At 67.1% G+C, this 43689-nt stretch carries 37 protein-coding genes and 2 pseudogenes; 22 read left to right on the top strand and 17 right to left on the bottom strand.

The genetic code is table 11. The features are described from left to right. Positions 1-268: 268 nt before the first annotated feature. The 5 genes from E4J93_RS03925 (at position 269) to E4J93_RS03905 (ending at position 4026) form a co-directional block, all read left to right on the top strand. Positions 269-1108, top strand: a complete 840-nt coding sequence (locus tag E4J93_RS03925; protein ID WP_147588175.1) for a transporter substrate-binding domain-containing protein — start codon at positions 269-271, stop codon at positions 1106-1108. Between the two features lie 102 nt (positions 1109-1210). After that, on the top strand, positions 1211-1864 hold the full coding sequence (locus E4J93_RS03920; RefSeq protein ID WP_147588174.1) for an amino acid ABC transporter permease: 654 nt from the start codon (positions 1211-1213) through the stop codon (positions 1862-1864). A gap of 16 nt (positions 1865-1880) precedes the next feature. Next, complete coding sequence (locus E4J93_RS03915) at positions 1881-2669, top strand: amino acid ABC transporter ATP-binding protein (protein ID WP_147588180.1); 789 nt, start codon at positions 1881-1883, stop codon at positions 2667-2669. A gap of 71 nt (positions 2670-2740) precedes the next feature. Further along, complete coding sequence (gene pyrE / locus E4J93_RS03910; protein ID WP_147588173.1) at positions 2741-3424, top strand: orotate phosphoribosyltransferase; 684 nt, start codon at positions 2741-2743, stop codon at positions 3422-3424. A gap of 38 nt (positions 3425-3462) precedes the next feature. Then, the gene (locus E4J93_RS03905; protein ID WP_147588172.1) at positions 3463-4026 is read left to right on the top strand and encodes a hypothetical protein; all 564 of its coding nucleotides are present in this window, start codon (positions 3463-3465) and stop codon (positions 4024-4026) included. Between the two features lie 78 nt (positions 4027-4104). On the opposite strand, the gene E4J93_RS03900 is transcribed toward E4J93_RS03905, so the two are convergent. Beyond that, the gene (locus tag E4J93_RS03900; protein WP_147588171.1) at positions 4105-4770 is read right to left on the bottom strand and encodes an HAD family hydrolase; all 666 of its coding nucleotides are present in this window, start codon (positions 4768-4770) and stop codon (positions 4105-4107) included. 311 nt (positions 4771-5081) lie between these two features. Here E4J93_RS03900 and E4J93_RS03895 point away from each other — a divergent pair, with 311 nt between their 5' ends. Beyond that, complete coding sequence (locus E4J93_RS03895) at positions 5082-6257, top strand: FUSC family protein (protein WP_147588170.1); 1176 nt, start codon at positions 5082-5084, stop codon at positions 6255-6257. 119 nt (positions 6258-6376) lie between these two features. Here the strand turns inward: E4J93_RS03895 and hypE are convergent, their stop codons facing one another. The 8 genes and pseudogenes from hypE to trxA form a co-directional block, all read right to left on the bottom strand. Then, positions 6377-7444 (bottom strand): hydrogenase expression/formation protein HypE, encoded by a 1068-nt coding sequence (hypE, locus tag E4J93_RS03890; protein WP_147588169.1) that lies wholly within the window; start codon positions 7442-7444, stop codon positions 6377-6379. Positions 7445-7542: 98 nt separating this feature from the next. Continuing rightward, positions 7543-7635 (bottom strand): annotated as a pseudogene (locus E4J93_RS08280) (hypothetical protein); the annotation flags it as partial. Positions 7636-7711: 76 nt separating this feature from the next. Continuing rightward, positions 7712-8539, bottom strand: a pseudogene (gene hypD / locus E4J93_RS03885) (hydrogenase formation protein HypD); the annotation flags it as partial. A gap of 95 nt (positions 8540-8634) precedes the next feature. Continuing rightward, a complete protein-coding gene (locus tag E4J93_RS03880; protein ID WP_147588168.1) occupies positions 8635-8901 on the bottom strand; it encodes a HypC/HybG/HupF family hydrogenase formation chaperone in 267 nt (88 codons plus the stop codon). An 87-nt stretch (positions 8902-8988) separates the two neighbouring features. After that, complete coding sequence (gene hypF, locus E4J93_RS03875) at positions 8989-11496, bottom strand: carbamoyltransferase HypF (protein ID WP_147588167.1); 2508 nt, start codon at positions 11494-11496, stop codon at positions 8989-8991. 113 nt (positions 11497-11609) lie between these two features. Further along, positions 11610-12056, bottom strand: a complete 447-nt coding sequence (nikR, locus tag E4J93_RS03870; RefSeq protein ID WP_147588166.1) for a nickel-responsive transcriptional regulator NikR — start codon at positions 12054-12056, stop codon at positions 11610-11612. Between the two features lie 4 nt (positions 12057-12060). Further along, positions 12061-12309, bottom strand: a complete 249-nt coding sequence (locus E4J93_RS03865; RefSeq protein ID WP_147588165.1) for a hypothetical protein — start codon at positions 12307-12309, stop codon at positions 12061-12063. 190 nt (positions 12310-12499) lie between these two features. Continuing rightward, positions 12500-12820 (bottom strand): thioredoxin, encoded by a 321-nt coding sequence (gene trxA, locus E4J93_RS03860; protein WP_147588164.1) that lies wholly within the window; start codon positions 12818-12820, stop codon positions 12500-12502. Positions 12821-12989: 169 nt separating this feature from the next. Between trxA and E4J93_RS03855 the strand changes: the two genes are divergently transcribed. The 5 genes from E4J93_RS03855 (at position 12990) to E4J93_RS03835 (ending at position 17595) form a co-directional block, all read left to right on the top strand. Continuing rightward, positions 12990-13580 carry a hypothetical protein gene (locus E4J93_RS03855; protein ID WP_147588163.1) on the top strand — a complete coding sequence of 197 codons (591 nt, stop codon included), beginning with the start codon at positions 12990-12992 and terminating at the stop codon, positions 13578-13580. 126 nt (positions 13581-13706) lie between these two features. Then, the gene (gene nadA / locus E4J93_RS03850) at positions 13707-14636 is read left to right on the top strand and encodes a quinolinate synthase NadA (RefSeq protein ID WP_187231596.1); all 930 of its coding nucleotides are present in this window, start codon (positions 13707-13709) and stop codon (positions 14634-14636) included. Positions 14637-14645: 9 nt separating this feature from the next. After that, positions 14646-16040 (top strand): L-aspartate oxidase, encoded by a 1395-nt coding sequence (locus E4J93_RS03845; RefSeq protein ID WP_255431907.1) that lies wholly within the window; start codon positions 14646-14648, stop codon positions 16038-16040. A 74-nt stretch (positions 16041-16114) separates the two neighbouring features. Next, positions 16115-16993 (top strand): carboxylating nicotinate-nucleotide diphosphorylase, encoded by an 879-nt coding sequence (gene nadC, locus E4J93_RS03840; RefSeq protein ID WP_147588162.1) that lies wholly within the window; start codon positions 16115-16117, stop codon positions 16991-16993. A gap of 59 nt (positions 16994-17052) precedes the next feature. After that, positions 17053-17595, top strand: a complete 543-nt coding sequence (locus E4J93_RS03835) for a transcription repressor NadR (protein WP_147588177.1) — start codon at positions 17053-17055, stop codon at positions 17593-17595. 239 nt (positions 17596-17834) lie between these two features. Here E4J93_RS03835 and E4J93_RS03830 read toward each other — a convergent pair whose 3' ends face one another. After that, positions 17835-18020, bottom strand: a complete 186-nt coding sequence (locus tag E4J93_RS03830) for a DUF362 domain-containing protein (RefSeq protein ID WP_009141142.1) — start codon at positions 18018-18020, stop codon at positions 17835-17837. Positions 18021-19173: 1153 nt separating this feature from the next. Between E4J93_RS03830 and E4J93_RS03825 the strand changes: the two genes are divergently transcribed. The 7 genes from E4J93_RS03825 (at position 19174) to E4J93_RS03795 (ending at position 28756) form a co-directional block, all read left to right on the top strand. After that, positions 19174-20211 carry a hypothetical protein gene (locus E4J93_RS03825; protein ID WP_147588161.1) on the top strand — a complete coding sequence of 346 codons (1038 nt, stop codon included), beginning with the start codon at positions 19174-19176 and terminating at the stop codon, positions 20209-20211. A gap of 720 nt (positions 20212-20931) precedes the next feature. Continuing rightward, on the top strand, positions 20932-22821 hold the full coding sequence (dnaK, locus tag E4J93_RS03820; RefSeq protein WP_147588160.1) for a molecular chaperone DnaK: 1890 nt from the start codon (positions 20932-20934) through the stop codon (positions 22819-22821). Positions 22822-22847: 26 nt separating this feature from the next. Further along, positions 22848-23633, top strand: coding sequence for a nucleotide exchange factor GrpE (locus E4J93_RS03815; RefSeq protein WP_255431905.1), 786 nt, complete (start codon positions 22848-22850; stop codon positions 23631-23633). Positions 23634-23946: 313 nt separating this feature from the next. Continuing rightward, on the top strand, positions 23947-24903 hold the full coding sequence (locus tag E4J93_RS03810; RefSeq protein WP_147588158.1) for a DnaJ C-terminal domain-containing protein: 957 nt from the start codon (positions 23947-23949) through the stop codon (positions 24901-24903). Between the two features lie 50 nt (positions 24904-24953). Next, on the top strand, positions 24954-25367 hold the full coding sequence (locus E4J93_RS03805; RefSeq protein ID WP_147588157.1) for a heat shock protein transcriptional repressor HspR: 414 nt from the start codon (positions 24954-24956) through the stop codon (positions 25365-25367). 404 nt (positions 25368-25771) lie between these two features. Next, positions 25772-28375 (top strand): ATP-dependent chaperone ClpB, encoded by a 2604-nt coding sequence (gene clpB, locus E4J93_RS03800; protein ID WP_147588156.1) that lies wholly within the window; start codon positions 25772-25774, stop codon positions 28373-28375. Positions 28376-28570: 195 nt separating this feature from the next. Continuing rightward, a complete protein-coding gene (locus tag E4J93_RS03795) occupies positions 28571-28756 on the top strand; it encodes a hypothetical protein (protein WP_147588155.1) in 186 nt (61 codons plus the stop codon). A gap of 175 nt (positions 28757-28931) precedes the next feature. Here E4J93_RS03795 and E4J93_RS03790 read toward each other — a convergent pair whose 3' ends face one another. Further along, positions 28932-29351 carry a hypothetical protein gene (locus tag E4J93_RS03790; RefSeq protein WP_147588154.1) on the bottom strand — a complete coding sequence of 140 codons (420 nt, stop codon included), beginning with the start codon at positions 29349-29351 and terminating at the stop codon, positions 28932-28934. Positions 29352-29580: 229 nt separating this feature from the next. On the opposite strand from E4J93_RS03790, the gene E4J93_RS03785 reads away from it, so the two are divergent. After that, positions 29581-30192 carry a hypothetical protein gene (locus E4J93_RS03785; protein ID WP_222705688.1) on the top strand — a complete coding sequence of 204 codons (612 nt, stop codon included), beginning with the start codon at positions 29581-29583 and terminating at the stop codon, positions 30190-30192. Positions 30193-30410: 218 nt separating this feature from the next. Then, entirely contained in the window at positions 30411-30896 is a 486-nt protein-coding gene (locus tag E4J93_RS03780; protein WP_147588152.1) for a hypothetical protein, read from the top strand. Positions 30897-31149: 253 nt separating this feature from the next. On the opposite strand, the gene pknB is transcribed toward E4J93_RS03780, so the two are convergent. The 6 genes from pknB to E4J93_RS03750 all read right to left on the bottom strand — a co-directional run bounded on the left by pknB (position 31150) and on the right by E4J93_RS03750 (position 41493). After that, entirely contained in the window at positions 31150-33114 is a 1965-nt protein-coding gene (gene pknB / locus E4J93_RS03775; RefSeq protein ID WP_147588151.1) for a Stk1 family PASTA domain-containing Ser/Thr kinase, read from the bottom strand. An 88-nt stretch (positions 33115-33202) separates the two neighbouring features. After that, positions 33203-36082, bottom strand: coding sequence for an FtsW/RodA/SpoVE family cell cycle protein (locus E4J93_RS03770; RefSeq protein WP_147588150.1), 2880 nt, complete (start codon positions 36080-36082; stop codon positions 33203-33205). After that, positions 36079-38235, bottom strand: a complete 2157-nt coding sequence (locus E4J93_RS03765; protein ID WP_255431904.1) for a Stp1/IreP family PP2C-type Ser/Thr phosphatase — start codon at positions 38233-38235, stop codon at positions 36079-36081. Before E4J93_RS03765 ends, E4J93_RS03770 begins: the two co-directional genes overlap by 4 nt. Further along, complete coding sequence (locus tag E4J93_RS03760; protein ID WP_147588149.1) at positions 38232-38645, bottom strand: FHA domain-containing protein; 414 nt, start codon at positions 38643-38645, stop codon at positions 38232-38234. The genes E4J93_RS03765 and E4J93_RS03760 overlap by 4 nt, the downstream gene beginning before the upstream one ends. 5 nt (positions 38646-38650) lie before the next feature. Continuing rightward, on the bottom strand, positions 38651-39646 hold the full coding sequence (locus E4J93_RS03755) for a DUF3662 and FHA domain-containing protein (protein ID WP_147588148.1): 996 nt from the start codon (positions 39644-39646) through the stop codon (positions 38651-38653). Next, positions 39643-41493: a serine/threonine-protein kinase gene (locus E4J93_RS03750; RefSeq protein WP_147588147.1), complete on the bottom strand. Its 1851-nt coding sequence runs from the start codon at positions 41491-41493 to the stop codon at positions 39643-39645. Before E4J93_RS03750 ends, E4J93_RS03755 begins: the two co-directional genes overlap by 4 nt. A gap of 444 nt (positions 41494-41937) precedes the next feature. On the opposite strand from E4J93_RS03750, the gene E4J93_RS03745 reads away from it, so the two are divergent. Together E4J93_RS03745 and dnaX are read left to right on the top strand one after the other, a co-directional pair. Then, positions 41938-42174 carry a hypothetical protein gene (locus E4J93_RS03745; protein ID WP_147588146.1) on the top strand — a complete coding sequence of 79 codons (237 nt, stop codon included), beginning with the start codon at positions 41938-41940 and terminating at the stop codon, positions 42172-42174. A 154-nt stretch (positions 42175-42328) separates the two neighbouring features. Further along, a partial coding sequence (gene dnaX / locus E4J93_RS03740; protein ID WP_147588145.1) for a DNA polymerase III subunit gamma/tau occupies positions 42329-43689 on the top strand: 1361 nt, incomplete at its 3' end.

Below are 43689 nucleotides of genomic sequence, written 5' to 3'. Positions count from 1 at the left end.
GGTGGACGGCACTTCGGTGCATGGAAGGGGTCCTCCCGCGGGGGAGGGCCCCTTCCTTCGTTTAAGGGGGGGGGTCGGCGGGGATCCGTTGCCTATCGCGGCCGTCGTATTGCCGCCTACACGTGCCTTCATTTGTTAAATCATCGATATGCCAGATTCAGGCAAGGTAGTTCTTGATTCAGACACTCCACTCAAGTAAAGTAGACGCTGCAAGATCGACTATTATGCGCGATATTGAAGGGCGCACTTGAATCGGGAGGATGTAATTATGAATAGAAGGTCGTTTATTGAAGCTGCGGTTGCCAGCGTGGTATTGGTCGGTTCGCTGGGGCTTATTGGCTGTGGGGGTAATCCGGGTGGCGATGCTTCGCAGGGCTCGAGCCCTGGAGTTACAGCCGGCGATGACGGTGCGTTTACCGTCGGCTTTGACCAGGCATATCCTCCGTATGGCTTTGTTGGAGACGATGGCGAGTATACCGGTTTCGATTTGGAGCTCGCAGGCGAGCTTGCCGACCGTTACGGCTGGGAACTGAAGCTCGAGCCCATCGATTGGGATGCAAAAGACACATTGCTTAATTCTGGCGCCATCGACTGCATCTGGAATGGCTTCACGATGGAGGGCCGCGAGGATGACTACACCTTCTCCGAGCCGTATATGCTGAATGCCCAGGTGGTTGTCGTGCGTGCAGACAGCGGTATCGAGAGCCTCGATGACCTTGCAGGTAAAACCGTCATCACGCAGGCTGATTCCGCTGCGGAGGCCGTTCTTGCTGATGACCGATCCGACCTTGCTGCCAGCTTTGCCTCGCTAGAGACCATCGGTGAGTACAATACTGCGTTCATGCAGCTTGAGGCTGGAGCCGTCGACGCGGTTGCGTGCGATCTTTCCATCGCTCAATACCAGCTTGCGGGCAAGGATGCTTTCTTACAGCTTGATGAGGCCCTTTCAACCGAACACTACGCTGTCGGTTTTAAGAAAGGCGATGAGCAGCGCGCACAGCAGGTGACCGATACGCTGCGTGATATGACGCAGGACGGTTTCGTCCAGAAGCTGTGCGATAAGTACGCAGTCTACGGCGTGAGCTACGAGAACTGGCAGATCAAATAACGTGCCTGTTCGATAGCATGTTCGCCCTCGGCCGATGAGCGCCGAGGGCACTTTTTGTCTTTGCCCGCTTTTCGATGAGGGTTTTTGAGAGAGGTCCCCGGTATGGCAATAGCAACGATGGCTGAAATGCTCTGCGACGGCTTTATGATCAGCGTCCAGATCTTCCTATGGACGCTTGTGGGCGCGATTCCCCTTGGTATCCCGATCGCGCTTGCGCGAGTGTCTCGCTTCCGTCCGCTCTCCTGGCTGGCGCGCGCGTATATCTCGCTGATGCGCGGTACTCCGCTCATGCTCCAGATGTTCGAGGTGTACTTCGCTCCGTACTATGTCTTCGGAATCCAGCTATCGCCGGCGTCGAAGTGGCAGGCTTGTATTATCGCGTTCATTATCAACTACGCTGCGTATTTCGCGGAAATCTATCGTTCGGGCCTGCAATCGATTCCCCGGGGGCAATACGAAGCGGCCGAGGTGCTTGGCTATTCCCATGGCCAGACGTTTACTCGCATCGTTATGCCGCAGGTTGCTAAACGCATTCTTCCCGCGATGGGCAACGAGGTGATCACGTTGGTAAAGGACACTTCCCTGGCGTTCGCGATCGGGGTGGCCGAGATGTTCTCTACGGCGAAGGCCCTGGTGGCGTCGCAGCGCAGCATGATGCCGTTCGCGATGGCGGCGGCGATGTACTGGGTATTCAACATGGCGGTCGAGTTCGTTTTGGGCCGCGCGGAGAAGAAGATGGACTACTACCATGACTAACGACATCCAAACGGAGATGCGTCCCGTAGTTCGGCTTTCAAATGCTCGTAAGGCCTTTGGCGGCTCGCAGGTGTTGAAGGATATCTCGCTCGAGGTGCTGCCCGGGGAGGTGGTGGCGATCATCGGTCCTTCTGGTGGTGGCAAGTCGACGCTCCTGCGGTGCCTGACGCTGTTGGAGCGCCTCGACGGCGGCGCGTTGTCCTATAGCGCAAAAGACGGATCGGAGATCGTCGTGGCGCGTCCGGATGGCGACGACCCTGATGCTCCGGCGGTGTATGCGGATAAGCGGGAGCTTGCGCGGGCGCGCGAGCAATTCGGCCTGGTGTTTCAGAATTTCAACTTATTTCCGCACATGACGGTGATGCAGAACGTCATGGACGCGCCGTTGGTGGTGCAGAGGCGCGGGCGTGCAGAAGTGGAGGGCCAGGCTCACGAGCTGCTGTGCAAGATGGGCCTAGAAGGCTGCGAGGAGAAAGTTCCCTGCCAGCTTTCGGGCGGCCAGCAGCAGCGCGCGAGCATCGCCCGTGCCTTGGCGCTCAATCCGCGCGCGCTGTATTTCGACGAGCCGACATCGGCGCTCGATCCAGAGCTCACTGGCGAGGTCCTGCGCGTTCTGAAGCAGCTGGCGGCCGAGGATACGACGATGGTCGTGGTGACGCACGAGATGGCGTTCGCGCGCGAGGTGGCCGACCGCGTGATATTCATGGATGGCGGCGTGACCGTGGAGGAGGGCCCTGCCGAGCAGGTTATGGGGGCTCCGAGGCACGAGCGTACGCGCGCGTTCCTGGGAAGGTTCGGGGCGTAGCCGCGTCTCGCCGCGGACACGTTCATGCATTACACTTATGCGGAATGCACTTTCGTCGAAAGGGGAGCCCCGTGGAGGCTTACAAGCAGGAGTTTATCGAGTTCATGGTCGAGTCCGACGTGCTGAAGTTTGGCGACTTCACGCTGAAGAGCGGCCGCAAGTCCCCGTTCTTCATGAACGCGGGCGCCTATGTGACGGGCGAGCAGCTCATGCGTCTGGGCGAGTACTACGCCCGCGCCATCCACGATAACTTCGGCCTGGACTTCGATGTCGTCTTCGGTCCCGCGTACAAGGGCATCCCGCTGTCCGTGGTGACCGCCATCGCCATGCATAAGCTGTACGGCAAGGAGGTCCGCTACTGCTCCGACCGCAAGGAGGTCAAGGATCACGGTGCGGATAAGGGCGGCATGCTGGGTTATGAGCTCCAGGACGGCGACCGTGTGGTGATGGTCGAGGACGTGACCACCTCCGGCAAATCCATCGATGAGACGTATCCCAAGCTCATGGACGCGGCAAACGTCGAGGTCAAGGGCCTTATCGTCTCCCTGAATCGCATGGAGGTGGGCAAGGGCGGCGTGACTACCGCCCAGAAGGAGATCGAGGCGAAGTACGGCTTCCCCGTGGCGAGCATCGTGTCGATGGCCGAGGTGACCGAGCACCTGTACAACCGTGAGGTGGCGGGCCGCGTGGTGATCGACGACGCGCTCAAGGCCGCCATCGACGCGTATTACGAGCAGTACGGCGCCCGCGTCTAAGGATGTCCGGGTTTCAGCAGGTGCGCGAGGAGGCTTGTATGAAGAGGATCGTCACCGCCGCCGTCGCGGCGCTCATGCTTACGGGAAGCCTGGCGGGCTTGGCTGGCTGCGGCACCGGTCCGTCAACGGACGAGCTCATTCGCGATGACGTTGCGAGCGAGCTCGAGCTGATCGGCGAGGACGCGGCGGCGTCGACGGATGCCATCGCGGCGAATATGGGGCAGGAGCTGGACGCCCTGGGCGTTGACGCGAAGGCGTTTGCCCAGGCATACACCGAGGGCTATTCCTATTCGATCGATGCGGTCGATGTGGACGAAGAGGCCGGCACGGCTACGGCCAGGGTGTCGATGAGCTGTAAGTCGATGGCGAAGATCCTGGCCGATTTCAAAACGGCGTTTACCGACAAGGTGAACTCCTTGGATCTGAACGGTATGACGCAAGACGACCTGTACAAGCTGGGCGGCGAGACGCTCATGGACGTCGTCGCGAAAGCCGAGCCTGAAAAGAAGACGCTCGACCTCGTCTATGCAAAGGGCGAGGACGGTGAGTGGCGCGCCGATGAGAGCGCAGCCACCGAGCTGATGGACGCCCTTAAGGGCTAACGCGGACAGCGCGGTCTAAACGATGGCGAAAAGGAAAACGGCGCCGCGGCGCCGTTTTCTTGTGAGCGCGGTGCGGGACTACGCGCGATCGAGCACGATGCGGATAAGCTCTTCGGGCGTATCGACGATGTAGTCGGCATTCGCGGCTGCGAGCTCGTCGCGCCCCCGGAATCCCCAGGAGACGCCTGCGGCCCGCATGCCCGCGTTGTGGCCGCAAAGGATGTCCACGTTCGAATCGCCTACGTAGAGCGCCCTGCCGGGCTCTGCCCCGAGCTGATCCAGAACGAAGCGCGTGATAGCGGGATCGGGCTTGGGCGCGAAGCGGTCGATGCGGCCTTGGGCCAGGGCGAAGCGGTCGGAGCCGAAGAAGCGCTCGATGAGCGGGGTCGCTGCGGCGTGGTCCTTGTTCGTGAGCACGGCCAGCGTGACCCCGGAGCGGCGTAGCTCGTCGAGCATCGCTTCGATGCCCGGGTACGGTGCGGTATGGTCCTCGCTGTGTTCGGCGTAGTAAGCGCGGAACTCGGCAAGGGCGACCTCGAACATGTGCCCATCGCCCGCGTATTCGGCGGGCATGAAACGCTCGACGAGCTTGAGCATGCCGTTGCCGACCTTGTAGCGATAACGGTCGGTTGAAAACGTGGGCCAGCCGTGCAGCTCGCAGGTGTGGTTGCCTGCCTGTGCAAGATCGTCCAGGGTGTTGAGGATGGTCCCGTCTAGATCGAAGATGACGTGCGTGAAAGCCAAGGGAGCCCCTTACTGCCCGCTATGGGGCGTGTTGCATGCGGTGTGGATAAGGCGGTGCCGCGCCGACTGGTGGCTGCACCGCACGGTCGCGCGGATGCGCGCCCTTCCATCATAACGCCCGAAGGGGAGTTCTGAACTTCTGATGCGTTTGCAGCTCTAAGGGTGGGCGGCATGCGCGAATTTGGCGATACTGTGTCACCCGAATTCATGCGGCCGGCTGCCGAGGCGGGTGCCTCCGGCGGGATGCGCGCTGCGTCGCGCGCCGATGATGCGGGGGCCTGGCAACAACATCATGACGAAAAGGAGCGAGCATGCCCCAGGGCAGGCAGGATGCGTGCGCAAAGCAAGATACAACCCATCAAGGCCATAGGGAGGGCGAGCTGCCGACGTTCTACGCCATGCTGCAGCTCAGCGTACGGGACTTGAAGGCGCTTCGCGCATCGGTTGCATGCCGCCGTTGCCACGCGCTCGTGAACCTGGCGCTGGTGGTGCGCGCCGCGTTGATCGTGGCGTGCTCGGTTGCGTTCATCTCGACGTTCGGGGCGCTGTTCGGCCCGCAGAGCTCGATTCCCGCCGTGGGCATCTTCGTCTTCATCCTGTGCGTGCGCTTCGTGGGATTCAACTACGCGCCGGAGCAGAACCTGGCGGCGATGGCGGTCCTGTTCGCCGTTCTCACGGCCGTGCCGCTGCTGGGACAGCATGCAGGGCCGTTCGCCCGCTTGGTTCTCAACGGATTGGGCCTCATGCTGGTGATGGTGGTGGCCGTCGACGATCCGCGCTTCGGCAACGGCGGAACCTACGGCTTCGGGTACGCGCTCATGGTTGGCGCCGCCTACGATGCGCCCGTGGAGCCGGCACAGGTTCCCGCGCGGCTGGCGACCATGGCGCTGGGGTTCGCGCTGTGCGCCGGGGTGTACTGGCGCTGTCGCAACCGCACGGCCGAGGCGCAGGAAGCCTGCGCCGCGGGCGCCGAGTTCCGGTATAGGACGATCGGAACGGCGCTGCGCGAGGTCTCGCTGCGCAACGAGAAGACGCGCTATCACATTCGAGCGGCGCTGGGCATCTCGCTGGCGTTTTTCGCGGGCGACGTGCTGGGCGTGAAGCGCTTGATGTGGATGGGCCTCGTGGGGTCGAGCCTGCTGACCCCGCACGGCACGGGCGTGCGCGACCGCATCTGGTGGCGCGTTGGCTTCAGCGCAGTGGGCGTCGGCCTGTTCTGCGTGGTTTACCCGGCGGCTCCGCCGCTGATCCAGGCCGTGTTCGGCATGGTGATTGGCATGTGCTGCGGACTTTCGGGCAAGTACCATTGGACCCAGGCGTTCAACACGATGGGCGCCATGTTGCTGGGCCAGACGATGTTCGGCATGGGCGGGGCGGCGTTCTGGCGTATCGCGGACAGCGTGATCGCGGGAGCCGTCGTTGCGGTGTTCTCGTTCGCGTTCAACCGCGGTATGAACCGGCTGGCCATCGACGCGGATGCGGCGTAGGGGCACATCGGAAGGATGGCGGGGCCAAGGGGCGGGGGCGCCTTCCCGGGTTGGACTGGAGGTCCGCCTGGGAAGGCGCCCCCGCGTTTTCAGGTACGTCTAGCGCGCCTGATGAGGGGCTAGCAGATACGAGGAAGCTGCGGTCCCACGAGCGTGTCGAGGATTCGCGTCGCGCCCCAGCTGCATCGGACGCGAACCAGGGGGCGCCCGGCCGGGGCGGAGCCGGTCGACCCCGTTCCCGCCTCGCGGATTTCGCCGATGATGGCCGCGTACTCGCCGTAGCGGTTGGCGCGCATGGCGGCCAGCGCGGCCTCGGCTTCGCGCGCGGGGACCACGGCCACCATCTTGCCTTCGTTTGCGACGTGCAGCACGTCGTAGCCAAGTAGGTCGCAGGCGCCGCGCACGACCGGCCGTACGGGCAGGGCGTCTTCGTCGACGACGATATCGACGCACGATGCTTCGGCGAACTCGTTGAGCGTGCTCGCGAGGCCGCCGCGCGTGGGATCGCGGAAACAGCGCGTATGCGGTGCGGCGGCGAGGACGTCGGCCACGAGGCGGTTGAGCGGCGCCGCGTCGGATTCGACGGGAGCCGAGAAGGCGAGTCCCTCGCGCTGGCTCACGACGGCGATGCCGTGGTCGCCCAGGGTGCCGCTGACTAAGACGAGGTCGCCGGGGCGGCAACGCGAGCCCGAGAGCTCGACGCCAGCGGGGAGCTCGCCGACGCCGGCGGTGTTGATGTAGATGCCGTCGGCGCCGCCGCGCTCGACGACCTTGGTGTCGCCGGTGACGATGCGGACGCCGGCCTCGCGCGCGGTCTGCATCATGGCGTGCGCGATGGCGCGCAGATCGTCGAGGGGAAATCCCTCCTCTAGGATGAAGCCGCAGGAAAGGTAGCGCACGCGCGCTCCCGAGGTCGCGACGTCGTTGACGGTGCCGCATACGGCCAGGCGGCCGATGTTGCCGCCGGGGAAGAACGCGGGCGCGACCACGAAGCTGTCGGTCGACATCGCGATGCGCCCGGTGCAGGCGAACGGCGCCACGCCGGCATCGTCGCCCGCATGGAGCTCGGGTGCATCGAATTCGGCAAGAAAGACCTCATCGATAAGACGTTTCATCAGCCGGCCGCCCGACCCGTGGCCGAGCTGGACGGTGCGGGGCGCGGTGCCGCCGCGGGATGCGTGGGACATGGGTGGCTCCTTTCGAAGGGGGCGGCGTATCGGGCGGTACGGCTGGACCGCCCAAGAGCTGTGATGGGCGTGCGCCGGGCGCAGCCGGGTTCCGGCTCCTATGGTTCACGGAAGCGGTGGGCGGCGGCGCAGCTGCCCTCGCTGGAGACCATGCAGGGACCGATGGGGTGCTCCGGCGTGCAGGAGCGGCCGAAGAGGGGGCAGGAGCCGGGGGGGAATCGCGCCGCGCAGCACGTCGCCGCAGCGGCAGCCGGGAGCGGTGCGCGCGGGTTCCGCTTCGATGTCGAATCGCTGCTGCGCGTCGAGGTCGGCGTAGGCCGATCGGATTCGCAGGCCCGAGGCGGAGACGGTCCCCAGTCCGCGCCAGACCGCGTCGACGGGCTCGAAGACCTGGTCGACCAGTTGGCGCGCCACGGGGTTGCCCCGGGGTGCGACGACGCGGCGGTAGGCGTTCTCGATGGCGGGCGCTTCGGCCGCCACCATGCGGATGAGCGTCGCGATGCCCTCCAAGATATCGACCGGCTCGAATCCGGTGACGACGCCCGGCGTGTGGAACTCGCGCGGTAGGAAGCCGAACGGATCGATGCCGGTGATGGCGGCGACATGGCCGGGCAGGATGAAGCCGTCGATGCGCGTGTCGGGATCGCGGGCGATCGCGCGGAGCGCGGGAGGCGTCGTCTTGTGGGAGCAGAGGACCGAGAAGTTCTCGAGCCCGCGCTCGCGGGCCCGAAGAATGGTGGCGGCGACGGCTGGCGCGGTGGTTTCGAAGCCCACGGCCGCGAACGCCACCTGGCGATGCGGAAGGGAGCGGGCGAGCGCGAGGGCGTCGAGCGGCGAGTAGACGACGCGCACATCGCAGCCGTCTGCCTTGCAGCGCGCGAGCGTGGTGCTGGACCCGGGGACGCGCATCAGGTCGCCGAAGGTGGCGAGCGTGACGCCATCGACTCGCGCGAGGGCGATGGCGTTGTCGAGGTTGTGGTTCGGGGTGACGCAGACCGGGCAGCCCGGCCCGGAGAGCAGGTGCACGCCCGGGGGCATGACGGAGCGGAACCCGTAGCGGCCGATATTCATCGTGTGGGTACCGCAGACCTCCATGAGGGTGATGGTCCGGTCTTCGGCGAGCCGGCCGATGGCGTCGATGAGCCGGCGGGCGAGGACGGGGTCGCGGTGGGCGCCGGGGTCGATGCCGCTCATGCGCCGAAACCCGTCGGCGCTGGTGCTTCGGGTGCGTGTTCGCCCAGGAAGTCGGACAGGTCGCGTAGGAGCTGTAGGGTCTCTTCGGCTTGATCGGGTTCGATCACCTGGATGGCGAAGCCCGTGTGGACGAGGACGTAATCGCCCGCGCGCGCGGCGGGAACCAGCCGTAGCGAGACGTCGCGCCGAACGCCGAGGGTGTCGACGACGGCGTTCTCCCCGGCTTGTACGCACACGACCTTACCGGGAACTGCCAGACACATAAGACCACCAATCGAGACGGGCGCCGTCGGCACGGGCGGCGTGGTTGCATGAACGTGCCCGATGCTAGTCCGTCTGCTCGAGGGGAGCTATGACAAGGGTTCACATGGGCCGCTGGCGAGGCGTGCCCGCGCGACCGCAGCCTGCCCGTAGGCGAGGCCGCCGTCGTTGACGGGGGCGGCGTGCGGGACAAGCGCGGTGAGGTTGCGAGCCGCGAGGCCGGTGCATACGGCGTCCAGGATGAGTCGGTTCATGAAGACCCCGCCGCCTAGGGCGACGTCGTGCACCCGCGTTCGACCACCAACCTGGCGTGCCGCCTCGCAGGCCGCATGGGCGAGCGCCCGGTGGAAGGCCAGGGCGAGGATGTCGACGTCCGCGCCCGCTGCGCGTGCATCGAGCAGTCCGCGCAGGGTCGGTGCCGGGTCGAGTACCAGGCGTGTCGATACAGGGCGCTCTCCAACGATGATTTGATTGCGGCGGGTGCTGCCTGTGTCCGCGCGCGCCGTATGCCACGCGAGCCCAAACGGCGGCAGGTCGAGGGGATGCGCTGCGGCGTCGGAGCGCCAAGCGCGCCAGGCGGCCGCTTCGAGCGCGCAGGCGGGCTCGCCCTCGTAGGTGGCATCCTCGCAGATGCCGAGCAGTGCCGAGACGGCGTCGAGCAGGCGGCCCGCGCTGGAGGTGAGGGGGCTGTTGACGCTTCGTTCCACCATGCGGAGGATGACGGCGCACGCATCGGGGCCAAGGCGATCGAGGAGGCCGGCGGCCCCGGGGTGATTGAGCAGGCCGTGGGTGTGGAGCAGCGCGACCGCGTTGCGGCGCGGGTCGCGCACGGCGGCGGCCCCGCCGGGTAGGCGCCAGGGGGCGAGCGATCCCATGCGGGCGTAGCCGTCGGTCGTGGCGAGGAGGACCTCGCCGCCCCAGATGGCGCCGTCGGTGCCCGCGCCCGTTCCGTCGAAGGCGAGTCCGACCGCGCGTACCACGTCTGGGTGCTCGGCTAGCACCGCGGCTATATGAGCGTGATGGTGCTGCACCTCCACCAGGGGCGCTCCCGTCGCGCGAGCCTGCTCGCGAGCCCACTGGCTGGCGGAATAGCTGGGATGCAGGTCGCATGCGAGCGCTCGCGGGCGCAGGTCGAAGAGCTCCTCCAGATGCATCCGAGCTCCGTGCCAGGCGTCGAGCGCGCCGCAGCCGTCCACGTTGCCGATGTGCGGGGAGAGGAAGCACGCGGCCGTCCCGTCGGGGCGTTCGCGGGTGAGCGCGAGGACCGCTTTCTGTTGGCCGCCGCAGGCGAGGATGGCCGGCAGCGGAGCGGGTGCGCCTGCAAAGGCGGCATCGGGGGCGGCGAGCGGCAGGGGTAGCGGGGCATATCCGCGTGCACGGCGCACGAGCAGGGGGCCGTCGGCGCGGGCGCGGGCCACGGAGTCGTCGGCGCGGACGAGGACGGCGCGGTCATTGCCCATGAGGGCGTCGGCCATGCCCGTGGAGACCAGATGCTCCCAGGCCGATTCGTCGTCGATCTCGATGGGCTCGGAGCCCGCGTTGCCGCTTGTCATGACGAGTGCATCGATACCGCGTCGATGGCAGGCGGCGAGCAGGAGCTGTTGCAGCGGGGTACAGGGAAGCATGACGCCCAGTTCGAGCAGGCCGGGGGCGACCGAGGGCGCGAGCGCGGCGCGCGGGTCGGCGATGGGCGCGCGGGGCAGCAGGACGATGGGACGTGCGGGCGCGCCGAGCAGCCTCGCGGCTGCATCGTCGACGCGGCAGAGTCGTCGCGCGCCGTCGAGGTGCGCGACCATGATGGCGAACGGCTTGCGCGGCCGACGTTTGCGCAGGCGCAGGGCGCGCACGGCCTCGTCGTCTGCGGCGTTGCAGGCCAGGTGGAAGCCGCCGAGCCCCTTGATGGCCATGACGCGCCCGTCGGCGAGCAGGTCGCAGCAGCGCTCGATGATGGCATCGCTCGCTGCGCGGTCGCTGCCGAGCAGCGTGTCGGTTTTGCCCGCTTCGCGCCAGGTAAGGTGCGGACCGCAGGCGAAGCATGCGTCGGGCTGCGCGTGGAAGCGGCGGTCGGCGGGGTCCGCGTACTCGGCGGCGCAGACGGTGCACAGGGGAAACGGCGCCATGGAGGTCGCGGCGCGGTCGTAGGGCAGCGCCCGCGTGATCGTGAATCGCGGTCCGCAGTTGGTGCAGTTGATGAAGGGGTAGTGGAAGCGCCTGTCGTGCTCGTCGAACAGCTCGTTCAAGCAGTCGTCGCAGATGGCGATGTCCGGCGAGACGAGGGTGGAGCGCTGCGTCTCCACGGTGGACGCGAGGATGGAGAAGCCGTGCCCGCCCGTCGCGGCGCACCGCGTTTCGGCGGACATCCCATCGAGGGCGGAGACCTCCACGTTCTCGATGCGGGCGGCGGCGGGCGCATGGGCGCGCAGCGCGCGGATGAATGACGCGAGGGCGTCGGCGGTGCCCTGCGCCTCGATGTGCACGCCGTCCCCGGCGTTGCGCACCCAGCCCGCGATATCGTGCGCGACCGCTTCTCGATAGACGAACGGGCGCATGCCGACGCCTTGGACGATGCCGGTTACATGGATGTGCACGTGAGGCATGACTGCTCCTAGCTGCGGCGCATGCGGCGGCGCGCCCGTCTTGGCTGCGCGTCGCGGGCGGGCGGATTCACGCGCGGATGGGCGCGTGCTCGATGGGATTGCGAGATGGGGCGCTACAGGTCGAGGCTCTGGTCCGTGGCGGCGCAGGTGAGCTCGCCGTGATGGACGCCGCGCAGGCCGAGGAGGCGGTCGGCGAGCTCGTACACGCGCTCGCCACGGCCTTTGAGGGCCAAGATCTCGAGGCAGTTGTGGTGGTCGAGGTGCACGTGCATGGTCGAGACGATCTCGAGGGCGTAGTCGTGCTGCACCTCGTCGAGGCGGCGCGTGAGGTCGCCGGTATGGTGGTCGTAGATCATCGTGAGCGAACCGATCACCTCGGCGTCGGGCGTGCGCTCGTCCTCTTTGACGAGGGAGGCTCGGATGAGGTCGCGGATGGCTTCGGAGCGGTTGGCCGCGTCGCCGCGCCGCGCGATCTGCGCATCGAATGCGCGTAGCAGGTCTTCGGGCACGGCTATGGAGAAGCGGGTGAGCTCGCTGGAGCCGGAGTTGTTCGGGGCCATGGCGCTACACCAGCTTCACGGTGCCGACGGCGTTGTGGTCGGCCTCGATGGCGTCCTCGTATCCCTGCAGGCCGGCGCGGGCCTCGTCCAGAGCGCGCGCGGCGTCTTCGAGCTTGCTGCCGATGCGCTCCATGCCGTAGGCGTCGACCGCGTCGAGCAACCGGCGACTCCATGTGCAGGCGAGCTCGATCGCCTCGTCCACCTGCTTCACGCTTGCTTCGAGCTGACTCGTGTTCATGCCCACGTCGTGCATGGCGCCTCCTTGGCCGTCGGGTTCAGATGAGCGTAAGTGTACCCCTCTTGCGAGCGGCGGGGTGGAGCATCGGGTACGGTGGGCCGCCCGCGGCGTCGTGCGGACATGAAAAACCCCGGCGCCCGAAGGGAGGGCGCCGGGGTGGAGGGAAGGCGGATACCGTGCGCCGCGCGGCTGCGCGGCGGGAATCTTATAGGTGGCTTTCGAGCTCGGCGAGGAGCTTGGCCTTGGGCATGGCGCCCACGGTACGGGCGATCTCCTGCCCGCCCTTGAGCATGACGAGCGTGGGGATGGACATGACCCCGTACTTCATGGCGAGATCCTGGTTCTCGTCTACGTTGCACTTGGCAACCTTGAGCTTGCCCTCGAGCTCGCCGGCGACTTCGTCGACGATGGGGGAGAGGGTGCGGCAGGGGCCGCACCAGGGCGCCCAGAAATCGACGAGCACGGGAAGCTCTTCGTCGAGCAGGCTATTGAAATTGGCCATGGTGACCTCGGTTACGTGTGCCATGGGATCCTCCGTTTGAACAGGGCGGCTGCTGCGCCGCCGCGGTGGCTTGTCTTCTCGAAGAGCGTTATACCCAAGATGCGCGGGGCGTTGCACCGGGGTTGGTGACATTGTCACGGAGGCGCGGGTAGAATGATGGGCGTTGGCAACCGTTGGCGATGGGGTGACGCGCATGACCGTATCGGGTTCTCAGAGGAAGGCCGCGCTCGCGGCGCAGGCGCGCGAGGAGCTCGACGCCCTCGCGGCGCGCGGCGTATGGATGGCGGGCAACGGCTATTCGTCCGTCGTGCTGGTGAAGGGCGAGCTCAACGAGGGCGAGCGCGCCGGCGCCGAGCTGCTGTCCGGCCGCGATGGCGACGGCCTGCGCGCGGCGCTGTCCCGCCAGGGTTTCGCGCCCGAGGACTTCTGCGGCCTGGCCGCCGTCCCGAGCCCCGGGTCCGAGCCGACGGCGGATGCCGCCCGCGGCGGCGACGGCGTGCTTCCGGTGGAGCTGTTCCGCGAGGCGCTCGAGGCGCTCGATCCCGAGGCGGTGATCCTGCTGGACACCACGGCGATCGGCCTCATGCGCGAGGCGTACGCCGACGCGCTGGCGGCGATCGAGGATTTCGATACCGCCATGCTCACGCCCGGGCGCATCGCGCCGGTGCTGGGCCGTCGCGTGCTGCCGCTCGACGGCTTCGAGGCCGCGTTGGGAAATCCCGAGGACAAGCGCCGCATGTGGCATTATCTCCAGCGGCTCAAACCCGCCGCCGCGCCGTACTAGGGACGCCCGCCCGTATTCTTCGTGAGCCGCGTCACCTGTCTTGTCAGCTGTAAAGACTGGTGCCATACTTTCCCCAACATAAACGGGCGCGCTGTGCCGCGGCGCGCCGCAGGGAAGAGGGAACGTATGACCCAGCAAAAAACCTTGGAAATCTGCGAGCGCATCGCTCGGCTGAAGCAGGAGCGCGACGCGGTGATCCTGGCGCACTACTATGTGGACCCCGCGGTGCAGGCTGCAGCGGATTACGTGGGCGATTCGTTCTACCTCGCAAAGCTCGCCGTCTCGCTCCCCCAGCAGGTCATCGTGTTGTGCGGCGTGGAGTTCATGGGCGAGAGCGTGAAGCTGCTCAACCCCGCCAAGACGGTCCTGCTGCCCGAGCCGCTCGCCGACTGCCCCATGGCGCACATGGTGGAGCGGGCGACGGTCGAGGCGGCGCGCGCGGAATACGGAGACGACCTGGCGGTTGCCTGCTACGTCAACTCCACCGTGGAGATCAAGTCGTGGAGCGACGTTTGCGTGACCTCGTCGAACGCCGTGAAGATCGTGTCCGAGTTGCCGCAGCGCCACGTGCTGTTCATCCCCGATCGCAATCTGGGCCGCTATGTGGCCGAGCAGGTCCCCGGCAAGCACATCATCTTGAATAAGGGCTACTGCCCGCGGCACGAGGACGTCTCGCTGGACGAGCTGCTTGCACTGAAGGCCGAGCATCCGCATGCCGAGGTGCTGGCACACCCCGAGTGCACCGCCGCGGTGCTCGAGCAGGCGAGCTACATCGGCGCGACCTCGGGCATCATCGCCCGCGCCGAGGCGAGCGAGGCCGAGGAGTTCATCGTGGTCACCGTGCGCGGCGTGCTGCACGAGCTCGAGCGCCGCTGCCCCGGGAAGCGCTTCTTCTTCACCAAGACGCCGCCCACGTGCCGCGATATGGATATGGTCACCCTCGAGAAGGTGGCGGCGTGCTTGGAGACGGGCTCGGGCGAGGTGGCGGTGGACGCCGCTGCGGCTCCGCAAGCCAAGCTCACGCTCGACCGCATGCTCGAATACGCGGCGCGCTAGGAGGCTCGAATGGATGCGACGGAACGCATGGATCGGGGCACGGCTCCGGCAAGCGCCGGCGGATACCGGGATCTGACATGCGACGTGGTGATCGCGGGCTGCGGGGTGGCGGGCCTGTACGCCGCCCTCAGCCTGCCGGCCGATTGCAACGTGGTGATGTTGTCGAAGGGCGCCGTGGAGGAATGCGATTCCATGCTGGCGCAGGGAGGCATCTGCGTGCTGCCCGAGGCTGGCGACTACGACTCGTTTTTCGAGGACACGCTGCGCGCGGGACACTACGAGAACCGCCGGGAGAGCGTGGATATCATGATCCGCTCGTCGCGCGCGGTCATCAACGACCTCGTGGCGCTGGGCGTGGCGTTCAACCGCGAGGCCGACGGCGGCCTGGCGTTTACGCGCGAGGGCGCGCATGCCCGCCCGCGCATCGTGTTCCACCAGGATGTTACGGGCGAGGCCATCACCACGGCGTTGCTGGCGCAGGTGCGCCGGCTCGGCAACGTGCGCATCCTGGAGCACGCGGCCATGGTGGACCTGCTGGTCGAGGACGGTGCGTGCGCCGGCGTGCGCGTGCGCGCGGTGAGCGAGGCCGAGTCGGAGCGGACCGTGGACGAGCTGCTGGTAGGCGAAGCCGGCGCGTGCACCTTCGACGTGCGCGCGGGCGCCACGATCCTGGCGACGGGCGGCATAGGCGGCGTGTACCAGCATTCGACCAACTTCCCGCAGCTCACGGGTGACGCCATCTACCTGTCGTCGAAATACGGCATCGAGAACGAGCACCTCGATTACGTGCAGATCCATCCCACGGGCCTGTATTCGCCCGAGCCCGGGCGGGCGTTCCTCATCTCGGAGAGCTGCCGCGGCGAGGGCGCGATCCTGCTCAACCATGCAGGCGAGCGCTTTACCGATGAGCTGCAGCCGCGCGACGTGGTGGCCGCGGCCATGCGCGAGGAGATGCGCGCCGAGGGCGTCGATCACGAGTGGCTGTCCTTCGCCCCGGTCGATCCCGAGGTCGTGCGCGACCACTTCGCCAATATTCGCCAGCGCTGCTTGGACGAGGGGCGCGACATCCTGGAAGAGCCCATCCCCGTGGTGCCCACCCAGCACTACTTCATGGGCGGTATCCACGTGGACCGCGATTCGGCCACGAGCATGCCGCGGCTGTATGCGGCGGGAGAGACGAGCTGCAACGGCGTGCACGGCGCCAACCGCCTGGCGAGTAACAGCTTGCTGGAGGCGCTGGTGTTCGCGGCGCGGGCCGCGCATCGGATCGCCACGGGCGAGTCGCTTGCGGTGCCCGCGGTGGGCGAGCCGGCGCTCGACGGCGTGCATCGGCGCGGCGGCGCGTATGAAAGCGCGATGGACGTGCTTTGCGGCGCGAGCGGGTGCGTCGCCGCGCGCGGCTAACGGGTTCCGCGCGGCCGTGGATGCCGAGCGGGGGCAAGCGAGTATGGGATCAGTTGGGGCGTTGAGGAGCGAGTATGAACCCTATCACCATGAATCTAGTCGTTGACGAGGCGATTCGCCGGGCGTTGCAAGAAGACATCACGAGCGAGGACATCAGCACGATGTCCGTGTGCCCCGAGGCGCGTCCCGCCGAGGTGCAGCTCATAGCCAAGCAGGAGGGCGTGATCGCGGGCCTGGGCGTCTTCGAGCGGGCGTTTACCCTGCTCGACCCGGCCACGCGAATCGAGGCACGTGTAGCCGACGGCGACCGCGTGGAGCCCGGGCAGCTGCTCGCCATGGTGTACGGCGATGCGCGCGTGCTGCTGTCGGGCGAGCGGGTGGCGCTCAATTATCTGCAGCGTATGAGCGGCGTGGCCACGTATACGCGTCGAATGGCCGATGTGCTCGAGGGCACGGGGACGCTGCTTGCCGACACGCGCAAGACCACGCCGGGGATGCGCATCTTCGAGAAGGAGGCCGTGCGGCTGGGCGGCGGCGCCAACCACCGGTACAACCTGTCGAGCGCGGTCATGCTGAAGGACAACCATATCGACGCGGCGGGCGGCATCGCCGCCGCGGTTGCGGGCGCTCGCGCGCGCGCTTCGTTTACCTGCACCGTCGAGGTCGAGTGCGAGACGCTCGAGATGGTGCGCGAGGCGCTCGATGCGGGTGCCGACATCATCATGCTGGACAACATGGGTCGCGACCAGATGGCCGAGGCGATCGAGGTGATCGACGGGCGCGCCCTGGTGGAGGCATCGGGCAACGTTGACCTGGAGCGCATTCGCGAGCTGGCCGACTTGGGCGTAGACGTGATCTCGTCCGGCGCGCTCACGCATTCAGCTGGGATTCTGGACCTGTCGCTCAAACACCTGCGGATGCTGGACGAGGGTGCGCAGGGGGACGGGCGATGACGGTGCACGCCGCCGCCGGTGACGCCGCGACGGGCCCGGGCCGGAGCGCACCCGCGCCGATGCCGGGTCGCGAGCGTCGTGCCGCGCTGATCGGCGAGCTGCAAGGTGCGAGCGCCCCGGTGTCGGGTAGCGCGCTGGCACGGTCGCTTGGCGTGAGCCGCCAGGTTATCGTGCAGGATATCGCCCTGTTGCGCGCGAACGGGCATGACGTGGTGGCTACGGCGCGGGGTTACGTGCTGCGCGCCGGCGCGCGCGAAGAGCTGCCGACGCGCCTGGTGAAGGTGCACCATACGGTGGACGAGGTTGCAGACGAGCTCAACACCATCGTGGACTTGGGTGGAGTCGTGACGAACGTGCTGGTCAACCATCGCGTATATGGCAAGATCACGGCCGACTTGGACATCAAGAGCAGGCGGGATGTGGCTCGCTACGTATCCGATATCGCCGCGGGAAAGAGTTTTCCGCTTATGACGGTGACAAGCGGCTACCACTTTCACCGTATCGCGGCCGAGTCCGAGGAGGCCCTCGACGAGATCGAGCTGCAGCTGGCCGAGCGCGGCTACCTGGCCGAGGTCATGCCGTACGAGGACGATCTAGAGTAGGCGCTGCGTCTGGGGCATCTGCGTCGTGCGTCCCCGACCGTCTATGGCGAAGCAACCGCCGGGGAAAGGTGGCCGTCGGGGAAGGCTGGCGACGAGTAAAGCGGGCGCCGGGGAAGGCTGGCGGCGGGAAGGCGGTTGCCGGGAAGGGCGGGCGCCGGGGAAGGTGGCCGTCGAGTAAAGAAAAAGCCACTCGAGCCGTTTGAGCTCGAGTGGCTTTCTTTTTGAGTATGCGCGGGCGCTTACTCGTCAACGATCTCGGTGATCGCGCCGGCGGGGCAGGCGTCCTGGCAGGCGCCGCAGGCCACGCAGGAGTCCTCGTCGGCCACGGTGGCGACGTCGTTCAGCTCGAGAACGCCAGCGGGGCAGGCGTCAACGCAAACGCCACAAGCGATGCACTCGTCGGCATCAATTACGGGATGAGCCATGGTAGTTTCCTCTCTGTTGTGCCCGATGCGAATAGGCGAATGAGCATCGGGTGTTCGGCAAAAATATACCGTGCCGCCCATGGTTTGCAACCCTTTGGTCGCTGTTTTACATGCCATTCGCCGAGTAAGCCTCGGTTGACGGCCAGATACGTCCGCGCTATCGCGTCCCGTACGGTAAAAGTCGTGAGACACCGCGAGGCGCACGGCGGCCGCGGCGCGTTCGATCGTGCCCCAGCTGCAGCGCGTCCGATCGTGCCCCAGCTGCAGCGCGTCTGTCGGGAGGTTTTTAGCGAAGGGGAGCCGTTGCCGCGCATTCCTGACGTTTGGGAAAACGGCCGCGCGCCTCCAGGGAGGTTTTAGTTCGATGCGGGCTGGATGGCGTGGATTTGTGACGGTAGGTGCCTTCGCCCGCGAAATCCTGACTCGGGCAAAGGCGACGAGGCCCCTAGGCGAGAGAAAAGCGCGGGGTTGTTGTGCTTGCGGGAGGAAAACGGCGTGCAGCCTGGTTTGTTCGCTGATGTATGACGGCAAGGGGGATTGCATCGAGGCGTGCTGGGAGCTTTTCTGCTGGGCGGGCATTTCTGCACCGTTTTCCGACTATGCCGCGGGGCGCCGACAAAGACCGCGGCGCATGGCCCACGAGGGCACGGTCCGTTCGGGCGCGGCTCGTTTGAGCGCGCGGCCCGCTGGGGAGCCGCCCGTTCGAGCGCGGCCCGCCACCGCGCGGCCCGCTGGGGAGCCGCCTGTTCGAGCACGGTCCGCTCGGGAGCCGCCTGTTCGGGCGTGGTTCGCTCGGGAACCGCCTGTTCGGGCGCGACCCGTTTGAGCGCGGTCCGCTCGGGAGTCGCCTGTTCGGGCGCGGCCCGTTTGAGCGCCGTCCGCTATGGACGCATCGCTTCGGTGTTCGAAACCAGAAGCCGCCGCGATCGCTGGCACGCGGCGGCAGTGCGGACGAAAGAAATGATATTGCAGTGAATATTTGGGTGGATGAGCTCGCAGTCAACGGAGATGGGTCGCATGATCACGGTGCTTGCCAGGGGTGTTAGCGGCACTCGGGCAAGAGGTCACTCCTTTCGGAGCTTTTTGTTAGCAAGAATACGATGGCCATCCATTTCGTGCCGTATCGTGCGCCTTCACCGAGAAGGGGGTCGATATGCGGATGACGGAACGGGAGCGGGCGCTCGAGGAGCGGTTTGAGGAAGCCGAGCGGATGGGGTTGTTGCTGTGGCCCGAATCCAACGCGGAGTTGAAGGCGCTGTCGCGGCGTGTTCAATCCGGCCGAGTGGTGCGTCCGTGGACGGGGATGTACGCGCGGGAGGGTTTTTGGGAAACAATGGACGGCCAGGAGCGCAAAAGGGCGGTCTGCATTCTTAAGACGAGAGCGCTTATGTGGCCGGGCACCGTGTATTGCGGGGTGTCGGCGGCGGTGCTGCACGGCTTGTGGGTCTCTCATGCGCTGCTTGGCCAGATTCATATTCTTTCGGCTCGAACCCGGGGGGGCGGATCGGTTGGTTTTTCAGGTCGGCGCGCTGCCGCCGAGGACGGGGATGCCGATGCTGCACGTACGGTGTTTCGTGCCGCCGTGGCCGGTCAAACGGTAGAGGTGCAGGGCTGCCGTGCAACCGATATCGTCAGCACGTTGATAGATTGCGCGATACGATTGCCGTTGCATGAGGCGCTGCCGCTGTTTGACTGCGCGCTGCGGTACCGCCTTGTCGAGAAGGACGAGCTGTTGCGGTTCCTCAATCGGTGCAATTTCAGGGGGATTCGGGCAGAGCGGGCATTTCAGGCGATCGCGTATGCGGACGGCAGGTCGGAAAATGGCGGCGAGTCCCTGGTAAGGGGGCTCATTTACGAGTTGGGATACATGCCTCCGCACGAGCTGCAGATGGAGCTGGAAGACCCAATCGACGAGGGGCAGACGATGCGGGCCGACCAGTTTTGGGATTTGCCGGAAGGCGGGGTGGTTGGTGAAGTCGACGGGTTGGGCAAGTACCGTGAAGGTGCGTTGCAGGAGCTGGTTAAAGAGCGGCGGCGTGAATCGCACATCGCGGCGCTCGGCTATCGCGTGATGAGGATTCAATTTGCGCGTGTATTTGAACCTGGTTATTTGGAGGGATTGCTGAAAGCGTTCGGCATTCCGCGGCGAGAAGGCGATGTGTTGGACGCGGGATCCCGGTCGGTCGAGTAGCGGGCTGCGAACGTGAGGACGCCTTGCTGGGAGGTTTTTCGCGCGAAGGCGATTTCGGCGCGAATTCCTGACGGGAGGGGTCCGGTCGCCTGGCCTGCCGGGAGGTTTTCGGATGGGATTGCCTTCCTGCGCGGATTCCTGACGTTTGGGATCCGGCCGCCTGGTCTGCCGGGAGGATTTGGGGTGAGACGGCCCGTCTGCGCGGATTCCTGACGGCAGCGGGTTTCGCCCGCGGTTTCCTGTCGCGTGGAGGCACTTCGGGGCCGCGCTGGCGGGAGGAAAGCGCGGGATGTCTTGGCTCCCGGGAGGAATGCCGCGAACGGTGGGGCTGCGGCGCGGGTTCCTGACGGGAGGGGCCCGGTCGACTGGCCTGCCGGGAGGATTTGGGACGAGACGGCCCGTCTGCGCGGATTCCTGACGGAAAAAATGCTGCCGCGCCTGCCGGGAGGTTTTCGGATGGGAGTGCCCGTCTGCGCGGATTCCTGACGGCGGGTGCTTAGCGGCGCAGGGCCGTCCGTGCTGCCGGTTCGAGCAGCTGAAAGGCCCTATCGCGGGACACTCAGCTTCCCTGCTGCTGTGGAAGTTAAGAAATCTTATATGGAATGACTTAGATTTTGTATAACAGAGCCAATAAGGGGATATAGTACAAACCGAAAGAAAAAACGCGGCGCGCTTCCCAGCGACTCACGGAGCGCCCGCACCGCAGAAGGGAAGTCAATCATGAGCAAGATTCTTGGTATTGACCTTGGTACTACTAACTCCGCCATGGCAGTCCTGGAGGGTGGCACCCCCACCACCATCGTGAACGCCGAGGGCGACCGCACCACCCCGTCCGTCGTGGGCTTCCGCGCCGACGGCGACCGTATCGTGGGCAAGGCCGCTAAGAACCAGGCCGTCACCAACCCCACCAACACCGTCTTCTCCATCAAGCGCTTCATGGGCCGCAAGTTCTCCGAGGTCAAGGATGAGCTCAAGACCGTGCCGTACGAGGTGAAGGAGGGCGCCAACGGCCGTTGCGTCGTCATGATCGAGGGCAAGGAGTACACGCCCGAGCAGATCAGCGCCATGACCCTGGCCAAGATGAAGGAGGACGCCGAGAAGTATCTGGGCGAGACCATCTCCGACGCCGTCATCACCGTCCCGGCCTACTTCAACGACGCCCAGCGCCAGGCCACCAAGGACGCCGGCCGCATCGCCGGCCTCAACGTCAAGCGCATCGTCAACGAGCCCACGGCCTCTGCGCTCGCATACGGCCTCGACAAGCAGGACAAGGAGCAGAAGGTCCTCGTCTTCGACCTCGGTGGCGGCACCTTCGACGTCTCGCTGCTCGACCTCGCCGACGGCGTGTTCGAGGTTCTGGCCACCAACGGCGACAACCACCTGGGCGGTGACGACTGGGATCAGCGCGTCATCGACTGGATGGCCGACAAGTTCAAGGCCGACCAGGGCGTCGACCTGCGCCAGGACCCCATGGCCCTGCAGCGCCTGAAGGAGGCGGCCGAGAACGCTAAGAAGGAGCTCTCCTCCGCCCAGCAGGCCACCATCAACCTGCCGTTCATCACCGCTATCGACGGCGTGCCCCAGCACCTCAACTACACGCTGACCCGCGCCGAGTTCGAGCGCATCACGCGCGACCTGCTCGAGCGCTGCAAGGCCCCGGTCACCAAGGCCCTGCGCGACGCCGGCGTCTCTCTCTCCGAGGTCGACGAGGTGATCCTCGTCGGCGGCTCCACCCGTATGCCCGCCGTCCAGGAGCTCGTCAAGACCATGACCGGCAAGCAGCCCAACATGTCCGTCAACCCCGACGAGGTCGTGGCCAACGGCGCGGCCGTTCAGGGCGGCGTCCTCACCGGCGACGTCGAGGGCATCCTGCTGCTCGACGTGACCCCGCTGTCCCTGGGCGTCGAGACCATGGGCGGCATCATGACCAAGATGATCGATCGCAACACCACGATCCCGACCTCCAAGACCGAGGTCTACTCCACCGCTGCGGACAACCAGACCTCCGTCGAGATCAACGTGCTCCAGGGCGAGCGCGAGCTTGCTCGCGACAACAAGTCGCTCGGCAAGTTCCAGCTCACCGGCATCCCGGCCGCCCGTCGCGGCGTGCCGCAGATCGAGGTCACCTTCGACATCGACGCCAACGGCATCGTGAAGGTCTCCGCTAAGGACAAGGGCACCGGCAAGGAGCAGTCCATCACCATCTCCGGCTCCACCGCGCTTTCCGATGAGGAAGTCGATCGCATGGTCAAGGACGCCGAGTCCCACGCCGAGGAGGACAAGAAGCAGAAGGAAGAGGTCGAGGCCCGCAACCAGACCGACTCCCTGTGCTACTCCACCGAGCAGACGCTGAACGAGCTGGGCGACAAGGTCTCCGGCGACCTCAAGTCCAAGGCCGAGACGGCCATCGCCGACGCCAAGAAGGCGCTCGAGGGCTCCGATGTGGACGCTATCAAGTCCGCTGGTGAGAACCTGCAGTCCGTAGCCTACGAGCTCGCCCAGATGGTATATGCCGACGCGCAGCAGGCTGCCGGCACCGACGGCTCCTCCTCCGATGACGACGTGGTCGACGCCGACTACGAGGTCGTCGACGACGAGTCCAACAACTAACGATGTTCCCGCGTAAGGAGAAAGACGTGAAGATCCCCGTTGAGTCGGTGGAAGAGGTCGAGACGGAGGACGTCGAGACCGCCGAGGCCGCAGAAGAGACCGTAGCGTCTGAAGAGGTCGAGGAGGGCGCCGAGCCCCGGCAGGATGCTCCGGCCATGACTGAGGAGGAAATGGTCGAGGCGGCGATCCGCGCTGGCGAGGAGGCGGCCGAGAACGACTTCAAGTTCAAGTACGAGCAGGCTGCCAAGGAGCTCGAGGGTCTGCGCCGCGAGCTTGACGAGGCAGCCGAGGCCAAGGCGGCAGCCGAGGACAAGGCCAAGGACGCCGTCGAGCGCCACGCGCGCCTGCAGGCGGACTGGGAGAACTACCGCCGCCGCACCGCCCGCGAGCGCAACGAGGAGCGCGAGCGCGCCACGGAGAAGCTCATCATGGCGCTGCTGCCTTCGATCGACGATATGGAGCGCGCGCTGGCGCATGCCCGCACGCAGGAGCTCTCCGAGAGCTTCGGTCAGTTCGTGGACGGCGTGGACGCGGTTCGCGTGAAGATCATGGGCGTTCTCGAGCACGAGGGCGCCGAGGTCATCGACCCGGCTGGCGAGGCGTTCGATCCCAACGTCCACCAGGCGGTGGGTCGCGTGGAGGACGCCGAGCAGTTCGACGAGACCGTGAACGACGTGTACCAGAAGGGCTACCGCATGGGCGGCAAGGTGCTGCGCCCGGCCATGGTCACGGTGACGTACGGTGGCGCCAAGCGCCCCGCGCCCGAGCCGGAGGCCGAGTCCGAGGAAGTCGACGAGGCCTCCGAGGAGTAGAAATCAGCACGTGAAGGGCGCGTCGCACGTCGGCGCGCCCTGAGTTGTTTATAAGGCGCGGCGCCGCCGGGCGGCCGTCGCGACGGTGCGCATGGGCAAGCCGGCTGCCAGAGGGCCCGCGGCCCGCGGCTCGGGTGCAGGCGGCTTCGACGTGGAGCCGCCTTCGGATGTGCGGGCCGATTGGGCTGCAGCTGGGCTGGGTGCCTTCGGAGGCGTCCGGTCCGCGCGCGGTCGCGGGCGCGCCATGGCGTCCGCGCCGACAGTTTGACGATGAACAAGCGGGCCGGAAGGCGCGCAGGAAGGGAGGCAGACGATGCCACAGGGTAAGACGTTCTATGATGTCCTCGGCGTATCTCGCGACGCCTCCGACAAAGAGATCAAGACGGCGTTTCGCAAGCTCGCCCAGAAGCATCACCCCGATGCCGGTGGCGACGAGGCGAAGTTCAAGGAGATCAGCGAGGCGTACGATACGCTTTCCGATGCGAAGAAGCGCAAGGAATACGACCAGATGCTCATGTTCGGCGGCATGCCGGGCGGCGGCGCGGGCGGTTACGGTTACGCGGGCGCCGGTGCCGGCGGCGCGGGTTGGAGCGATATCTTCGACAGCATCTTCCGCGGCGAGGGGGCGTTTGGCACGGACTGGGGCCAGGGCTTTGCCGGCGCGGCGGGGGCTACGGGCGCCCGCGCGCGCAGCCGTAAGGGCAGCGACCTGTCGCTGACCGTCGATGTAACCGCCGAGGACGCGTTTCGCGGCACCACGCATAAGGTGACCTATCGCATCCCGTCGACGGGCGAGCAGCAGACCATCACGGTCTCGGTTCCCGCGGGAGCGGTCGACGGCGGCAAGCTACGCTACAAGCGCCGCGGCGAGTACGGCACCGGTGGCGGCGAGCGCGGCGACCTGGTGGTGACCACGCACGTCGAGGAGCACCCGCTCTTCAAGCGCAAGGGCGCCGACGTCACCATGGAGCTGCCCATCTCGATGTACGAGGCCGCGCTGGGCTGCACGGTGGACGTGCCCACGCCCGGCGGCGCCACGGTGCGCCTGAAGGTGCCCGCGGGCACGCAGGGCGGCAAGACGTTCCGCTTCAAGGATATGGGCGCGCCCGATGTGAAGCATCGTGGCAAGAAGGGCGCGCTGCTGGTCAAGGTTGCCGTGCAGGTACCCATGCGCCTGAGCGACGAGGAGCGCGAGAAGCTCGAGGCCTTGCGCGATGCCGACACGCGCGACTATCGCGAGAAGGTCGATCGCTACCACGGCACGTACTAGGATGCGCCGCATCGCGCATCGTGCGCGGATAAGGGGAAGGGTGAGGAGAAATGTCCCAGGAAGGACGCGATAAGCCGCTGTACATGATCAGCGTGGCAGCCGAGCTGACGGGCATGCACCCGCAGACGCTGCGCGTATACGAGTCAAAGGGCCTGGTGAACCCAAAGCGGTCGGGCGGTAACACGCGCCTGTACTCGCAAAGCGATATCGAGCGCCTCGAGCTGATCAACCAGCTCACCGACGAGGGCATCAACCTCGCCGGCGTGGTGCGCATCCTCGATATGAAAGAGCGCGCCGAGGAGCGCGAGCGCGAGAACGAGAAGCTGCGCGAGCAGTTGCGACGCGCGCAGGAAGAGCTGCACGAGCTCAAGATGCAGAAGCGCATCACCGCGCTGGCTCCCCGTGACGGCAGCGCCAACCCCGAGCAGGTCCTCCGCGGCCTGCTGGGCGGGGGCGGCCTGTAGGAAGCGCGGGACGCGGCGATGCGATTCGCGGTAGAGGGCGTTGTTCGGGGCGCATCGGCACGAAAAGCCGATGCGCCCCGTTTTTGTTTGCGAAGTCGGTAACCTTTGTTATATACGCGCTTAATAAATCTTATATATGGAGACTTAGATTTAGGTATAGGACCGGCCTGCGGTGGCAACAATACTTCTCGACAGAACAGTGTGCCGCCCCGTAGGGCGGCCGAGCGCAGCCCGCTTTGCATCTGCCACGAGGCCTTTCGCCTAGGGCTCTCAGATTAGGGACAGGCACTAATCTGAGGCGGGCGCCGACCTGGGACATATTCCGGTCTCAGATTGGTGCCTGTCCCTAAACTGAGGTGAGCGGTTCGAGGTGCGGGGATGGGCTGCATAGAGAGGTGATAGACATGAGGATCGACAAGTTGGCGATGACCTCGAAGGAGGCGTTGCAAAACGCCATCGCTATCGCGGGCGATGCGAGCGCCGGCTCGGTGGAGCCCGTCCATCTGCTGGCATCGCTGCTTACGGGCGGCGAGCGCAATATCTCCGTGATCATCGAGCGCATCGGGGCAGACCCCAAGCGCCTGGCGCTGGTTACGCAGCAAGCCATCGAGGCGGCGCCCCAGGTGAGCGGAGGCGCGCAGATCGGGCTGTCCGGCGAGCTCACGCGCGTGCTCGACCGCGCCGAGAAGTTCGCCTCCAAGATGGAGGACAACTTCGTGGTGACCGAGCACCTGCTTATGGCGCTCGCCGAGGATCGCGGCCAGGCGGGTCGCATCCTGGCCGACGCGGGCGTCACGCGCGAGCGCATCGAGGAGGTCTACACCGAGCTGCGCGGCGACGATCGTGTGACCAGCGAGGATGACAGGCTGCAGTTCGAGGCGCTCGAGCAGTACGGCCGCAACGTGTGCGATCTCGCGCGTGCCGGCAAGCTCGATCCGGTGATCGGTCGTACCGAGGAGATTCGCCGGACGATCCAGGTGCTGAGCCGCCGCACGAAGAACAACCCCGTGCTTATCGGAGAGCCCGGCGTGGGCAAGACCGCCATCGTCGAGGGCATCGCGCAGCGCATCGTGGCGGGCGACGTGCCCAGCACGCTGCGCGACCGCGACATCATCGAGCTCGACATGAGCGCACTGGTGGCGGGCGCCAAGTACCGCGGCGAGTTCGAGGACCGTCTGAAGGCCGTGCTCAAGGAGGTCGAGCGCGCCAACGGCCGCGTGATCCTGTTCATCGACGAGCTGCACACCATCGTGGGCGCGGGCGCTACCGAGGGCTCCATGGATGCCGGCAACATCCTCAAGCCCGCGCTCGCCCGCGGCGACCTGCATGCCATCGGCGCCACCACGCTCGATGAGTACCGCAAGTACATCGAGAAGGACGCGGCCCTCGCCCGTCGCTTCCAGCAGGTCATGGTGAGCGAGCCCAGCGTAGAGGACACCATCTCCATCCTGCGCGGCCTCAAGGAGAAGTACGAGATCTTCCACGGCGTACACATCACCGACGGCGCCCTGGTGGCGGCCGCCGACCTGTCGAGCCGCTACATCGCCGACCGCTTCCTGCCGGATAAGGCCATCGACCTGGTGGACGAGGCGGCATCCCGCCTGCGCATGGAGCTCGATTCCATGCCCGTCGAAATCGACGCCATCACGCGCCAGCTCACGCAGATGCAGATCGAGGAGCAGGCGCTCATGAAGGAGACCGACGACGCGTCCCGCGAACGCCTGGAGGCGCTGCGCCAGGAGATCGCGACGGCGCAGGAGCAACTCAACGTGGCGAAGGCCGGCTGGCTCAACCAGAAGAACGCCATCGACCGCATCCAGGAGCTCAAGGGCCGCATCGATGACGCGAAGGGGGAGCTGGAGCGCGCGACGCGCGATGGCAACTTCGAGCGCGCCGGAGAACTGCGCTACTCGGTGATTCCGTCGCTCGAGGCCGACCGCGCGCAGGCCGAGGAGGCGCTCGACGCGCAGAAGGAATCCGGCGAGGGGCTGAAGGAGCAGGTGACGTCCGACGAGATTGCCGAGGTGGTGAGCGCGTGGACCGGCGTTCCCGTGGCCAAGATGATGCAGGGTGAGCTGGATAAGCTCAAGACGCTCGAGGACGAGCTGCATCGTCGCGTGATCGGCCAGGACGAGGCCGTGCGCGCCGTGGCCGCCGCGGTGCGCCGCAGCCGTGCGGGCCTCGCCGACCCCGACCGCCCCATCGGCAGCTTCTTCTTCCTGGGCCCCACCGGCGTGGGCAAGACCGAGCTCGCTAAGGCGCTCGCCGAGTGCCTGTTCGACGACGAGCGCGCGCTCGTGCGCATCGACATGTCGGAGTACATGGAGAAGTTCAGCGTCCAGCGCCTCATCGGCGCCCCTCCGGGATACGTTGGCTACGACGAGGGCGGCCAGCTCACCGAGGCGGTGCGCCGTCGCCCGTACAGCGTCATCTTGCTCGACGAGATGGAGAAGGCGCACCCGGACGTGTTCAACGTGCTGCTGCAGGTACTCGATGACGGTCGCCTCACCGACGGCCAGGGTCGTCAGGTGAGCTTCAAGAACACGATCATCATCATGACGAGCAACGTGGGGTCGAGCGCCATCGCCGAGTACGCGGGCCACGACGAGCAGGAGATGCGCCGCCAGGTGGACGAGGCGATGAGCCATACGTTCAGGCCCGAGTTCCTGAACCGCATCGACGACATCGTGGTGTTCCACCCGCTGGGCATGGAGCAGATCGAGCGGATCGTCGATATCCAGCTGGCCGACGTGCGTCGTCGCATGGCGAAGGAGCGCATGACGCTCGCCATCACGCCGGCTGCCAAGCAGATGCTGGCGGTAGGCGGCCTGGACCCGGTGTTCGGCGCCCGTCCGCTCAAGCGCCTGATCCAGCGCGAGGTGGTCGACGCGATCGCGCGCGCCATCATCGACGGCCGCGTGCGCGAGGGCGACGAGGTGACGGTGGACGTGGACGCGCAGAACAATTTCGTGGTGTCCGATGTGGAGTCGGTGCGCTACGAGGCGTAAGGGCGCGCTGACGTGCGCGCGGCGCTGCAGTCGCCATCGAGTGCGGTGCTGAGGCGCTTTCGTGAATGGACGGCAAGGGGCTGCATGCGTGCGGCCCCTTGTTTCTTCTTGCCCGCGACGTCGTTCTCCTTGGGGCAGGTTGGTTGTCGGTGCGCTCTTGGCGCTACAATGTGGGCGAACGGAAAGGAGGCGCATATGGTTCGGAAGAGCTCGCCGGAAGAGGTGAGGCGCGCGCTCGAGGAGAAGCTGCGGCGGGAGCGCCGGCAGCGCCCGCGCGACCCGTTCGTCCGGGCGGAGAACGAGGACGACGACGGCTACGATTCCTATTCGGACCGTAGGCCCGAACCCGAGGCGCTGTTCGACCGCGATCCCTGGGGCTAGCGCTCGTCTACGGTTTCGTGATGCCCGTTATGCGGCGCGGGGAGCGCCCGCGTGTGCCGCGATGGCGAAAAGCCCGGCGTTCGCCTGCTGCAACGAGCGGGGCGAACGCCGGGCTTGGCGTGTTGGGTGCGTTGGCGGCGTAACGCCGCGGGCGCGACGCGGGCTGGAGGCGCTGCTAGCGGTCGAGCTCCTTGCGGACGCGGCCGTCGTACATAACGGCGAAGAGCGCCAGCACGGCGGCGACACCGGAGATGACGGCCAGCACGAGGTTGACCGACGTGCCGAAGATGGTGGCGAGGATGCCCAGTACGAGCGCCGCCACCGAGAGGGGCGCGTGCGCGCCGAGCGAGCTGGGGCGGTTGGCGCCCTGGATGCCGAGCGCGCACGAACCGAACGTGCAGGCGCCCGTGATGACGCTCAGCGCGCCCAGGACCATGCAGCCCAGCGAGGCGTCGATCGTGGTGCCGAAGACCTCGAAGGTGCCGGCACTGTCCTGCGCGTTGACGATGGCGAATATGCCGGCGATGAGCGCGGCGAGGCCGACGAGCGCCTGGATAAGGCTGACGACCTTGAGGATCTTGCGATTCTGCGACATGGAACTTCTCCCTTGGAGGTTTTGGCAGGCGTCTTCGCCCGGGCCGTTGGATGTCTCCATGATACCCCCATCCAAGATGTGACATGCGTGAAGACTCGGCATCGGGGCGCCATGCGGCCGTGCGGGGGTCAAACACTGCTACCATGCTTTACCGCATGCTGAACAACGGATCGTCTCGAGCGCCGGGCCCGCCCGGTGCGGAAGCGCTGCGCAAACGGGGGGATGCAACGTGACAACGAATACGATTCTCATAGTCTTGCTAGTTGCGGCCGTGTTGGCGCTGCTGGTAGTCGAGGCGCGCAAGCGCATGCTGCCGGCGCGCGTCGAGCGCCTGTGCGCCGAGCGCTCCTACGACAAGGTGCTCGAGCTCCTCGACCAGCCGCTGGCCCGCGTGATCTATACGCGCTACGAGCAGCTGTCGATGAAACTGGGCGCCCAGGTCGAGCTTGGCCGGACGTCGGACGCTACACGCACCATAGAGGAGATGCTGCAGCTTCGTATGACCAAGCCGCAGCAGATGGCGCTGTTTACCACGGCATTCGATTTCTATCTGGACAAGGGCGATAAGAAGCGCGCCGGAGCGATGCTCGAGCGCATCGAGGGCATGAACGAGAAGGCCGCGGCGCGCGTGTGCCGCGAGATGTTCGACGTGGCCTTCGACGGCTCTACGGCGCATATCGCGAGCATGGAGGGCAGGCTGAAGGATACGTCGCCGATCGAGTGCGCGCGTCTATGCCGCCTGCTGGCGCTGCAGTACGAGCGCCGTGGCGAGGTCCGTGCCGCTGCGCGGTACCGCGATATGGAGCGCGCCTCCGTTCGCGCCGCCCGTACGGTTCGGTAGCGGGGCCGGGGCGGTCCAGCCGTTCGGACGCCGAGGCCCGGGCTTTACGTCCCGTTCCCTGCATCCATGAAGGGGCTTTCGCGAGCCGCCGGGCTTTTGTCGTCCTTCGTGCATCCCGGCCTAGCGGCATGGGTTTTGCGTTGGTCGCGGCTTCATGCTGGCGGTACGGGCGAATCGGCGGTACGGTTGATAGCGCTTACGACTGAAAGGACGAAGAGATGGATAGCATCGCCGCGCAGCGCGGATTCCTGGCGCCGGCGCTTATCGTGGTCGGATTGATTCTGCTGGGCTACACCCTGTATATGCTGCTGGAGCAGCGCCGCTCGATGGTCTACGAGATCCCACGCGGGAAGTGGGCGTATGCCGTGGCCGTGGTGCTCGTGGTGCTCGCCGTGTTCAACCTCGTTATCAGCGGCGCCGGCCTTACGGCGGTTGGAACGGCGTTCGTGCTGTTCTGCTTCGCGTCGTTCATCGCGACGGTGCGCAACGGGGTGGGCCGCACGGCCGTGTACCTCGACGGCGTGCGCCATCCGTGGAACCGCGTGTCGTCGGTGCGCGTGAAGAAGGAAAACGGCGTGCCGGTGCTGTTCTACACGAGCAAGAACCTCGAGCGCACCATACGCGTGCCGGGCGCCGACTACAAGGAGTTCGTTCGCTTTATCAACGAGGTGAGCCAGGCGTACGGTATCGCCGTTCGCAAGTAGCGTACAAGCGGGCGCGTGCGCAGGTTCGCTCGACTACGATCCACATGCTTGAGGGGGGAGGCGTACGGCCTCCCTTTTTCGTGCGTCGAGGTTATAGGCGGCCGTGCTCGTGCATGCGCATCGCTGCTTGGCGAGGGCGCGCCAGCGGCTGCGAGCGGGTGCGCCCTCGCCGACGCGCATGAAAAAAGGAGGCCGAAGCCTCCTTTTTGGATGAAGCGATGCGGTGGCCGTGTGGCCGGTCCCAACGGGCGCTCTACTGCTCGGAGTCGCCGCTTTCCGCCGATGCGGAGCCGGTGGAGATGTAGATCCAGATCGTGGTGCCCTTGGGCTGCTTGCCTGCCGGTGCATAGGTGATGACCTTGCCCTTAGCGATGTTGGCGCTGGGCTGCTCGACCACGTTGTAGCGCAGGCCGGCGTTCGCGATGGCCTTCTGCGCATCCTCCTGGGCCATGCCGTTGAGGTCGAGCGCGTCCACGTCGACGCCCTCGGGCTCGGGCTCCTTGCCGGCTGAGATGGTCACGGTGATCTGCGTGCCGGGCTCCTGCTTGCCGCTGGGGTTCCAGCTGATGACGTTGCCCTTCGCGACGGAATCGCTAAACGACTCGTCCCAGTGCACGCCGAAGCCGGCGTCGTTGAGCGCCTTCTCGGCCTGGCTCTTGGTCATGCCCTCGAGCGACGGGACGGAGGTGGTGCTGGGGCCGGTGGACACCTTGTACTCGATAACGGAGTCGATATCGACTTCGGTGCCGGCCTCGGTGCCCTGATAGAAGACGGTGCCTTCATCGGCGTCGTTGGCTTCCTCGATGGCCTTGCCCTTCAGCCCCGCGTCCTTGAGCGCGGTCTCGGCCTGGTCCTGGGTGAGGCCGGTGAGGGTGGGCACCTTGGTCTGCTCGGCGGGCTTCTCGCCCTTGGAGATCACGAGCTTGATGGTGTCGGACGTCTTGGCGGTGCGGCCGCCGTCGGGGCTCTGGTCGCACACCTTGCCGGCGTCCTGTTCGTCGTTGTACTCCTGTGTGATATCGAAGCTGGTGAAGCCGGCGGCCTTGAGGTTGCTCACCGCCGCCTCCTGCTCCCAGCCGATGACGTCGGTAACCTCGACGGTCTTGACCTCGTTGCCGCCGAAGACGCCGGACATGAAGGCGAAGACCAGGCCGATCACGACCGCCACGCCCAGGACGATGGCAACGACCTTGCCCTTGCCGGGCCCGTGCTTCTCGTCGTCGAATGAGGCGGTTGCGCTGGGAGAGCCCTTGCCCGCGACCGTGCGCGCCGCGTTCTGGCCAGCGGCGACCGGGCGCGCCATGGCCTGCGTGGAGTCGTTCATGACGCGGGTCTCGGTGGCGCCCATGCCGCCGGCCACGCCGGAGATGACGCGCGTGGGCTCGGGCACCTCGACGCTGCGGCCCTGCAGGTAGGAGTTGAGGGCGGCGCGCAGCTCGTCGGCCGTCTGGAAGCGGTTGGCGGCGTCCTTCTCCATGCAGCGCAGGATGATGCGCTCGAGCACGGGGTCGACGCCGGGGTTGATCTGGCTGGGCGGAACCGGCAGTTCGTTCACCTGCTTGAGGGCGACGGAGATGGCGTCATCGCCGTCGAACGGCACGCGGCCGGTGGCGCATTCGTACATCACGACGCCCAGCGAGTAGATGTCGCTGGTGGCGCCGAGCTCCTGGCCGCGCGTCTGCTCGGGGGAGACGTAATGCGCGGTGCCCAGGACGTTGTTGTCCTGCGTGAGGTGGCTGTTCTTAGCGCGGGCGATGCCGAAGTCCATCACCTTGATGTTGCCGTCGGGCTGCACCATGATGTTTTGCGGCTTGATGTCGCGGTGGACGATCTCGTGCTTGTGGGCCACGGAAAGCGCGGCGCAGATCTGGCTGCCGATCTGGGCGACCTTCTTGGGGTCGAGCGCGCCATGGCTGCGGATGCCGCTCTTCAGGTCGGTGCCGCGCAGGTACTCCATGACGATGAAATACGTGTTGCCGTCGCGGCCCCAGTCGTAGACGCCCACGATGTAGGGGCTCTGCAGGCCGGCCGCCGCCTGGGCCTCCTGCTTGAAGCGGGCGGCGAACGTGGCGTCGCCGGCGTACTGCGGCAGCATGATCTTCACGGCGACGGTGCGGTTGAGCACCTGGTCCTGTGCACGGTAGACGGTTGCCATACCGCCCGATCCGACCTTGTCCTTCAGGAGGTAGCGGCCCCCAAGAACACGCGATTCTTCCATTCTCAATCTCCTCATCCTAATAATGCGTGCGACTTCTTACGCTGCGATGGCGGGCATCGCAGAAGTGATAACGATTACTGCCCGGCTATCACAACCCTTGGGCTTCGAGTGCGGCCCGAATGATCGTGCTGGCAACCGAAGCGGCGGAGACGCCGTGGACGTCATAATCCTCAAGCATGATGGACACGGCCACCGTGGGGGTATCGAAGGGGGCGAAGCCGACGAACACCGAGTTGGAGTGCGCTCCGGTCTCGGCGGTGCCCGTCTTGCCGGCCACCTTCACGCCGGCGACGGCCGCGGCGCTGCCCGAGCCTCCCTCGACGACGCCGAGCATGGCGTCCTTCATCTGGGTGGCGGTGCTGGCGCTCATGGCCTGGCCAAGCGAGCGGGGCTGCGTGCTCTTGATCACGGTGCCCTCGGGGGAAAGCGTTTGCGCGACCACATACGGGTTCATGGCGATGCCGTTGTTGGCGACGGCGGCGACCATGACGGCGTTCTGCATGGGCGTGGTCTGGGGACCGGCTACGTGGCCCTGGCCCACCGGCTGTCCGGCGCCCGCCCAGGCGAGCTCCCACTCGGTCATCACGCTCGGGTCGGGCATGATGGAGGCAGCCGTGGAGAAGTCCTGGCCCAGCTCGGTGCCGTAGCCGAAGGCGTTGGCGTACTGGACGAGCGTGTCGGCGCCGATCTTGTTGGCCAGCTGGCCGAAGACAACGTTGGACGAATAGGCGAAGGCCTTGTTGAGGCTGATGGTGCCGTGGTCGGTGCCCTTGATGTTGGTGACCTCGGCGTTGCCGATCTCCATGCTGCCCGGCGAGCGGAAGGTGTCGGTGAGGCCGGCGGTGCCCGAGTCGAGCGCGGCGGCCAGCGTGATGACCTTGAAGGTGGAGCCGGGCGTGTAGAGGGCCTGCGTGGCGCGGTCGTACAGCGACACGTTGCTGTCCTCGCCCGCATTGAGGGCGCCTTCGATATCGTCGAGGTTGTAGGTGGGCGCGCTCGCCCAGGCCAGCACGGCGCCGGTGCGCGGGTCGAGCACCACGATGGCACCCTTCATGCCCGAGAGCGCCTGCTCGGCGGCCTTTTGGATGCGCGAATCGATGGTGAGCTTCACCGAGTTGCCGGGCTGCGTGATGCCGGCCAGCGAGTTGACGGCGTTCGCCCAGCTCGAGTAGTCCTTGGCGCCGGTGAGCGTCTCGTTCATGCGCGCTTCGACGCCCGTGGCGCCGTAGCGGTTGGAGTAGTAGCCCACGGCCTGCGCGGCGAGGCTGCCGTTGGGGTGCGAACGGGTGAAGGTGCCGTCCTCCTGCTGGACGGACTCGGCAAGCGTGACGCCGTCGGAGGTGATGATGGAACCGCGCTTGACGTAGGCCGCCTTCAGGATCGAGTGGTTGTTGAAGGACATGTTCTGGTAGTCCTTCGCCTTGAACACCTGGATGTAGGTGAGGTTGCCAATGAGGATGGCGAACAGCGCGGTGAAGGCGAACACCGCCACCGTAAGGCGCTTGGCCAGGGCGACGCGGCCCAGGACGCCCGATTCGGGCGTGTCGAGGGTGCGGCGCTGCAGGCGCGAGCCGGAGCGGGCATGCGAGGCGCTGGCGGAGCCGGTGGCGCCCGCGCGGCCGCCGAAGATGCGCGTTCCCACGGAGCTCACCTGTGCCCGCGCGCCTGCCTGCGCGGCCATGATGCCCGTGCCGGCGAGCTCGGCTTCGCGGCCGGTGGCCTCGTCGCCCGCGCGCAGCAGCAGGGCCACGATGATGAAGCTCGCCAGCAGCGAGGAGCCGCCCTGGCTCATGAAGGGCAGGGTCACGCCGGTGAGGGGCACCAGGCGGGTGACGCCGCCCACGATGAGGAATGCCTGGAACGAGATGGCCGCCGTGAGGCCGGTGGCGCAGAAGGCCGCCAGGTCGGACTTGGCGCGCGCGGCGGTGGTGAGGCCGCGCACGGCGAAGAGCATGAACAGGAAGAGCACGGCCGCGCCGCCGAGCAGGCCCATCTCCTCGCCGATGGCGGAGAAGATGAAGTCGGACTCGACGACGGGGATGAGGGTGGGCATGCCCTTGCCGATGCCCGTGCCCACCAGGCCGCCGTCGGCCAGCGAGAACAGCGACTGGACCAGCTGGTAGCCGGAGCCCGAGGGGTCGGCGAAGGGGTCGAGCCAGATCTGGAAGCGCGTCTGCACGTGGCCCAGGAACTTATAGGCGCCCAGACCGCCCACGGCCAGCAGCATGAAGCCGATGATCACGTAGGAGATGCGGCCGGTGGCCACGTAGAGCATGAGCAGGAAGATGGTGTAGAACAGGACGGCGCTGCCCAGGTCGCGCTCGAACACGACGATGAGCAGGCAGATGCCCCAGACCACCAGCAGCGGAAGCAGCAGCTTGAAGCGCGGGATCTTCAGCCCTAAGATCTCGCGGTTGGAGATGGACAGCAGCTCGCGGTTCTCGGCCAGGTAGCCGGCGAGGAACAGCACGATGAAGACCTTGGCGAACTCGCCGGGCTGAATGGAGAATCCGCCGATGATGATCCAGAGCTTCGAGCCGTACATCTCGGTGCCGATGAACATGGGCAGGATCAGCAGCATGATGCCTATGGCGCCGAACGTGTACTTGTACTTCTTCACCGCGTCGAGGTTCTTCACCAAGACGAGCGTGACCACCATGAGCGCGATGGCGGCGAACAGGATCATGAGCTGGCTCATGGCCAGGCTGGGCCGCACGCGCGTGACGAAGGTGATGCCGATGCCCGAGAGCAGGAACACCACGGGCAGGATGGCGGGGTCGGCGCCGGGCGCCAGGAAGCGCACGGCGATGTGGGCCGCGGCGAAGGCGGCGAACAGGCCGATGGGGACGGCGAGCGTCTGGAACGAGAGCGCGGCGCCGGTGGTGATGACGAAGAGCGAGTACAGCAGGACAACGGGGAACGCTGCCGCGATCAGGAGGAACAGTTCTGTGTTACGACGGCTGCTCACTGGGCGTCACCTCCGGTAGGTTGGGCGGCCGGGTCTACGGCTGCGGGGTCGGATACGGAAGCGCCGGCGTCTGCGGCGCCGGGCGCCGCGGGGTCGGCGGGGTCGGATACGGGGCCGATCATGGCCGCCGGATCCGCGCCCGAGCGCACGGCGTTGGCCATCTCGGCCTGCTGCAGCTGCTCGTCGCTGATCTGCTTGCGATACTTCGACACCGTTTCGGTGGCCTCCTCGACGCTGGCCTGGGGGATGCCCTCTTCCAGGCGGTGCCGGGTGTCCTCGGGCAGGTCGGAGAGCATCACGGACGTCTCGTCTTCGAGCCAGTTGAGCTCGATGCCCATGAACGAGTGGGGCGTGCCCTTGTATATGGCCACCGCGTCGTCCTTCACGCCCAGGTACACCGAGTTCGAGATGGAGAAGAGCGTGATGAGGCCGCCGAGCGCGATCACGGAGAGCACCGCGACGAGCGACAGGATGGCGTTGCGCTTGCGCTTGCGCGCGATGGCGCGGAGCTTCCCGTCGTCCACCAGGTCCACCACGATGACGGTGACGTTGTCGCCGCCGCCGGCAGCGAGCGCCGCGTCGACGAGGTTGTCGGTGCAGATCTGCGCGGTGGAGGACTGGGTGGCGATAACCTCTATCTCGCCGTCGGACACCATGCTGGACAGGCCGTCCGAGCACAGGATGAGGCGATCGCCCTCCTCGATGTTGAGGGCGAAGTGGTCGGCGTACATGGCGGGATCGGACCCCAGCGCGCGGGTGATGACCGAGCGGTTGGGGTGCACGCGGGCCTCGTCTGCCGTGATCTCGCCGGCGTCCACGAGCTCCTCGACGTAGGAATGGTCGCGGGTGACGCGGATGAGCGATCCCTCGTGCAGCAGGTAGGCGCGCGAATCTCCCACATGGGCGATGGCCACGGTGCCGCCCTCGATGTAGGCGGCGGTGGCCGTGCAGCCCATGCCGGGTTTGCCCAGGCCGTTGACGGCCGCCTCGATGATGGCGGCGTTGGCGGCCTCGATGGCCGATCCCAGCAGGGCGGGGTCGGCGCTATGCGGCGCGGTCTTGGCGATGGTCTCGACCGCGAGCGAGCTCGCTACCTCGCCGGCGGCGTGGCCGCCCATGCCGTCGCACACGCAGAACAGCGGCGACTGCACCAGGTAGGAGTCCTCGTTATGCGAGCGCACGCAGCCCACGTCGGAGCGGGCGCCCCAGCGCAGCTGCATGGTGGTGCCGGCGTCGTAGGTGGATGCGGTATCGATGAGGTCGTCGGTGACGGGAGCGAAGCTCTGCGTCGAGCCGGGGTCGCTGAGCTTGGACTCGACGGCGGCCACGTCGATCTCGGCGGTGTCCTCGGGGGAGATGACCCGCTCCGCGCCGTCGGGGGCGGCAGCGGGATGGGGGGACGCGGCGCCGTGTCCCGTGGATGCCGCGGCGAGGAACGCGGGGACCGCATGGGTCGTGTCCTCGCCCGCCGCCGCGGCTTCGGCCTGCGCCGCCGCCTGTTGGGCGGCGTAGCGGGCAGCGGCTTCTTCAAGGTCGGCGGTGGTGTCGGGCCGGGGCGCCTCGGCCTCGGGCTCCGTCACGGGGTCATCCGCCTCGGCTTCGGCCTGCGCGGCCGCTTGTTGCGCGGCGTAGCGGGCGGCCGCCTCTTCCAGGTCGGCCGTTGTGTCGGGTCGGGGCGTGCCGTCGGTCGCTGCGGATGCGGCGCCCGCGGCCTCGGCCTCGGCTTGCTGCGCAGCGTAGCGGGCGGCGGCTTCCTCGAGGTCGGCTGTGGTATCGGGGCGCGCCGACTCCTCCGGGGCGGGCTCGTCCTGCGGAAGCTCGGGCACCAGGGCCGGATCGGGCGCGAGGAGCTCGACGGCTTCCGCCTGCTTTGGGGCGTTCGCGGCGGGCGCGTCGACGGCGGCTTCGGGCGATGCGGTCGGCTCGGCCGCCGCATCGCCCGCAAACGACGAAGCCGGCGCGGTGCCGGCCATGCCGAAGAGCGTCGCGTCTTCGGTTTCTTCGGTTGAGGGGATGGTCGGGCCGTTCGGATCGGCATGGGCCGGCCCCGATGGTCGCATCGAGCCGGGCTCATCCTCGGGCGCGCGGCGCGCATCCCGGGGATGGTCTGCCTGAGAGAGCTCGGCGCGCGTGCGGGCGCTATCGTCTGTCATCGGCGATTCACCTTCATAACGACGTCGCCGATCTGGACCTCGTCACCCTCGCGCAGCGTGGCGGGCTCGATGAGCTGGCGGCCGTTGACCAGGGTGCCGTTGAGCGAGTTGAGGTCCTCGATCACCAGGGCGGGGCCCTGCAGCGAGAAGCGTGCATGGCTGGCCGAGACGAACGGCTCGTTGATGCAGATATCGGAGCTGGGGGAGCGGCCTACGATGACCGGGCCCAGCATGTCGACATGGATGCCGCGGATGCCGCGGGGGCCCTTGTCGACGTCGATGGTCCAGATCGCCGAGTCGCGGCGCTGGCCGCGCACGAGGCCGACGCCGGTCTTCATGACGGCGAACAGGAAGATATAGAGCAGGACGACCAGGATGATGCGTCCGGCGAAGAGGATGAGGTCGATCATGGTGATTAGCCCCTAAATTCGAAGGTGCTCAGGCCGAAGGTGAGCAGGTCGCCGCTGCGCAGGGGGCAGCGGGTGATGCGGCGGTTGTTCACCAGGGTGCCGTTGGTGGAGTTGAGGTCCTCGATGGACCAATCGGCGCCGGTGAAGGTGAGCTGGGCGTGGCGGCGGCTGACGTTGGGGTCGCGCAGGACCACGTCGGCCGCGGCGCGCTCGCGGCCCACGACGCAGCGGTTGCCCGTCACGTCGAGGACGTCGCCCGTCACCACGTCGACCAGCTGCGCGCGTGCCTGCGCGACCTGCTGGGGGCGCGGCGTCGACATGCTGGCGGCTACGCCCGCGGCGGCGCCCAGGGCCCCGCCGGTGGCCGCGGCTCCGCCCAGGCCGGCCAGGGCCTCGCGGCTCAAGGTCTGCGGCACGGGGATGGGCGCGGCGGGATCGGGCAGGTTGGGGGCGAACGGGTCGGCCGGGGCCAGCGGGTCTGCGCCGTTGAACGGGTCGTCTGCGGCGGGAGCGGCCGCGGGGGCGGCTACGGGGCCTGCGGCGGACGCGGGTGCGGGCGCGGGCGCGGGGTAGGGCTGCTGGGCGCTCTTGGCCGAGAGGCCTGCCTGGTAGGCGCGCTCCTCCTCGTAGAGACGGCCCAGGGTGGGGGCGTCGACGTTTTCGGCGAACACCGAGAAGCGGCCGCTCTTGAGCGAGGGGTCGATCATGAAGCGGACCAACGGCTCGCCCACGAAGACGTAGTGCTTCTTCTCGGCCTGTGCCTTGACGAGCTCGCTCACCTCGCGCGAGAGCTGCGGGTAGAACGGCGCCATGAGGGGGTCGTCGTCGTTGGCGATGAGGATGGTGTAGAGCGCCGGGGCGGTGTTCACACCGTTGATGACGAGCGTCTGGTCCTCCATCTCATGGGCTGCCTGCTTGGCGAGCTTCTTAAAGGAGAAGGGGGCGCGGGTGGCGCCGAAGATGCCGGCGACGCGGTCTTCAAAGATGTTCAGGAAGTTCACGAGCGATCACCTTCCGGGTCTTTTCTGTATCCAAGCGAAAATACGCATATCCCAACGATTATAGAGGATAGGGCGGCCACGGCCGCCCCTGTTGCGAGCTGCACGACGGACGGGCTGGTAATTTCCATAGGGTGTGCAAGACACAGCGCGGCCGCCGAAAGAACCAGGGCCGACGCGCAGGCGGCGGCGTATCCAAGGGCCGAGGACGTCTCCTGGTAGCCCGCCCAGGCACGTTCCAGCAGGAAGGAGACGATGACGGCGAGCGCGGTGGCGCCTGCGATGCCCGCCAGGGCCTCGGGGGCGAGCAGCGCCCGGACGGCGGTGCCCGCGTCGAGGAAGCCGCCGGCGGCCTGTGCCGCGAGGGACGTCGCCGCCACGCCGACGCCCAGCGGGACGGTGGCGGCGCATACGACGGGCGGCAGCAGGTAGCCGGCTGCGGCGGCCACGGCGGGCGCCAGCAGCACCGGGTCGCGCAGCGCGAGCGCCGTGGCGAGCAGGGCCACGAGGATCGACGACGCGGCCGGGTAGGAGCGGCCCCATACGATCCACCAGGAGCCGGTGAGCGCCACGAAGATCATGCACGCCGGCAGCGCGGCGACAAGCGGCGTGGCGTCGAGCACCATGAAGAGCAGGCCGGTGAAGGCGAGCGCCGACCCGATCTGCGGGGCCGTCGCCGCGGCGGCGCCCACGGCCAGCGCGGCCACGAGGCGCGCGAAGGGACTGGCGACGCCGATGGTTTCGAGCACCGAGAACGTGGCGATGACGACCGAGACGCCCGCGATCGCGGCCGCGGTGCGCCGGCGCGCGAGCGGGGTGCGGCTGCCCAGGTGGCCCTCGACGGGGTCGTAGACCCAGGTGGGCTCATCGGGCTCGTCGGGCTCGGGCTCGGAGGCGTCGTTTTCGTAGGAGGTGATCTGCTCGATCATGGCGGCGAGGCTGCGCTGCCCCTCGCGGGGGTCGCCCAGGTTCGCGAGGAAGCGCGCGCCGAAGTCGGCCACCGTGCGCATGCGGTTGTTGATGTCGGGATCGAGCGCGCAGAGCAGCGCCTCGTTGGACGCTTCGGGCATGCGGCGCAGCAGCTGGTCGGGCGGGGTGACGCCCTCGTTGATGAGGGTCATGGAGTCGATGGGGGTGGCTGCCACGAAGGGCGCGAAGCCGCAGAGCGACTCGTACAGGACGCAGGCGAGCGAGAAGATGTCGCTGCGGCGGTCGACGCGATCGCTGCGCAGCTGCTCGGGCGGCATATAGCCGATGGTGCCCCCGCGCGCGCCGCCGAACCCCGCGGCGCTGGTGAGCTTGGCCATGCCGAAGTCCGTGAGCGTGACGTGACCGCTGCGGTCGATGAGCACGTTGGCGGGCTTGATGTCGAGGTGCAGCGCGCCGTTGGCATGCGCGCAGTCCAGCGCCTGGACCAGCGCATCGGCTATGCAGGCGGCCTCGTCGAAGGTGAGGGAGTGCCCGTCGACGGCGGTGAGGAACTCCTCGAGGGTCACGCCGTCGACGTACTCCATGACCAGGTAGGCGTAGCCGGTGTCGTAGGTGAAGTCGATCACCGAGACGATGTTGGGGTGCTGCAGCAGGCTCATGGTGCGCGCTTCGCGCAGGGCGGCGGCGATGGCCTCGACGGCGGCCCGGTTGTTTGGCGAGCCCAGCGGGATGCGCTTGATGGCCACGCGGCGCTGCAGACGCGAATCGAGGCAGATCTCCACGGTGCCAAACCCGCCGGCCGCGCGGGTTTCGAGCGGTCGGTAGCGCTTGAGCAGGTGGGATGCAGCGGCTCCGGCAGGCGCGGGCGATGCCAGGGGCGCGCCCGCCGCGTGCGTGCGCTGTTGGGAAAACAGGGGCATGCGATGCCTTTCTAGGGTGTTTGAGGTGCATGTAAAGGCATGGTTCGAATAAGTGTACCACCCCGCCTCCGCTAGCGGGGAGGGCCGGCGCGGCCGGGCGAGTTGCCGGCGCGGCCGGGCGGGGTGGCTGCTGGGAGGGCCGGCGCGGCCGGGCGGGGGCTGCCGGGAGGGCTGCGGGGCCGGGCGGGGTGGTCGGCCGGGCCGGGCGCTCGGCTGAAATCGGCCGCGAGGCGTGCATGGCGCGGCCGGGCGGGGGCTGCCGGCGCAAAAGCGCGCAAATGTACGAAAATATTTGGAGGTGCTGGATACACGGCATTTTTCGCTGAAGAAACCGCAGGTAAATCGCGTGTAAACTGTTGGATACTTTGGGCTGTCGGAAAAAATCGTACATTTGCGCAATGACCGGGCGTTCTCCATGGGGTCATTGCGTCCAGGGAGGTCAAAATGAGCGAAAACGGTGCTGGCGACGGGCGCGCTTCGGATGCGGGGGTCGCAGCGGAGCGGCTTGCGGCGTTCGAGGCGTTCGCGCAGGATGTGCGCCGCGACCTTGCGCAAGTCGGCGACCGCATGGCCGGCTTGCGCGATGCCGGGAAGACAAAAAGCGCAACCTACCAGCAGCTCTTTGCCATGCGGGCAACGCTTCGAGAGATGGACCGGCGTCTGCGCGACTACGGTCTGTAGTTCCAAGATGCTCGGTGTCGCGGCGGGTGCGCGCCGCAGCCCGCACGGTATTATGGTGGGGCGCCCATCGCTTGCGCGGAGCGGCGCGAAGGGCGTCGCGTGCGCGCCATCGGTGCGCCCGCACGCTTTGTCCAGCGGATGAGGAAGAGGTCCCATGGAGTCGCTTTACAGGAAATATCGCCCGCTCACCTTCGAGAGCGTGGTGGGCCAGCAGCATATCGTGGCGACCCTCGAGCACGCGGTGTCCGAGGGGCGCTTGGGCCATGCCTACCTGTTCTGCGGGCCGCGCGGAACGGGCAAGACCACCATGGCGCGCATCCTGTCCAAGGCGCTGCTGTGCGAGGGGGCCGAGGCCGCGCGCGCCACGGGCGCGTCGGGCTGCATGGCCTGCGGTAGCTGCCCCGAGTGCGAGGCCATCGCCGCCGGCACGCATCCGGATGTGTACGAGCTCGACGCCGCGTCGCGCACGGGCGTGGACAACGTGCGCGAGGAGATCATCAACTCCGTGAACTTCGCGCCGGTACGCGGCGCGTACAAGGTCTACATCGTCGACGAGGTCCACATGCTTACCACGCAGGCGTTCAACGCCCTGCTCAAAACGCTTGAGGAGCCGCCGAGCCACGTGGTGTTCGTCCTGTGCACCACCGATCCGCAGAAGCTGCCCGAGACCATCCTGTCGCGATGCCAGCGCTTCGATTTCCACCGCATCTCCAACGAGGATATCGTGGGCCGCATGCGCTTCATCTGCGAGCAGGAAGGCTTCTCGTACGACGACGAGGCGCTCGAGATCGTGGCGCGGCATGCGCGCGGCGGCATGCGCGATGCGCTGTCGACGCTCGAGCAGCTGTCGGTCTTCGGCAACGGGTCGGTTGCAGCGGACGATGCGCGCTCGCTGCTGGGCGAGGTGGCATCGACCGTGCTGGCCGAGTTCGCCCGCGCGATTGCCAAGCGCGATGTGGTGGGGCTGTTCGGGCTCATCCGCACGCAGGTGGAAGATGGCAAAGACCTCATGGAGCTCACGCGCGACCTGGTGGCGCACCTGCGCGACGTGTATGCGGCGCGCCTGGTTGGCGGTGCGTCCGGGGTGATCGACGGCACGCCCGACGAGGTCGAGGAGCTCGTTGCCGAGGCGGGGCTGTTCGAGAGCGCCGACCGCGTGGCGCGCACCCTCACGGCGCTCGACGACGCCGCGCTGGAGATGAGGAACGCGAGCGATACGCGTTTGGTGCTGGAGGTCGCGTGCACGCGTCTGGCGCGTCCCGAGGCCGACCTCACGCTGGAGGCGCTGGCCGAGCGTCTGGCTCGGCTCGAGGCCCAGGTGGCGTCCGGCGTTGCGGCCGCCCCCATGGCGTCGATGCCCGGCGCTGCTCCCGCTGCGGGTGCGGGGGCCGCGCCCGCTGCCATGGCGGGACGGGGGCCCGCGGTGGCTGCCGGCCGACCGGCCGGCGCGGCATCGGTCCGGAATGCGGCCGGCCCGGCTGCGCCGACCTCGCGCGCCGCTGGACCGGCTGCCGC

It is taken from the genome of Collinsella sp. BA40, assembly GCF_008014645.1.
Lineage (GTDB): Bacteria > Actinomycetota > Coriobacteriia > Coriobacteriales > Coriobacteriaceae > Collinsella.
This window is presented reverse-complemented; position numbering and strand designations above follow the sequence as displayed.

What these genes read in the sequence shown, in the direction of transcription:
- E4J93_RS03805 (WP_147588157.1), top strand. Translation starts at nt 24,954, where the DNA reads ATGTCCCAGGAAGGACGCGATAAGCCGCTGTACATGATCAGCGTGGCA.
- E4J93_RS03760 (WP_147588149.1), bottom strand. Translation starts at nt 38,645, where the DNA reads ATGATCGACCTCATCCTCTTCGCCGGACGCATCATCCTGGTCGTCCTG.
- E4J93_RS03905 (WP_147588172.1), top strand. Translation starts at nt 3,463, where the DNA reads ATGAAGAGGATCGTCACCGCCGCCGTCGCGGCGCTCATGCTTACGGGA.
- E4J93_RS03920 (WP_147588174.1), top strand. Translation starts at nt 1,211, where the DNA reads ATGGCAATAGCAACGATGGCTGAAATGCTCTGCGACGGCTTTATGATC.
- E4J93_RS03845 (WP_255431907.1), top strand. Translation starts at nt 14,646, where the DNA reads ATGGATGCGACGGAACGCATGGATCGGGGCACGGCTCCGGCAAGCGCC.
- E4J93_RS03855 (WP_147588163.1), top strand. Translation starts at nt 12,990, where the DNA reads ATGACCGTATCGGGTTCTCAGAGGAAGGCCGCGCTCGCGGCGCAGGCG.
- E4J93_RS03765 (WP_255431904.1), bottom strand. Translation starts at nt 38,235, where the DNA reads ATGACAGACGATAGCGCCCGCACGCGCGCCGAGCTCTCTCAGGCAGAC.
- E4J93_RS03825 (WP_147588161.1), top strand. Translation starts at nt 19,174, where the DNA reads ATGCGGATGACGGAACGGGAGCGGGCGCTCGAGGAGCGGTTTGAGGAA.
- E4J93_RS03795 (WP_147588155.1), top strand. Translation starts at nt 28,571, where the DNA reads ATGGTTCGGAAGAGCTCGCCGGAAGAGGTGAGGCGCGCGCTCGAGGAG.
- E4J93_RS03810 (WP_147588158.1), top strand. Translation starts at nt 23,947, where the DNA reads ATGCCACAGGGTAAGACGTTCTATGATGTCCTCGGCGTATCTCGCGAC.
- nadC (WP_147588162.1), top strand. Translation starts at nt 16,115, where the DNA reads ATGAACCCTATCACCATGAATCTAGTCGTTGACGAGGCGATTCGCCGG.
- E4J93_RS03835 (WP_147588177.1), top strand. Translation starts at nt 17,053, where the DNA reads ATGCCGGGTCGCGAGCGTCGTGCCGCGCTGATCGGCGAGCTGCAAGGT.
- clpB (WP_147588156.1), top strand. Translation starts at nt 25,772, where the DNA reads ATGAGGATCGACAAGTTGGCGATGACCTCGAAGGAGGCGTTGCAAAAC.
- E4J93_RS03895 (WP_147588170.1), top strand. Translation starts at nt 5,082, where the DNA reads ATGCCCCAGGGCAGGCAGGATGCGTGCGCAAAGCAAGATACAACCCAT.
- E4J93_RS03790 (WP_147588154.1), bottom strand. Translation starts at nt 29,351, where the DNA reads ATGTCGCAGAATCGCAAGATCCTCAAGGTCGTCAGCCTTATCCAGGCG.
- trxA (WP_147588164.1), bottom strand. Translation starts at nt 12,820, where the DNA reads ATGGCACACGTAACCGAGGTCACCATGGCCAATTTCAATAGCCTGCTC.
- E4J93_RS03925 (WP_147588175.1), top strand. Translation starts at nt 269, where the DNA reads ATGAATAGAAGGTCGTTTATTGAAGCTGCGGTTGCCAGCGTGGTATTG.
- dnaK (WP_147588160.1), top strand. Translation starts at nt 20,932, where the DNA reads ATGAGCAAGATTCTTGGTATTGACCTTGGTACTACTAACTCCGCCATG.
- pknB (WP_147588151.1), bottom strand. Translation starts at nt 33,114, where the DNA reads ATGGAAGAATCGCGTGTTCTTGGGGGCCGCTACCTCCTGAAGGACAAG.
- nikR (WP_147588166.1), bottom strand. Translation starts at nt 12,056, where the DNA reads ATGGCCCCGAACAACTCCGGCTCCAGCGAGCTCACCCGCTTCTCCATA.
- E4J93_RS03780 (WP_147588152.1), top strand. Translation starts at nt 30,411, where the DNA reads ATGGATAGCATCGCCGCGCAGCGCGGATTCCTGGCGCCGGCGCTTATC.
- E4J93_RS03915 (WP_147588180.1), top strand. Translation starts at nt 1,881, where the DNA reads ATGCGTCCCGTAGTTCGGCTTTCAAATGCTCGTAAGGCCTTTGGCGGC.
- hypE (WP_147588169.1), bottom strand. Translation starts at nt 7,444, where the DNA reads ATGTCCCACGCATCCCGCGGCGGCACCGCGCCCCGCACCGTCCAGCTC.
- E4J93_RS03830 (WP_009141142.1), bottom strand. Translation starts at nt 18,020, where the DNA reads ATGGCTCATCCCGTAATTGATGCCGACGAGTGCATCGCTTGTGGCGTT.
- E4J93_RS03745 (WP_147588146.1), top strand. Translation starts at nt 41,938, where the DNA reads ATGAGCGAAAACGGTGCTGGCGACGGGCGCGCTTCGGATGCGGGGGTC.
- hypF (WP_147588167.1), bottom strand. Translation starts at nt 11,496, where the DNA reads ATGCCTCACGTGCACATCCATGTAACCGGCATCGTCCAAGGCGTCGGC.
- E4J93_RS03750 (WP_147588147.1), bottom strand. Translation starts at nt 41,493, where the DNA reads ATGCCCCTGTTTTCCCAACAGCGCACGCACGCGGCGGGCGCGCCCCTG.
- E4J93_RS03880 (WP_147588168.1), bottom strand. Translation starts at nt 8,901, where the DNA reads ATGTGTCTGGCAGTTCCCGGTAAGGTCGTGTGCGTACAAGCCGGGGAG.
- nadA (WP_187231596.1), top strand. Translation starts at nt 13,707, where the DNA reads ATGACCCAGCAAAAAACCTTGGAAATCTGCGAGCGCATCGCTCGGCTG.
- E4J93_RS03865 (WP_147588165.1), bottom strand. Translation starts at nt 12,309, where the DNA reads ATGCACGACGTGGGCATGAACACGAGTCAGCTCGAAGCAAGCGTGAAG.